The sequence below is a fragment of the Chryseobacterium sp. TQ-BC-N36 genome, assembly GCF_058382295.1.
The window spans coordinates 3,490,001-3,547,671 of the sequence record NZ_CM178175.1 but is presented as its reverse complement, the minus strand read 5'-3'; the positions used below and the strand labels follow the sequence as shown (position 1 = coordinate 3,547,671).

Genomic DNA, 57,671 nt, shown 5'->3' with positions numbered 1-57,671 from the left:
ATACTTTTTTCCCGGAGGCATTGAAATAACGCGCCAGTGCGCTCATTCCGATACCTCCGATTCCGACGAAGTAAAAAGTCTGATATGTTTGTAAAATGTTCATTTATATTTTAATCTTTAATGGCTCTTAACTAGTTCAGAGCTTTATTTTTAATATATTATAAGACTTCAATCACTGATATCCATGACTTGTTAACGGATTAAATTTTTAACAGAGTCAGGCTGAGCTTGTCGAAGCCTCTAATCTTTCATTCTATTTTTTGATAACATTGGTAATAAATCCCAGTTATCATTTATTATTGCTTCCTTCTTTTTTCTACTCCAACCTTTTGTTTTTCAAAGCTTATCGCTTGAGTAGCATCATTAAATTCATGGTAGAAAACAAGTTCTACGGGTTTTCTTGTATACGTGTAACTTTCAGGATTTAATCCGTCATTACGTTCATTAATTCTCCTTTCCAAATCATTGGTAAAGCCTGTATAATAAGAATTATCAGAACATTTTACAATGTATACATAATATATTTTCATTTATTCATTTGTGTTTGCTTACTGGCCCTTCGACAAGCTCAGGGTGACAGCTCTAATACTAACTGTCTTATTTTATGTAGGTCAGGCTGAGCTTGTCGAAGCCTTTCCTAATTATTTTATTACTTTAAAAATCTCGTCTACAATCTCTTTTGCGGCATTTGGCTTGGCAAAATAGGTAAGATTGTCAGACATTTCTTTTCTTATATTTTCATTCTCACAGATTTCTGATAATGTATTCCAGAATTTTTCCTGCATCTCAGAGTCTTTTACCATTCTGGCTGCATTCTTTTCAACCAGATTCATAGCATTTTTAGTTTGATGGTCTTCCGCTGCAAAAGGGAAAGGCACCAAAAGCACCGGTTTCTGTGCTACAGCCAGTTCTGAAATGGCAATAGCTCCTGCTCTGGAAACAATGATATCAGCGGCAGAATAGGCCAGTTCCATGTCTTTAATAAATTCTTTCAGATGAATTGAAGCTGGAAGCTGAAGGCTGGATGACAATTCTTTGTAATCCAGTTTTCCTGTTTGCCAAATTAACTGATACCCTTTTTCTTTCAGATTTTCAAGGTTTTCTTTCCATGCATTATTTAATGTTCTGGATCCTAAAGAACCACCTACTGAAAGAATGGTAAGTTTGTCTTTATCCAGTCCCATTTTCTCTTTTGCCTGAGCAGTATCCCGCATTCCTGAAATAATATTTTCACGAATCGGATTTCCCAGGAATTTTATTTTCTCTGCCGGAAAGCCATCTACTTTCGGATAAGCCGTGAAGACTGCTTTAGCTTTCTTGCTGAGGATTTTATTCGTTACCCCTGCATGGGCATTCTGTTCCTGAATGAAAATCGGAATTCCCATTTTGCTTGCTTCATAAAGTGCGGGTCCGCTGGCAAATCCTCCTGTTCCTACCGCAAAGTCAGGCGCAAAGTTTTTAATAATCCTTTTAGATTTGGACAGGCTTTTCAGAATCTTAAAAGGCAGTCCCAGATTGGAAAGTAAATTTCCTCTGTCAATTCCTGCGATATCAATGCCTTCAATTTTGTATCCTGCCTGTGGAACTTTTTCCATTTCCATTTTCCCGTTGGCACCAATGAACAAAAATTCTGCATCAGGAAATCTTTTTCTGATCTCATCAGCAATAGCGATGGCCGGGAAGATATGTCCTCCTGTTCCCCCGCCTGATAATAGTATTTTTAATTTTTTGTCCATTTTAAGCGATATCGTTTATTTCTGCTATACTTTGTTTTTTGCCCATTCCTTCTTCATCATAAATCTGAATTCTTGAGCTTATATTTAGAATAATACCTAACTGTAAATAAGTCACCAGCATTGAGGTTCCTCCATAACTGATCAAAGGCAGTGGCTGTCCTGTTACCGGGATCAGATTCACTGCTACAGCAATATTTACTGAAAGCTGAATAAAGATCATTACCCCGAGGCTGAGAACGAGCAACGATCCGAAGAATGCCGGCATCTTACTGGCGATCATAACGATCCTGATCATCATAATCAGGTATAAACTGATCAGAAAGGCTGCGCCTATCACCCCATATTCTTCTACAATGACTGCGAAAATAAAGTCGGAGGCAGACTGTGGAAGCATCTGTTTCAATGCACTTTTTCCCGGTCCCATTCCGGTAATTCCGCCATGTACAATAGCTGCTTTAGCCTGCATTACCTGATAGTTTTTTGCTTTTACGCTTTCATCATCTGTGTCTGCTGTTTTGGCTTTACTGGATGTAAATGTTTCGATACGGCTCATCCATGTATGAACACGGTTTCCTCCGATCAGATTGGTGTTCAGAGCAATCAGAAGGAAGAATACAATGGCTACAAATGATGCCGAGATAAAGCCCGCAATGTATTTCCAGTGAAGCTGTCCTATCACAAGAACTATCACAGAAACCATTAAAATCATTAATGCTGTGGAGCCGTTATCTTTGGCTACCAATACAAATACAAGCAGGATAGGTCCGAAGATATACATGATATTCTCTATCGGAAGTCTTTCCCTTGTGATCTTTTTGGTTAAATATCTGCACAGATAGATGATTAGCATTAAAAATGCAAATGATGAAGGCTGAAAAGAGATGGGGGTTCCAGGAATTTTCAGCCATCTTGAGGCACTGGCTCCATCAATGGTCTGGCCTGTAAACATGGTAACCACCAGGAGAATAATCATCAGGCCAAGCAGAATACTGCTGAGCTTTCCGATGTATTCATACTTTACGGTTCCTACCAGTCTCATAATACCCAATCCTAAGACTACAAAGAACATATGCTTGATAACGTGACCTGTTGTGGTCCCGTTATTGACAATGTATTCGAGATTTGAACTTGCAGAGTATACAGGGAAAATAGAGAAGATGGAGATCACAAGGATGACCATCCAAAGCACTTTATCGCCCTTTAGAAATTCAAATCTGCTTTCTGTGTTCTGTTCGTCCATAATTATTGTATTCATGTACTGATGTAAAATGTATTGATGAAACTGATGATCATTAATACGTTACTCCATTAGAACTTTTTACATTTTTATTTTAATACCTGTTGTTTAAACTGGCGTCCTCTGTCCTCGTAGCTTTTAAACAAGTCAAAGCTTGCGCAGCATGGAGACAGTAAGACTGTATCGCCTTTTTTAGCCAGAGATTTTGAAATTCTCACAGCTTCTTCCATGCTTGAAGTGTCATAAATAAATTCTTTTTTATCTTTAAAGAAATCGATGATCTTCTTGTTATCGACTCCAAGACAAACAATTGCCTTTACTTTTCTTTTGACTAAATCTTCAATTTCGGTGTAGTCATTTCCTTTATCTAATCCGCCAACAATCCATACGGTTGGTGTTTTCATGCTTTCCAAGGCATAATAAGTAGCATTTACGTTGGTTGCTTTGCTGTCGTTGATGTATTTTACGCCATCAATTTCTGTCACAAACTCCAGTCTGTGTTCTACGGCCTGGAATGTCATCAATGAATGTCTGATACTTTCGTTGTTGATTTCTAAAATCTTACCGGCAATTGATGCTGCCAGGCTGTTGGCTACATTATGATTTCCCAACAGAGACAATTCATCAACTTTCATTGAGAATTCGTCTTTCATTTTTACCACAATTTCATCTTCATTCACAAAACCTCCTTCCGGTAATTTCTCTTTTGTTGAGAAAGGAATCATTTTGGCTTTTATCTCAAGCTTTTCAAGAAGATTTTTGCTCATTTCATCATCTTTGTTGTAGATGAAGAAATTATCATTTTCCTGATTTTCAGTGATTCTGAATTTTGCCAAGGCATATTCTTCATAGTTGTAGTTGTACTGGTCCAGGTGATCCTGGGACAGATTCAGCAATAAAGAAATATAAGGTCTGAAATTCTGAATATCATCCAGCTGGAAAGAGCTTACTTCCAGTACATAATACTCATGGTTTTCATCTGCAACCTGCTTGGCAAAGCTATAGCCGATATTTCCTCCCAAACCTACATTCAATCCATCATTTTTCAGGATATAATAGATCAGGGAAGTTGTAGTTGTTTTTCCGTTGCTTCCGGTAATGGCGATAATTTTTGCATCTGTAAATTCAGAAGCAAATTCAATTTCAGAGGAAAGTCTGATTCCTTTTTCATGAATTTTATTGATAATTTCCGCCTTTTTTGGAATTCCGGGGCTTTTTACGATCCAGTCAGCATTTAAAATTCTTTCTTCGTCGTGATTTCCTTCTTCAAATTCAATTTCATTATCGGTAAGGAACTGCTTATAGTTATCCTTAATGGCTCCTTTATCTGAAAGAAATACTTCCAGACCTTTCTTTTTAGCCAAATAAGCAGCACCACATCCGCTTTCTCCACCTCCTAAAACAACTATTTTCATATTTATTCTTTTGTAAAATGTAAAATGTAAAACGTACAATGTATCTGGTGTCTTTTTACATCAATACTTTTTACTTTTTACAAAATTTATCTCATTTTTAATGTGATCAGACATACAATTGCCAGTATTACCCCGATGATGATCATTCTGTTCACGATTTTACTTTCGTGGAATCCTTCTTTCTGATAATGATGGTGTAATGGTGACATCTTGAACAGTCTATTGTTTTGGGCATATTCCAGCCCGTATTTTCTTTTTCGGTATTTGAAAACAACCACCTGAAGCATTACGGAAAGGTTTTCAATTAAGAATATTCCGCATAGTACAGGGATCAGCAATTCTTTTCTTAAAATAATGGCTAATACAGCAATCACTCCTCCCAACATCAAACTTCCGGTATCTCCCATGAAAACCTGTGCAGGATAGGTATTGTACCAGAAAAAACCTATTACAGCCCCTACCATTGCTACGGCAAAGATGGTGGTTTCCCCCATGTTTGGAAGGAACATGATATTGAGGTAATCTGCAAAGATGATGTTTCCGGAAAGGTAAGCGAAAAGGGCCAGCGTGAGCAGTATAATAGTACTTGTTCCTGCGGCCAGACCGTCAATCCCGTCTGTGATATTGGCTCCGTTTGAAACGGCTGTTACAATGAAAATTACGATAGGAATAAATACAACCCATGCCCACTCATGGGCATCTTTGTCATTCATCCAAAATAAAATTCCGCTGTAGTCGAATTCATTATTTTTTGCAAAAGGAACGGTGGAAACGGTAATTTTTTCTGTCGGCATAAAATTTTGCTCTACGTTATTTCTGTTGACCACCTTAGCATCTGCATATTTTCTTTTAACGGTGATGTCCGGATGAAAATACATGGTAATTCCGACAATCAGCCCTAGTCCAACCTGGCCTACAATTTTAAATTTACCACTTAAGCCGTCTTTATTTTTTTTGACTTTCTTTAAATAATCATCAAGGAAACCAATTGCTCCCATCCATAACATTGAAACCAGCAGCAGAACAATATACACATTGGTAATCCTGGTAAACAGCAATACCGGAATAATGGTTGCCAGAATAATGATAAGTCCTCCCATGGTAGGGGTTCCTTCTTTCTGTTTCTGGCCATCCAATCCAAGATCACGTACCAATTCACCCATTTGTTTTGTTCTCAGGTAATTAATGACTCTTTTTCCGTAGACAAGAGCAATAATCAATGAGAACAGTACAGCCATTCCGGCACGGAAGGAAATGTATTTCAACATTCCTAATCCCGGAACGTGGATTCCATGGTTGGTTAGATATTCGTATAGATAGTATAGCATGTTTCTGTTTTTTATTATTTAAAAATTTAATTTATTTAAAGATTTAAAGATTGGGCTTCTCCATATTTTCATTTAAATACTTAATGAAGTTTGATATGTTTGAAGAAACCTCTTTTGAAAGAGTAATGATTTCTTCAGCTTTATTTTGATCACCTAATTTTAATCTTTTACTTACAATCAGCATGCTTTTTACCTCAGCACAGCTGCCTTTTGCAATTTTTAAATATCTAATAAATTGTCTGTTATTATTATATTCTGAGCCTTCCGCAATATTATTGCTAATGGAAAAACTCGCTCTTTTTATCTGGTTATTAAATTCAAATTCTTTTTCAAAGCTTGGATTTTGAAGAAACTCATAAACTTTTTGAATAAGATCTAAACTTTTGATATATACTGGGAAATTTTCAAAATTCTTCGTCATCATCAAATTTTTAAATCATTAAATGAGTTTAATCTTTCAATCTATTTGCTCATTAATTTCCAGAGCTCATTAATTACTTCTTTGTCATCAAAATGATGTTTCACACCATTGATCTCCTGATAGGTTTCGTGGCCTTTTCCGGCGACCAAAACGATATCTTTAGGTTCTGCAAACTTGATGGCCATTTTTATGGCTTCTTTTCTGTCTGGAATTGAAGTGTATTTGCTGAAGTTCTGTGGTTCAACACCTGCTTCAATTTCTTTGATGATCTGTGCCGGATCTTCTGTTCTCGGATTGTCTGATGTGATGATTGCCAGAGTGGATTTTTTAGTGGCAATATTTCCCATTTCAGGTCTTTTGGAGTGGTCTCTGTCTCCTCCACAACCAAATACAGTGATTAATCTTTCGTTCTTGGTTCTGATATCGTTGATGCTGTCCAGAATGTTTTCCAAAGCATCCGGAGTGTGTGCATAGTCTACGATAAAGAAAATCCCCCCGTCGGATTTGAATGTTTCAAATCTTCCGGAAACTCTTTTTAATCTGCTGATGGCCTGAAGAATTTCATCCTGTTCAAAACCCAGTTCAGCAGCAATTCCGAAAACCAGAAGTAAATTGTATACATTGAATTTTCCGGTCAGTGTCGTCCAGAATTCTTTTCCGTTGAAGTTCAGCAGCATTCCGTTGAAATCAACTTCCAATAGTTTTCCGTGATAGTCTGCCATGGTTTTCAGGGCGTAAGACTTCTTTTTAGCCTTAGTATTCTGAAGCATGACATTGCCGTTCTTATCATCCACATTGGTGATGGCAATAGCCGTCTCTTCTAATTCGTCAAAGAATCTTTTCTTGGTTTTTAAATATTCTTCGAATGTTTTATGATAGTCTAAATGATCGTGGGTAAGGTTGGTGAAGCCTGCTATTTTGAAGTGCAATCCTTCAATTCTGTTCTGAGCAATCCCGTGTGAGCTTACTTCCATGAAAGCAAATTCACATCCTTTTTCTACGGCTTCAGCTAAAATCCTGTTGATGGTAATCACGTCAGGCGTAGTGTGGGTAGCCGGTATAATTTCTTCACCAATTCTGATTTCAACAGTAGAAAGTAACGCAGCAGGATAACCCAGATTTTTGAAAACATCAAAAAGAAGGGTAGAAACAGAGGTTTTTCCATTGGTTCCTGTAACACCTATCAGTTTCAGTTTCTGAGAAGGGTTTCCGTAAAAGTTCGACGCCAGGTGACCTAAGGCTTTAGACGAATCTTTTACCAAAATATAGGTTACATTTTCTGCCAATGTTTGAGGGAGTTCTTCGCAAACAACTGCTGCAGCCCCTTTTTCAATAGCAGATGCGATGAATGAATGACCATCCACTACAGTTCCTCTCATTGCAACATAAAGAGAACCTTCTGTAACCTTTCTGCTGTCGATCACCAATTCTGTAACCTCACGGCTGTTATCACCGTGAATTTCCAGTACTGGGATTCTGTTTACTAATTCTGTTATAATCATCTTTATCAATAAGGCTTTGCCTTATTTGGGTTTAAAATTGTCCTTACGGGCTTGTTTTTTAATTCTGCAGAGACAAATAAATTCTCTGGTTTTTACTGATCGTTGTGCCTTCCAGCGGGAATTGTTCTTTAATTCTTCCTACTCCTTTATAGTCGACACGATAGCCTAAGTTTTCCAATTGCGGGATCACGTTTTTCCCGATTAATCCCACTACATTAGGCATCTGTTTATCATTTACTGCTATTTTCACATTAGGCTCAACCATTTTACTCAGGTTTACCTTTTTGTCTACCAGCATTTCTTTTTCAATATTCTGTGGGGTCTTCAGGAATGTTTTTCCTGCAATTTCCTTAAACACCGGTGCTGAAACGGATCCTCCATAAAAGCCTTTTGCTGTATTGGGCTCACTGATCATTACATAACAGGTATATTTGGGTGCGTCAGCCGGATAAAATCCTGCGAATGAAGCACGGTATTTCATAGGGCCAGGCAGCCAGTACTCAAATCTTGCGGTTCCTGTTTTCCCTGCCATTTTCAGGTTGGGTGTAAAAATACTTCGTCCTGTTCCTTTTTCTACGGCTTTCGTTAAAGCACTGGTCATCATTTTAATCGCTTTTTCAGAAGCCATTTTGTTGACCATTACCTCAGGTTTTGCCTGATACATTACCTTTCCGTCTTTCATGATTTTATCGATGAATAAAGGCTTAAGCATTTTTCCTCCGTTAGCAACCCCATTGTAAAATGTTGTTAATTGAAGCAGGTTGATATTGGAAGAATATCCGTACGAAATAGAAGCAAGCGTTGCAGCGTTCCATCTTTTGTTTTCCGGTGTGACAATCTTTGGCTTTGTAATTCCCGGAAGTTCGATATCCATTTTGTCGAACAATTTCCAGCGTTTCAGATGATCAAGGAAAATCTGTGGCTTATCTGCATAATACTTTGTGATCAGTTTTGAAGTACCTACGTTACTTGATTTAGCCAAAACATCACTGATATCATAAGTTCCACCGCCATGACCGTCAGAGATTCTCTGTTTTGCATATACCCATACTCCGTTTCCTACGTTTACGGTTGTATTTTCGTCAATGAATCCGTCATCCATTGCTGCCAGAAGTGAAATGGTTTTAAAGGTGGATCCCGGCTCAATATTATCTTTCAGGGCATAGTTGTAGGAGTCTTCGTATTCTCCTGATTCCGTTCTTCTTAAATTAACAAGAGCACGTACTTTTCCGGTTTCAACTTCCATCACGATAACGGTACCATGTTTTGCTTCAAAATTAATTAACTGCTTCTCAAGAGCAGAGTGTGCAATATCCTGAATTCTAAGGTCTAAGGTGGTATAGACATCTTCTCCATCGACAGGTTCCTTAACTTTCCAGAAGTCAATGGGTTTCCATTGTGAAGAGTTAATTCTTTGCTCCAATCTTTTACCGTCTGTTCCAGTTAAATATTTTGAAAAGGCGCCTTCCAGTCCGGATTTAAATTCACCGTTATCCATACCGATGGTACCGGCCCCGATTTCTGAAGTAGCCAGTTCTCTTTTGTAATTTCTGTCAACGATGAATCCTCCTTTATTTTTACCTCTTTTGAAGATCGGGAACTTTCTGATCCTGTCATATTGATCAAAATCAAGACCTTTTACCAGGGTGTAATACTGGTTTTTCTTTTTCTTCTGTTCATCGAACTTCTGTCTGAATTCGCTTCTTGGTTTTCCGAACATTTTGCTCAGAGAATCGGTCAGCGCTCCGATATTGTTAGAGTACACCGTATCTTTCATTGTTTTGAAGTCAAGATAGATGTCATACCGCATTACAGTTGTGGCAAGAATAGAGCCGTCAGAAGCAAAAAGATTACCACGGGCGGCCTTTAAAGTGGCTTCGCGATAGTTTTTATTAATGTAATCATCTTTGATTTCCTGGACATTGGTATTCTGAAGGATGACAATTCTTGCCAAGAACATGACAAACACGCACAAAGCTACCACTGCAAAGAGGTAGCCCCATCGTAACGTTTTCTTACGTTTATTGTCGTATTCATTTTGCTTTTGCATCTGTACTGTCCAGTTTTATTAGCAATTTGTGAGGATGGTTTTCCAGGGTCATCAATGAATCCCGTGCAACCTCTTTCCCCAGCTCTGATTCCATTTTTACTTTGATCAGCTTACTCTGGGCGTAAGCGTTTCTTGATTTATATTCTTCTGTTTCTTCCTTTAAGGCGTTTACAATTTTAATTTTTTTATTGACGAGATGGTTCGTATAAATCATGGCCATCATCAGAACAAACAACAGGAGAAAATACTTGTAATGTATTTTGATCTCATCACGGTTCAGAAAGTTACCTTTTATAATATCTATAAAAGTGAGTCTTTTCTGGGGGCGATTTGTTGTTCTTTTTGCCAATTTATTATGTCAATTTGCTTTGCAGTGAATTTACTTCGTGTCAATAGTCAATTTTATTTTGCTTAATGATTCACTATTGACGATTCACTCATTCACATTTTATACTTTTATTCCTGTTCTCATCTTGGCACTTCTTGCTCTGGAGTTTTCTTCGATCTCCTTGTCATCAGGAATAATCGCTTTACTCTTAATCAATTCGAATGCCTTTTTATAATTTCCGTAGATATCTCTTTCCGGCTCTCCTTCGAACATTCCGTTTTTCAGGAATCTTTTTACCAAGCGGTCTTCTAAAGAGTGGTAAGAAATAACGACTAATCTTCCTTCCGGTTTCAATACATTGTAAGCCTGAACCAGCATTTCTTTTAATACTTCAAGTTCCTGGTTTACTTCAATTCTTATCGCCTGAAAAAGCTGAGCATAGAATTTATTAACCTTGTGAGGCGGAATATAGCTGAACAGTTTTTTCAGATCTTCCGTTGTTTCTATACTTTTTGTTTTTCTGTGATGAACAATTTCTCTAGCCAGTTTTCTTGCTTCTCTCAATTCTCCATAGTGATAGAAAAGATCTGCAAGCTCTTCTTCTTCATATTCATTGATCACTCTTTTGGCATCAAGATTCTGCATGACGTTCATTCTCATATCCAAAGGAGCATTGCTTCTTGTTGAGAAGCCTCTGTCTGCCTCGTCAAACTGATGAGACGACACCCCTAAGTCTGCCAAAACACCGTCTACCTGCGATACTCCATACATCAGCAATGAATTTTCCAGAAATCTGAAATTCTGATTGACCAATGTAAAGCGTGGATCATCAATTGTATTTTTAAGTGCATCCAGATCCTGATCAAAACTGAACAATCTTCCTTTGTCGGAAAGTCTGCTCAGGATTTCTCTTGAATGGCCTCCGCCTCCAAAGGTGCAGTCCACATATATTCCGTCAGGATTCGTCACCAAATCATCAACACTCTGCTTCAACAAAACGGGGTTATGATACATGCTTAATTGTGTTTTTTATTTAATAATAATCAATTAATAACCGCTACAGTTATTCTTCATCGAAAGAGCCCATCACATCTTCGGCAAGGCTTGCAAAATCAGCTTCATTGGTAGCAATTACCTTTTCATAGGCCTCTTTATCCCAAATCTCAAAGAGTTCTCCTGCGCTGGTGATCACAATATCTTTCTGAAGATTTGCGAAAACCGTAAGGTCTTTGGAGATCTGTAATCTTCCTGCATTATCCAACTCTACAGTCTTTACTCCTGCCGTAAACATTCGTATGAAATCAGCATTCTTTTTTATGAACCTGTTCAGTTTATTAATTTTACCCATCAGTTTGTCCCATGCATTCATAGGATAAACCTCCAGACAAGGTTGGAACACAGATCTTTTGACTACAAACGCCTTATCGTCGAAGTTTTCCATCTGTTTGATTAAAGATGAAGGAACTTTTAAGCGGCCTTTGTCGTCAATTTTACACTCATATGTCCCAATGAAATTTTTCATTTGGGACAAATTTATATAATAATTTCCAAAATTTCCCACTTTTTCCCACTTTTTGACTTAATGTTAATAAGTTTTATTAAAGATTGAATTTCAATAATGTAAAATACTGATATGAAGAGAGTTGTTGGAAGTGTTATTTAAGCCATAATAAAGCGGTTTTGAAAAAAAAAGTTAAAAAGGAGAATATTATATTATTTTTATCTTAAATTAGGATAATCAAAATTTTTTTGAGGTTTAATTTGTATTTTTGCAGGGCTTTATTAAGGCGTTTTATGATATTTAGTACAAAAAAAGAAAAGAAATATTCCTATGTAGAAGCGGGAGAAGGGCATCCATTAGTGCTGTTGCACGGGTTAATGGGTGGTTTGAGTAATTTCGATAAAATGGTAGATTTTTTTTCGGAAAGAGGGTTTAAGGTATTTGTACCACAGTTACCCATCTATGATCTGCCGGTACTCAATACGAATCTTACCACGATTGCAAAATATATTATCAAGTTCATAGAAAGTCATATTTCAGGCCCCGTAAGTATTGTAGGAAACTCGATGGGGGGGCACGTAGGGCTTATTCTGACTCTGGCAAGACCTGACCTGGTAAAAAATCTTGTTCTTACAGGAAGCTCCGGGCTATATGAAAGAACTTTCGGGGACAGCTTTCCGAGGAAAAACGACCGTTCCTATATCAGAAAGAAAACGGAAGAAGTTTTCTATGATCCGAAGATCGCAACGGAAGACCTTGTAGACGAAGTTTTCAGTGTGGTAAATGACAGAATGAAAGGAATAAAAACGGTAATGCTGGCCAGAAGTGCCATCAAACACAATATGCTGAATGATCTTCCGAAGATCCTTACTCCCACATGTCTGATCTGGGGGAAACAGGATAATGTAACACCTCCTGAGGTGGCAGAAGATATGCACAAGTTCATTCCCAATTCCGATTTATTCTGGATAGATCACTGCGGTCATGCAGCCATGATGGAAAAGCCGGATGAGTTCAATGAAATCCTGTACAACTGGATAAAAGATAAAGTTTAAATACATTATAAATGACCATTAAGAGCTTTTCTTAATGGTTTGTTTTTCTAAAATACATTCAAAATGATTATCAAGACAGCAGAGTTTGTAAAGAGTAGCGGAAAATGGCAGGAATGTCCTGAACCCAATATTCCTGAATATGCTTTTATCGGGAGATCAAACGTAGGAAAGTCATCACTGATCAATGCAATGATGAACCATAAAGATCTTGCCAAAACATCACAAACCCCCGGAAAGACCCAGCTGATCAATCATTTTTTAGTGAATGAAAGCTGGTATCTAACCGATTTGCCGGGGTATGGGTATGCAAAGGTTTCAAAAGTTCAGCGAAAGGATTTTGAGAAGCTGATCACCAACTATATCCTGAACAGAAGAAATCTGGTAAATCTTTTTGTCCTTGTGGATGTGAGGCATACCCCTCAGAAAATTGATATGGAATTTATCCAATGGTGTGGTGAAAGTGGGATCCCATTTTCTATTGTCTTTACTAAGGCAGATAAGCTAAAACCTAATGCCGTTATTAAAAATGTTGAAGACTATAAAGCTGAGCTGCATAAAACATGGGAAGACCTTCCTGAGTTGTATATTACATCCGCAGAAAAGAAAGAGGGAGGAGATAAAATTCTTGATTTTATTGAAAAGACCAATGACTTTTTAACACTTAATAATATAAGTTTCGATGAGTAATATTGTCTGGAAGATCAAAACATTTGATGAGTTCACGGTTCCGGAATTGTACGCTGTACTGAAAGCCCGTGTAGATGTTTTCATCATTGAACAGAACTGTCCTTATCCTGATCTGGATAATGATGACCAGAAAGCAGTCCACATCTGGGCGGAAGAGGATGGTCAGGTTTTAGCTTACTGCCGTGTATTTGATAAAGGAATAAAGTATGATGAAACTTCTATTGGCAGAGTACTGACCACTGAACAGGCAAGGGGAAAAAATCTGGGAAAACAGCTGATACAATATGCGGTAGAAACCATAGAAAACCGTTTTCATACTTCTGAAATCAGAATATCAGCACAGGATTATCTGTTGAGATTTTACAGCGGATTCGGTTTTGAAGATACAGGGAAGAAGTATCTGGAAGATGATATTCCCCATACGGAAATGATAAGAAAATAGATAAAAGCGAGGAAATATATTCTTCGCTTTTTTGATTGTGAAATATATTGATGTGTTTTTTATTTTCCTGTAATCGCTTTTAGAATGACCGGTTCCAGATTGGAGGGAAGATCTGCGGATTTGATCTGGTAATTTTTAATTTTCATTTCCTTGAACCACTTTTTCCAGTATTCTTTAATAACAGCTTCTTCGAAAGGATTTCCTTTTTCAGGATTAATGCCGAGAACAATTACTTCTAAATTTTTGAGATCCTCATTAGCTTTAACAAATCCATAGCCATTTTTTTCAATGGTTTCTTTAAAACCAGAGGTTGTTAAGTTGTTAGCTTTTATAAGTTTGGTTGTTAAATAGGATGTTTTATATGAATTTTCTTTTTTTTCATCAAACCTTGTGTTTTCATGATACATATAGCCGTCTGTCAGAATGAACAGAATATTTCTGCGATCGTCTTTTATGCAATAATCCTTTACCTTATTTTTGAAAAACTCCCAGATATCGGATCCAATATATTTCCCGTCCTTAATGGCAGACTGATAAATGCTTGATGGTAATTCTGAATATTTTTTATCCACAGAATTAAAATAGCTTTTTGGAGTATCTTTATTGAAGGAAACTTTCAGTTCTTTTGTGAGTTCGTTCATCTTTGGATCTGAAGGTTCCGGATTGAAGAAAACCTGCATCTGATCATCATAGGTGATGATTCTTTTTGATTTAATATGGTTTAAAAATCCTTTTTCAATGGCTTTGATATATTCCATATCCCGTTGGTAATATTCCATTGTGGGATTGGGATGGACTGTCGGATCAATCCTGTCTGAAAGATCAATTAAAATGCTGACATTGATATTGTTTGAGTCGGCTTTAGGCGGGCAATTTGTACAAGGAGGAGGCGGAGTCTTTTTACAACAGGAAGCTAAAGAAATAATCATTAATAAATAGAAGATTTTTTTCATGATAGTAATTATAAAGATGATAAATACACTAAATTTTGATTGTCAGAATTAGCCCCCACAGCTTCCAGGCTGGTATTGTAGGTAGCAATACAGTCATCAATCATTGTTTGTTTTTCTGTCCTTGATACGGCTATTTTTTCACCTATAAAGGTGATCCAGCCCTGAACATATTCCGAAGCATATAATTTGTAATCTTTGGTAGGAATGATGACTCCGTCAATAATATTCTGAAGCTCCTCGATTCTGCCCCGTGTTTTGATAATGGTTTCTTTTATATTTCCGATCCCGGCAAGAATTTCCTCAATTTCCTTTTTCAGAACGTTTATTTTATCCTGAAAGAATTCAATCCTTTTCTGTCTGATTTCCTGTTCATTTCTGATCTTATCTTTTTCTCTGTGCTCTTTCATGACGAAATCGAAAACCACTCCCCAGATAATATACACGATAAACCCTGCGAAAATAATTCCCCAAAACTGAATCTTGGTAAAAGCAATTGTAAGATCAAATGGCGGTGAATCAAAAGTTTTGTTCAGCTCATAGAGTTTTGATTCAATTTCATAAGCTAAAATAGAGTCAAAGACAAAGGTTACTATAAATAATAATCCGAGCTTGATGTAATTCGCTCCTGTTTTATTCTCCCAAAACATATGAATCAGATAGCCTAATCCAAGAAAGACAAACGGAATCAGGGTTACAAATGCCCCTTCAATAACTCCTTCATCCCATGCTTTGCTGAAAGCCTGCGCATCCAGAACACTTTGGATAATAGTACTTTTTGCATCAAAGCTTTTAAAGAAAGCTGAATAAGAAGTGGAAATATAAAAAGTGGTTAAATATAAAGTAATGGGAATAAGAATGATCAGGCCGATCCAGAATTTTGCAGAAGCTCCTTTTGTTGCTTTTACGTTGTATTTTTCGGGATTTCTTGGAAGATCAAGAACCTCTGCCTTTAAAATTTCAATGCTGTGCTGATGGTTTTCAATTTCTGTGTTTTTATTTTTCAGCTGTTCCTCTTTCGTCTCCTGTGATACTGTGAGTGCCTTAATTTCAGTTTCCCTGTTTTTCTGTTCATTGACGTAGGATTCTTTAAGTTTTTGCTGTTTCTCTACCATTTCTTTTTCTTCATTCTGAAATTTCGAATAAACGGCATCCAGGCAAATCGACAGGGTAGAGTGGTTTCCGTTGGTTCGTGAGCTATCCCTGTAGCCTGATTCGTGGTAGGTTCTTTTTCGGGTTTCTTCAGAGGATTCGTTGTCCGGATCTGTTTCGTTTTTGAAGACCGGTTCCTGTTTGGGTTCTATCGGAACGGATTTTAGTTTAAATAAATTTTTTATGCTGGTGGTATCCATGATCGTTAATTTTTTAATTCATATAAAATTTCGTTTTTGTTTTTTCCGATTTTTACGGCTTCTATCAGATAATCTACAATTGCTGTTGCGTTTTCTTCCAGGAAGCCAAACATCAGAACATATTTTTGCATGGCAGAATATTCGTCCGGAGAAACGATACCGTCAGCCCAGATCATGACAGTGAGATCATAGAGATAATCCACTTTTTCTTCAATCGTTTGCGGAACCAATGATTTTAGATTGATCGGGTTTAAAAGGATCTCGTCCAAGTTTTTTGATGAGATACCTCTTTCTTCTGCACATTTGTAAAGCATTTTCAGCTCTAATGCACTGAAATCATCATCACAGATTGCCATTTGATACAGCCTTAAAAAATGGGCTTTGAGGTTTTCTGTTATTTGATTGTTTTCCATGATGGTTATTCTTGTTTTGTTGTTTTAGGATTAATAATTCTGTCTCTGGAAACAGTTCTTTGGTGTATAGGAGGTGAAGGCTCTGATGTTTCTTCGGCAGTTTCTTCTTCTTTTTTTGTATGCTCTTTTCTTTCTATGAAGTTAATGAGTAAGAATAAAGCACCCGTTATCGTATCTATCGGGATCCAAATGCTTTTCCGGTACAGATAAATAGGGAAAACGGGATTGAAAAGAATGAGGATAATCAGAAAAATTATACTGGAATAGTGCTGCCCGGAACTCAGCGTATGGTATAAAACCAGTAAAGCTCCAAGGGAAACAAGAATTCTGAGGAAAGTATAATATTCTATAGGAAGTTTGAAAATACCCGCGAAACAGCATAGCGCACAGAAAGTGAGAAATGGTTTCATGATTTTGATTATTTTACGTCTTTAATGGAAACATATCCTTTTTTACCGTTTGATTTAATCTGTACCTTATACCATGATCCTTCCTTTGAAAGCTTTATCAGCTGGGTGCCCTTAGGTAGTGTTGTTATTACTTTTGATGTAGGGGTAGGTCTCTCATACATATTTATCGCTGCAATGCCTGCAATGTATCTGTTGTTGGTGTTAACATTAACCGTTACCTCATCGATAAAAACTTTGGGAGGTTTTCCGGAGTGGGTTTTCGAAGACCGGTAAGAATCTGGTGATTTGTGTTTTTTAGACCTGCTTTTAGCATGGTCGTCTGAAGATGATTTTCTTCCGGAAGATCCACCGCGGCAGACCCCACAGGTTCCTCCACTGCTGCAGTGTCCACAGCCTGAGCAATTTGAACAGGCCGTACAGTAGGCGGAGCCTGTACACCTTCCGCCATGTCCTATATTATCATTGGCTTTAAAGCAGGAATTGAAGAGAAATATGCTGAAGGTAAGTATGATGAATGGAATCAGTTTTTTCATGTTTTGAATATTAATAGTGAATTGATTTTGGACTTCAGATGAAGTTTTCATTCATAGAGATTTCTCTCATAGCCTGTATTTTTATTTGATCATTGGCATTTCTGTACTGTCGGAGAGCACTTGATAAGGCAAGCATAAATGTTTCAGCTTCTTTATAGCTGATACGCAGTGAATAGCTTTTGTTTTGGACTATCAGTTCAAGACTTCCTCCTCTTGTGTTGTGTGAAATCAATTTGCAGAAAGGGATTTGGAAACTCTTACCTCCGGCATTGAAAACAATTCTTGAGCTGGTAAGATACAGTGTTCCAGGATGGGTTTCCCTTACATTTTCTTTTACGGGGCGGTACCTTCCGCCGCCAATTCTTGCATTGACTCCTTTCATAACCCTGAAAGAAACACCGGTACTTGTGCGTGAATATCCTGCATGAACCAGTTTGTTTTCAATGAGGGTTGCATGAACATTCAAATAACATTGTTCATCTCTGCTTAAGGCTATGGAAGGATTGTAAACAACCGGAAAAATACCGTGATCAAGATTCCATAGTAACTTGGCATGCCGCAAGCTTTTAATTTTTCGGTGAGAAAGAAAGGCTGTAATACTCTGATGGTCAATTTTCAGATTTCTTGTCGCCTGTTTCAGCTCTGTTTCTTTTATTGGAGAAAGGCGGTTATCTGATATCTTTTCTTCAAGTATTCTGTTGAATAATGAAAAAGCGATTTTATTTTTGATCTCTCCTGCTTTATTTAACGGGAATTGAAGAAAGTTAGCCATGTTTGTAATTTGCTGTTCTTCTAAATCAGTCAGTACATGGTCTGCATAACATTTCTGCACCAGGTTTTTAACCGTTTTTTCCGAAATCCTGTTTTTTTCAAAGAATATTTGCTGATCAGATAAGTTGAAATATACCTTAATCTCATTTAGTTTAGCTATTTTGCTCTGGGTGAGAGTGAAATCTGAAATTGCAGTGCATAAAGTATTGTAGTAAATTTTTCTTCCGAATTTTATTTTTTGCTTATCACTTATTATTTTTTTGTGGTTCAATACATTTTGCTGATAGGTGGGTAAAATAGTATGAAGTTCAGAGTAATTGATAGACCGCAAGACTTTATGGGTTCCCGAAAGATTGATCTTCATTGTTTTTCTTACGATATAATCCCCAGTGATCGGAACCAGAAAAGCCGTTAAAATTAACAGTATAATTGAAGCGCCAAAACTTTGTTCTATTAATAAACCCAACGAAGTAAAAAGGAATACAGCACCCAGCATCCATCGCACAACTTTCAGAATGATAAAAAAAGTTTTCATGGTGAGTAATTTTTAGGCATAGTTTTCCAGTGTCTGATGAAGCTGGTTCCTGTAGTTATAGATTTCGTCAAGAGTATTTAATAAAACCTTTTCACCAGCTTCCTTTCCGTTGTGGAAAGTTTCCAGATATTTATTCGTTGTATTAAAATGCAGTCGGCAAAGCGGTTTTCTGTTGTTGTCATCCAACAGGATTCCGAAGTAGGATAAAGTATCCCGGTAGGCAATTCTTGAAGAAGGAATTTTCTCTCTCAAAATCGCTTTGACAATCTGAAAACCTTCCAGCTCTTCTTCTGTGGTAACGATTTTAGAATCATTATTTTGATCAATAGGCTGTGATGTTTTCACATCGTCTTCCTTTTTTTCTATCTGTTCATTGATGCTCAGTGCAGACTTTAACCGGAAACTGATCGATTCATTAATAGAAGTCGTCAATGCCTTTTTAGCATATTCTTTGAAAGAAATCATTCTGTTGGCTGTTAAAGGCTTTTCAAAGAAACGGTTCACCAGAAGTTTTACCAATTCATCAGATGGGTTTTCAATTTCTTTTTCGAATTCTTTTCTGATGGCTTTGATATACTTTAATGCTTCTGCAGAATCAAGAATGCTTTCAAGGTTATAGTCTTTCTTGGTGAAACTTTCCAGGATTTTGATAGAACTGTCTTTCAGGTCTTCAATATTGATGGTGAAAAACGGTTTTTCATCCATAATATTGGGTTTTTCCAGATCTGTATAAAAGTTATAAACGATACCATTGGTCAACACACCGAACCTCGTTTTCGAAACATGATAATACCTGTGAAGCTGTGAATTATGGGCATCTGCACTTTCCTTCCAGTGCTTGCATTCGATAATGAAGATAGGTTCATCATTATTTTTGATCACATAATCTACTTTTTCTCCTTTTTTAGTTCCGATATCACAGACATGCTCGGGAACCACTTCCGTAGGATTGAAAATATCATAGCCCAGGATTTGTATGAAAGGCATCACAAAGGCATTTTTTGTGGCTTCTTCCGTACCGATCTGTTCCTTAAGGCCCGTTACTTTCTGATGCAGCTGCTCCAATTTAATTTTAAGATCCATAGTTTTATTTTTTTAAAGTTTCATCAATGATTTCTGCTGTCAGAGCATTTGATTTTACAGAGGCAATACCATTCTCCATTCCGGACTTTGAACTGTACATCTGGCTGTTTCCGATAATTTCACCGTTTCTTGCTTTTAACACGAAATAGTCTTTTCCATTTTTTGCAAGTCTTCTGTCGTACCTTGAAAGATCCTGAGAATTGACTTTTACAGATTCGATGCCTTTCTGACAGGATGCTTTCTGGATATATCCTTCACTGGTCAGAATGATTTCACCGTTTCCGGCTTTAAGATTGAACTGATACTCTTTGTTGATTCTCTGTGTGATTACGAATTTTCCCATGATTAATTTTATTTATTTTTAATAAATCTCTCTGAAATCTCTGTTTCATTAAGAATTTGTTGATTCGGTAAAATGATTTGAATTTCTCCGCAAGGATTCTCTATGATATAAGCTCCGGATCTGCAGTTTTGAAAACGATATTTAAAAGCTTTTAATCCTGAAATAAATCCTTCGTGTATTGTTTTTTCATAGACGTGTCTGGAGCAGCTGGTTTTGAAAATACATTTTCTTCTTTTTGATGGGGGAACCAGCCAATAAATTTTAATAAGAAGAACTAATAGGTTTTTCATTTTCTTTTTTACTGAAAACTATCATCTGATAAGAAGTCATATAACCAGGTTTGACTGTATTTCCAAAACATCCTTCGACTGGCTGGATATAAGTAGAGACACTTTCCAGTCTTATATATTCCCAGCCATCATTGGTATGAACTTTTATTAAATTATCTAGTTGTTCTGCAATATTTTTTGAACTCATATTTTGTTGATTGGCAGTTGCAACAAACGGTATTACTTTGTATTCCATAGTTGATTATTATTTTATACTCCAAAAATATGAGCATTAAATTTTGGTCTGTTACGGAAAACCGTAAAACGGGCAAAAAATAAAAAAACCTTTCAAAAATTTGAAAGGCTGTATGTAAAATGAATTGTTTTTTATATTATTCCAATGTCCTTGCAGAGGGCTACCAGCTGCTCATTGCTGTTGATTTCAAGGTCTTCCTTCAGACTGTTTAATCTTTTCTCAACACTGCTCAGGCTGGAGGGTTTAATATTTCTTTCTTCGAGGTGGGCAGGAATGTTTTTCTGTAAGATTCCCTTAGAAAGAAGAGAGACCAGGGTAATGTCGAATGTAGAAAACTCGTAGCTGTTGAATTTTTTCATATCCTGCTTCAGATCAAAAGATAAATAATTTTCGCCGATGTATGCGGATGCAATCGCCTTTTTCAAATCTTTTGAATCGTTTCTGGCTTTACGGACATATCCGTTGATTTGATAATCAGAAAAAAGATTTTCTATTACGCCCGTTTTATGTTCTGCTGAAAATACAATGACTTTCAAATTGGGCTGTATCTCTTTTGCTTTTCTGATGAGTTCTTTTCCGTCTTTAAGGTTTTGCTCATGATGATCATCTTCATAATAAAGATCTGTAATCAACAGATCATAAGGATATTCTTCCCGTAACGCTTTCTGAATTTTTCCTATAGCATCATCACAGTAATACACATAATCTACTGTGGGAATATTCAGCTCCTCAAGGGTTTTCTGAACAGAAATATTGATGCTTTCATGATCTTCGGCAATTAAAATTTTTTTGAACATGGTTATACGGTTTAATTAAAAAATTGGTTAAGACCTCAAAAGTATATTCATTTAATTTTTCGTCATTACGGGTTCACGTAAAAGGGATGAAAAAAATGATATTTCAGCAGAGCTGATCAGATGAGACCAATATCTTTGCAGATGACGATCATCTCAATATTATTTTTTGCACCAAGACTGTCCCTGAGTTCATTCAGCCTCTTTTCAACAGACCGGATGCCATACGGGATCATTCTGTGCTGTTTCAGATAAGTGCTTATTTCACTTTGTTTGTAGCCCTTGGCTAGCAGCTCAAGCAATTTGATATCATATGCATCAAACTCAGAAGAAATATGACGCATGGTATTCAGAATTTCCTGGGGAATTACGGTTTCTCCGTTAAAGATTTTCCGTATTGTGCTTTTCAGACCTTGTCCGTCACGTCTTGCTTTGCTTACAAATCCGTCAATCTGATAGATTTTGTAAAGATCGTCAATTGTTTTTGCTTTCTTTTCAACAGAAAACACCACTACTTTTAAAGCTGGCTGAACTTTTTTTGCCTCACGAATAAGTTCCTGTCCGGAATGAAGCTTCTGAGGAATATGGTCCTGGACAAACGACAGATCAGCGATAAGCAGATCATACGGATTTTTTCTTTCTAAAGCTGTTCTGATTCTGCTTAACGCCTCATCACAATAGGTTACATAATCAAAATCAGGGATGTTTAACTCTTTTATCGTGTTCAGGATTCCCTGGTTCATGATTTCCTGATCTTCAACGATTAAAACTTTATTGAACATGACTAGATGTTTAGGAAACAGGGAATGAAAGATTTACCTTCAGCCCCTTTTCAATTTTCGTTTCAAAAGTAAGGGTTCCGTTGATTGCTTCAATACGGGATGCCGCATTACGCAAGCCGTTTTTATAAACAAGATCCCCCGGAATTCCTATTCCATTGTCTTTGTACTGAATTTCAACGACATTGTTTATTTTTTCAAATTTAACCGCAACATGACTGGCCTGGCTGTGCTTTTTCATATTTACCATCAGCTCACGGACCATTTGGTAAACTTCCTCTTTTACTGTAGGAGAAACGGACTCCCAGATCGCAGGACTGTTTCCAGCGGTAAAGGTTTTTACCGTATCATTATTAAAAGAAGCAATAAGCTCTGAGACGACTTTGCTGAACTCTTTTTCTTCTCCAATTTTATCATAGGAAATATCCCTTGATTTTTCATATACAAACTCCAATTCGTCAAGTGCTTTATCCCGGTCAAAATCTTCCTGATTTTCAATCTTTGTCATCACCTGGTAAATCCCATTGGCAACCACATCATGAACTTTCTTTGACATTTTGAGCTGTGTGTTTTTTACCTCGATTTCTTTTTCTTGTTTTAATTTTAATTGTCTTCTTCTGTAACCAATTATAATAAATATGAGCGCAACAATTAATGTAACTACCCCAATTAAAAGTTTTAAAATATTATTATCCTTTTCTACATTTTCTCGTTTAATTTTCTCTACATCAAATCTGATGAAGGCAAATTTGCTGTCACTTTTATCTTTTTCTCTTTGAATACTATCGTTCAAGGACAAATATGTTTGAAAATTTTCTGTATTTTTTTCAGAATCTAACAAAACAAGTTTTTGTAAAGCCTCTAAGCGGTCAGCTGGACTTTTAATTTCCTTTGCTATTTGGTACATATTTTCAGCATATATTAAAGCCTTTTTTCTGTCATTAGTCATATAGTAATCCGCGAGATGAGCGTATCCAGCATTTTGAGCCCATTTATCATCAATTTCTTTTTCAATTTCAATAGCTTGCAATAATTTCTGTTCTGGGTTATAATGCGGATTGTTTAGAGATTTTACATTTTCAAGGTTTGAAAGTAGTCTTGCATATAATTTTTTATTAGTGTTTTTTATATGAGGAAGAATGCTTTCATAAATTTTAATGGCCTCAGGGTATTTCTTTTCATATTTATAAGTATTGGCCTTATTCTTTTGATAAGTAAGTTTATTTTCTTCAGAATCAGCATATTTTATAGCTAAATCATAATATTTTATAGCGTTAGGAAAGTCTTTTGCATTATTGCTTGCTATCGCTAGATTATTGTAGTTTGAGCAGATATAAGCATATTGACCTTTATCATTTTTGTTAAAATATTGCTGTGCTTTAAGTGATAGTTCCTGGCCTGCATAATAATCTCCTTTTTCAGTTAAAATAATTGCTTTATTGACAATGCATTTTCCCATTCCTATGCTGTCTTTATGAAGTCTAAAGACATCCTCGGCTTTATCATAGTATACATATGCACTATCTGTTTTTCCATTATTGTTCATTTCATATGCTTTGTCATAGAAATGATTGGGTTTTATTATCGTTTTATCTTTCTGGCAGGAGAATAACAATAACAATAAAAGAATAGTTAAAATTTTTTTCATGGAAAAAGTTTAGCATAAATTTAAAAAAAAGAACAGACATCATGCCTGTTCTTATTGAGTTAATTAATTAATGGATTTAATCTTTTTCCAAAATAACTATTTTTTTGGTGGAGTTTGAGTAGTCTCTCCTCCTGTATCACTACCTCCCGTGTCTCCTGTACCTCCTCCCAATCCTGTTGAATCTCCCTGAGATTGAGTTGTTACAGTAGTTGGGTTATTATCATTTGCAGTTGTAGTATTGGCATTATTGTTTGAGAATGCTAAACCGATTAGCATCAATATAATCTCGATCATTTCCGTAAAATTTTAGAAGTTTTTTGACTGTTTTTCTTCCTCCTGAGATGTATTTATCTCAGGCTGTACACAATTAAAATTTCGAAGCGCTTCTTAATTTTTTAGGGAAGTGAACCTTCAAAAACGGAGGAGAAACATCTGCTTCCCAATCCGGAGTTTTCCTCCGTTTTATCTGGTGATTTTTGAAATCAGTTTTTAGATTTTTTAATGTTATTTTTTTGTTATCCCACTGATCTCTGATGCAAAGATGCAACGGAGAGGAGGGAGGATGAGAGAAAGTTTTTGGAAAGTTTTTGGAAAGTTTACTTAATTGACTATTACGGTTTTCCGCAATTTTTTTTGTTTTTTTTTCTCTAATTTTCTACTCTAATTTCTATCATTATGTCTAAATTTTTACCACAGAAAAAAAAGCTATTGGAAGAAGTCTATGAAAAAGGAAAAGAAGAAGCTGTTGAAAACACATTTACAGGGATTGCAAAACACATTGAAAGGTCCCTTAAGGATGATTTTGGTATTGCATTAACCTATAAATCTTTTGAGACATATTATAAGTCAATAGTCGAAAGAGAAGAGGATTATAACATAAAAAGAGCAATATTGGATGATCTTTGTAGGTATGTTGAATACGATAATTTTATGAGCTTTTGTCTTGAGTGGAAGACAATAGAATATACAATCAATCATACTGTATCGAAAATAGTTATTAATATTACTAATAAGCCGATTCTAACTTGGCCTTCTGTAGTTAAAAATGGTTTTGGAATGGCAGAGTTCGCTTTTATATTTCTTCTACTAACAGGTAGTGTTGCTTTCTCTAATAGCAAAAAAAATAACTCTAGTTTTGAAAATGTGGTGCAGGGAATATTTGGAGGGAAGTTGGATTCAGATAAAAAATATATGTATTGGAACGGAGAGAGGTATATTGCAACTGATGAAAATTATATTGGGCCGGCCTATAAAAGTATTGCAATGGATAAAAACTTATTTATTCATTTTAAAAAGGTCAAAAGGCCAGATACATTGACCCTTGCGAATTCTTTAGGAAAGGTATGGTGCTCAAAATATAATAATGAGGTTAATTTTTTTACAATGGATGGAGTTAATCCAGACAATAACAAAGAATTAAAACTAGCAACTGATCATATGATCCTAACTTATGGTAAGGGAGAATAATCTTCCTTCACAATTATTTAAAATTCAATTAAAACATTTCCTTACCAATTTCCTGTAATTTCGTCTTATTTTTTAAAGATGAACAAAGGAATATTCACTATTGTATTATTGATATTTACCCTTTTTCAGGCACAGAAACCCGTGCAGATTGCTTTTCTTTCGGATGTCCATTTCCAGGATCTGTACGGGAGTTTTTCGGACCATGATTTTAAGGGAACTATCAATCCGAAAACGGGAAAATCTACCATTCTGAGAACCATGGATTCTCAGTTGCATTCCACAAGAATCTTCAATGAGAATTACTTTGCCTTTCTTAAAGCGCTGGATGATATTGCTGTAAAAGGAATTAAAATTGTAGCGATGCCCGGTGATTTCTCAGATGACGGGCAGGCTTATAATCTGCGTGGACTTCATAAAATTTTAGAAGAATATCACGGGAGATACGGAATCCGTTTTTATTTAACCACAGGAAACCATGATCCCGTTGGACCGTTTCGAAATGACGGAGGGAAAGACGATTTTCTGGGAACTGATGGAAACCCACTGGGAATTTACAGCCGGAAAGATGTAGGGAAATCAACGGAGAAAGTAATTACAAAAGATATTGCTGAATCAGGATATCTTGAAATTTTAAATGAATTGAAAGACTTTGGTTTTTATCCTCAGAAAGAAGACCTGTTCTGGAGTACTCCCTTTGATGGCAGTTCATCTGAGAATTACTCTTACGAAAAAGGGATGCAGGCTGCAGACTATTCGAAAAGAATGTATGAAGTTGCCAGGGGATTTTCTGTTCCGGATCTGAGTTATGTTGTTGAGCCTGTGAAAGATGTATGGATGATTGCTATTGACGGCAATACCTATATACCGAAAAATCTCAGCGAAAACCCTGCAAATCCATCAAATTATAAAGGAGCGGCCATCGGGTATAACAATGTACTGACCAGTAAGCAGCATTTAATACAGTGGGTAAAGAAACTTGCCGATGAAGCAAAGAAAAATAATAAAACCCTGATTGCATTCACCCATTATCCGATGATTGATTTTAATGATGGGGCAACCCATGAAATTAAAAGTTTATTGGGCGAAAAAAAGTGGCAGCTGGAACGTGTTCCGGAGGAGGAAGTGTCAAAAGTATTTGCTGAGGCAGGATTGCAGATTCATTTTGCGGGTCATATGCATATTAATGATACAGGAATCAGAAAAACGGAAGATACTTTTCTGGTAAATATTCAGGTACCGTCACTGGCGGCTTACGTGCCGGCATATAAGGTTCTGACCATACAGTCTCCCGATAAGATGGAAATTCAGACCGAGATTTTAGACGAAGTTCCCCGTTTCGATGAATTGTTTCCATTATATGAAAAAGAATATGATGCTTTACAAAGAAATACGGGTAAAATACTTTGGAATAAAGATATATTAAAGACAAAATCGTATCATGACTTCATGCTTTTTCATTTAAAAGAGCTGGTTCGCTTACGAATGATTCCCGATGACTGGCCGGAAGATTTTATTAAAAAAGCAAAGGAGTTGAATGGGGAAGATCTGCTTCTGCTTATTCAGAATAAAGAAGGGCTAAAAGCTAAAGGAATCAAATCTGAGAATTTTAAAAATTGGTCTTTTGATGATCTGTTGTTGGATGTATATCAATTTCAGTCTGCAGATGAGCTGGCAAAAAAGGATATTCCTGAAGAAAGGCTGAAGCAGTATCATGTATTGGAAACCCTGTACAGAGATAACAACTCGAAAGATCCATTTATTCAGCAGTTAAAATCTGTTTTCAAAATCCTTTCATTACTTTCCCACGGAGATCCGGCAGACCATTTTGAAATAGATTTAAAAAGAAAAGAAATAAGGAAGCTGTAATTTACAATGCTTTAAGAGCATTCAATTCATACTTACAGATTGGTGAATATTTGTGAAAAGCATTAGCGCTATTTGTGTTTAAAATAGAAAGGCTGCCCATTCAGACAGCCTCCTCAATTATAAATCTGACAGAAACAGGATTATTTTCCTGTTATGGGGTTTATTCTTTCATACGTATTATGATCAAAGCTTACTCTATAACCGGATTTAAATAGCTTGCTCGGGTAATAGTAGTCTGTTGTAATAATTTGTGCTCCGCTTGCTTTTGCTTTTTCAAACCTTGAGTAGTCTTCACTTCTTGCTTCCATGGTATCAGCATCAGCTCTGGTACGGATGATATAACCTTTTTTGACCAGATCTTTGATCATCGCATCATCTTTTTTCGGTTCATTCATAAAAAGAACAGCAGATTCGGGAGTTCCCGGAGCAGAATTGGTAAAAATCATTCTTCCTTTCAAAGAGGGGTGACCTTTAATATATAAATCCCTGTTTTTCCCGTTATTATCCAGTACAAAAAGGAATTTTCCCTTTGCGTCTTTTACTTTCGGCCAGTTTGTGTTGATAACTGCTTCGTTCAGTGTTTGATAAGGGCCACGGATATCATCCGGGGTGATGATTTTTTCTTTTCCGAGGTATTTTTTCAGTTCAAGATCCAGGTCGTCAAAAAGTTGAGAAGTATAATGTTCCGGTTCTGTTCCGAATTGATTGGCGTTTCCGTCTTTGGGCTCTAGGGTTATAAAAACAGGATCGTGATCCGGATGGCTGTCTGACCATTTTTTCAGGTCCTTCAGACAGTCTTCTAATGTAAAGTACCAGGTCTGGTAATCAATATCTGTAATATGGATCATCTTATAACCGGGCTTTTTCATTTTATTTTCAGGATCGAAAGGCTCTTTTGTTTGGACCAGATCCAGAATTTTAGGGTGGGCATATTTTCCTCCTTTACGGTCTGCGTATACATCAATTTCCAGGTTCCTGAGCCCGAGATCCAGCTGCTTGAGGATAGGAATGTGTTCATACTGAATTTTCGGAAGTACATTAAGAGTATCTTTTTGAGATAAATAATGATACACTTCCGGCAGAATCGCTTTTTTATAAGAATTATGTGAACCAATGACCTGAATTTCATTGATTTTTAATTCATCAGGAAGCTGAGACTGTGACCACAACAGATTGATTGAAGATAAACAGATGCCAAGAAGGACAGCCTTTTTCATTGGATACATTTTGAATACGAAATTAATCACTCTTTACAGGTAATGATCTATATATTATGTTAAGTAATTTTTAAAATTCCGTAAAGTCGTGAAAAATATAACCGTATAAATGTTTGATAGCTAATTGTTTTCTATTTTCCCACTCCGGGATATTTATATTTTGTTGACTTTAAGATAATATTATGTTAAAATGAAATTGTGGTAGATCCTTTTACTTTGTATGCCGAAATAAAAACTAACCGTTGCCTGAAAATAAAACCACTGTTGCGGGAACAACAGCGGCTTTTTGATAAGCAATGTAACGTCTTGCAATTACTTTACTTATTGATATGTACCACAAAATTAATTTTTTTAAATTTAAAAGACTAATTCCGGTTGCATTAATTTTCCTGGTGTCTCATCAGGCCGATGCAAAAGGATTTACTTCAAAGTATCCTGTGTTTTCACAGATAAAAGAAACGATTTCCGGAAATGTAAAAGACCAGAATGGCGCTGCAGTAGAAGGGGCGAAAGTTACTGTTGTAGAAACCGGGGATACCGCTGTTACCGATGCATCAGGAAACTTTACCATCTCAGCCGGTATCGGGCAGACTTTATCCATTTCTTACGACGGATATGGAGAACAAATGATCAAAATATCCGGCACTTCGGTATCTGTACAGTTAGAGCCTAAAAAACAATCTACTTCTATTGAAGAGGTGACTCTGGTAGGATATGGTTCTCAGAAAAAGTCTGATTTGACAGGAGCAGTAAGCCAGCTGAAGGCAGAGAACTTTAAAGAGGGAATGAATATTTCTGTTGATAACCTGATGCAGGGAAAAATCGCAGGGGTCCGTATTGTTCAGTCCAGTGGGGAACCGGGAGCGGGAGTGAATGTTTCTATCAGGGGAATTGGTTCCATCCGAAGCGGGAGTACTCCCTTATTTGTTGTAGACGGAGTTCCTTTGAGTAACGATGCCGTAAGTGCTACCGCACCGAATATCGGTTTGGGAAATGCCCAGGCTAAAAACCCGTTAAACTTTTTAAATACCAGTGATATTGAATCGATTACTGTATTGAAAGATGCTTCTGCGGCAGCTATTTATGGAGCCAGAGGATCCAACGGCGTTGTTTTGGTAACAACCAAAAGAGGAAGAAAAGGAGAACCTTTGTTTACCTATGATACCTATTTGGGCTTTTCTTCAGTCATTAAAAAACTGGATCTGATGACTGCTGATGAATACAGATCAGCAGGGATCAACAAATTATATGATCACGGAGGAAACACAGACTGGCAGGATGAGATTTTCAGAAATGCCGTTTCATCCAATCACTCGGTATCGTTTTCAAAATCTACGGAAACAGGAAACTATTTTGCTTCCATATCCCATATGGATCAGGACGGTATTGTGCTGAACAGCGGTTTCAAAAGAACAACAGCCCGCCTGAATGCTGAAGAGTCATTTTTTGATAATAAGAGATTAAAAATCAAGCTCAACCTTACGGCAAGTGACATCAAAGAAACAGGAATTCCGAATGGAGGCAATGCAGGTTCTGACGGCCAGGTGATCATCCATGCTCTGATGGCAAATCCTACACGTTCCGTATATGATCAAAACGGGAACTATACGAACTTTAATATGAACGCTCATTACAATCCACTGTACCTGTTGAGTGTTTATAATGATAAAACCAATACTTTCAGAGTCCTTGGAAATACTGAGGCGACATTAAGAATCTTACCGGGACTGAATTATAAATTCAACTTAGGAATTGATAAAACAATGTCCGAGAGGAATACAACCATGTATCCGAATATCACAGACAGAACCCCGAAAGGAATGTATGTTCAGGCCAACCTTGATTCTTATAATGTATTGCTGGAGCATTATTTAACCTATGACCTGAGTTTAAATAAACACAATTTCAGCTTGTTAGGCGGTTTCTCTTATCAGAAATTCAAAACGACAGGAACCTATTTCGGGTTGAAAAATATTGCCAACCAGGGAGCCGGTATTTCACCGGAAATCAATCCGGGATATTCTGGAGAAGCCTTTGTTCCGGCCGCGGGATATGCTCAGGAGAATGAGCTGCAGTCTTATTTTGGAAGAGTAAATTACAACTATGATAAAAAATATTTATTAACAGCTTCATTAAGGGCTGACGGTTCTACCCGTTTCGGGCAGAACAACAAATACGGATATTTCCCATCTGTTGCAGTAGGCTGGACCATTTCCAATGAAAATTTTCTGAAAGATTCTCAAATTATTAATGAATTGAAATTAAGAGGAAGCTGGGGACAAACCGGTAACCAGGAAGTTCCGAACAAGATCACCCAGGCGAGTTCTTCCCTGTCACCAGCAGGAGGCTATTATCTGTATGATAACCTCAACCTCATCAATGGAGTCGTGATCAACAGGACCCCTAATCCGGATTTGAAGTGGGAAGTGGTGGAACAAACCAATGTTGGTGCGGATTTCAGCTTGTGGAGAAACAAATTGTACGGATCATTGGAATATTATAATAAAACAACGAAGGATCCGATCCTGAATATTCCTTCCAGGCCTTTGAGTCCTACAAGTACAGTCTGGAAAAACGTTGATGCAAAAATTGTCAATAAAGGATTTGAATTCTCTTTAGGTTCAGAAATTATCAAGACTGGAAATTTCACATGGAATGTTGATGTCAATGGAGCTACAGTCAATAATGTGGTGAAAGACCTTCCGGTTTCTGCCATCTACTCAGGAGAAGTTTCGGGACCCGGGCTTTCCGGAGTTACGGCCAATATCTATAAGAACGGCTACGAAGCAGGATCTTTTTATATGCTGAATTATCTGGGAGTGGATGCCAACGGAAAATACATCTATGAAGACATAAATGGTGACGGAAGAATTGATCAGAATGACAGGAAAATCTTTGAGGGGGCCATCCCGAATTTTACATTCGGAATCAATTCTTATATGAGATACAAAAAATTTGATTTTGCATTTTCTTTCATCGGACAAACCGGAGGTTACCTTGTGAATAATACTGCACTGGATTTAAATATCAACAATTTAGCCTCAGACAGAAACGTGCTGAAAAACTTCTATGATTCCGGAGCAAGCTTTACCAACCAGCCTCAGCTGTCATCACTTTATCTTGAAAAGTCAGATTTTATCAGGTTGAATAATGTAAGATTAGGATATACTTTCGATACCAGCCAGCTGAAATTTCTGAGAAGCATCAATCTGTATGTCAGCGCACAAAACCTGTTGACCATTACAAGCTATTCAGGATATGACCCGCTGGTGGATACCAACAAGCAGGTAAGCGGAAACCAGTCGCTGGGAATTGATTATACCACTTATCCTTCTGCCAAGACTTTCATTCTGGGAGCTACTGTTAAATTTTAATTGAAAAAATCATGAAATCTAAATTTTTATATATTAATAAAATTGTGTTATCCTTTGCTGTACTGTCTTTAATGGGATGTACCAATCTGGATGAAAAAGTAATCGATGAGGTTTTAGGTTCTGAAACAGCAGATCCTGAAGCGGCGCTTGCTGCAGCATATGGGCAGCTTGGAGACGGTACTTTTGTTGACCATGGAAATGTCTTCGCTTTACAGGAATATTCTACTGATGAAGCATTATTACCTACAAGAGGAAGTGACTGGGGAGATGGCGGAAAATGGAGAGCCATGCACGAATTCACATGGGATGCAGGCAATGATGTTGTGAAAACAACCTGGAACTCGCTGAATTTCGGAATTACAAAGTCTCTGACGGCCATTTCGAGTATCGAAAAAAGCAACAGTACCAACAGAGCCTTATTTTTAGCAGAAGCAAAAGGTTTATTGGCCTATTACACTTATACAACAATAGATCTTTTCGGGCAGGCTCCGTACAGAGATCCGGGTAATATCAATGCTCCTATTCAGATCAGAAAAGCAGAAACCACTATTGATGCTTTGATTACTGAAGTAGAAGGACTTATTCCCAATCTGGCAGATATTAAGACCCAGAATACCCATGCCGGAAGATTTACCAAACAGGCTGCGTATGCATTCCTTGCGGATATGTATCTGAACAGGGCTGTTTTGAAGAATAAAACAGCAGGAACCTTCAACTTTTTGGAGCAGGCAGTCAATGGTTCGGGAACAGATATGGATAAGGTAATTGAATATTCCAATTTGCTGATCAATAATCCTAATTTCAGTCTGGAATCCAATTATTTCCACAATTTTGATATCAATAATGATACGAGTAAAGAAATGATCTTTTCAGTTGTTCAGAAAAAAAATACTGACAAAACTTCAGATAATGATCTGGCATACATGTCCATGGAAAGAATCCAGAAACCGTCACCGGATAACAGAGGAACGAATGCTTCCTGTATCACCCCGGAATTCTATTATTCATGGAACGGTAATCACGATGATCCGCGTTTTCAGAGATCTTACCAGTATGCAGACGGGACCTGGTTCAGAAACGATGGAACAGATATAAGTGTACCTTCGTCCAGCAAAGTGGAGGGAACGGGAAAACCATGGTTTCATTTCAACAGAGGGTTACAGGTAGGACAGCAATACGGGCCTAAAATCCTTGCAGACGGAAACTTCGATATGACAGCAGACGGAAGAATTAAAGTGTATAAATTATTTACTGAAAAAAATACAACCCTTGCCGCAGACTTTACTCCTGACCTGAATTTTGATAACCCTTCTGAATCTGTATTTACACAGGCTCAGATCAACAGAGGAGTGAGGAACTTTAAGTTTGAATTCGATCCTGGTTATGGAAACAACGGAACCAGCGGAATGGATGTACCATTATATAGATTAGGAACTATTTATATGATGAGGGCAGAAGCTTATTTAAGAAGTGGAAATCTATCCGCTGCTTTGGCGGATGTCAATAAACTGAGAACCAGCAGAACGAATGATGCTTTAAAGAACAATGCGCCGGGAGTTGCTATTACTTCTTTGGATCTGAATACGCTGTTTAAAGAATCAGGATATGAGCTGTATTGGGAAATGTACAGAAGAAAGGCCATGATCAGATTTGGTAAATTTGATTTGCCTGGAACAGCTAAGCCGGCTTCTCAGCCTTTCAGGAGGATTTTTCCGATTCCTCAGGCAACCATTGATGCTTCAAAAGATTTTACCCAGAATCCCGGATATTAGTTTTTTCATATAACAATTATTTTTGCGCCAAACAAGAAGCGAAGAGTTCTCTCTTCGCTTCTGTTATTTTTATATGGATTTGGTCTTAATCCCGCCTCTGTTTCAATATTAAATTTCAATAGGAACGGACTTTAGTCCGTTTAATCGAAACCTCTGCCATCCTTCGGCTTTAGCCAAAAGATAAAGCTGTAAGGTTTACTCTGCATTCAGCATTCCCAATTCTCCGAAATGTTTTTTAAACTTCTGAATTTTAGGCCCTACTACAGCACTGCAATAAGGTTGTGTCGGATTTTCATTATAATATCCCTGATGATATTGTTCTGCCGGCCAGAATTTATCGAATTTCGTTAGCTCTGTGACATAAGTACCTGCCCATCTTCCGGATTCCTGAGACACTTTAATGGCTTCTTCGGCTTTTGCCTTCTCAGCATCATCTTTATAGTAAATAACAGATCGGTATTGGGTTCCGATATCATTTCCCTGTCTGTTCAGCTGGGTGGGGTCATGAAGGAAGAAAAATACATCCATTAACTGTTCGTAAGAAATAACAGCCGGATCATAAGTAATCTGTACCACTTCTGCATGTCCGGTTTCACCTGTGCATACCTCCTGATAAGTCGGATGATCTTTATGTCCGCCTGAATATCCTGAAATAGCAGATTGTACCCCTTTCAGCATATTGAAACAGCTTTCTACACACCAGAAACATCCGCCCCCGAAAGTAATCTGTTCTAAATTATTGTTGTCCATTGTAGGTAATTATATTGTTTTATTTTCTCTTCCTTTATCCGGAAAAGCTGATCAAAAATAGGAAAAACTTTTTCATTTGAACACGATTTTACGTCTTAAACTCAAATTGTAATGATAGATATGACAAATGATTTCTAAACACAGATAACACGAATATTTTCGCAAATAAACACCAGAAAAATACAGCATAATCATCTGTGATAACCTGTGTAATCTTTGGTTAAAAAATAAAAAGCACCCTAAAAAAGGATGCTCTGTATGATGTAAAAAGCTTTCTGTTATTTTTCCCAAACCAAAGCACTTGCTCCAAGAATAGCAGCATCTGCTTCGTCAAGCTCACTGAATACCAGCTTTACTTTATTTCTGAAAATCGGAAGGAGGTTCCTTTCCATATGAAGCTTAGCAGGCTTTAAAATAAAATCCCCTGCTTTGATCACTCCTCCAAAAAGAAGGATAGCTTCAGGTGAAGAGAACATAACAAAATTGGCTAAAGCTTCTCCCAGCTTCTGACCTGTATATCGGAAAACCTCAATTGCAATCGGGTCTTCTTTGATGGCACATTCATATACCGTTTTAGAATTGATGGCATCCTCAGGGTATTGGTTCAGCATAGATTCCGGGAATTCTGCTCTCATTTTCTTTGCGGTGATGGTGATCCCTGTTGCAGAGGCATAGGCTTCCAGGCTTCCTTCAGATCCTGTGCTCCAATGTTTTCTGCCACCAGGTTTTACAATCGTATGTCCTAACTCTCCGGCAAATCCGTCATGTCCATAGATTAAGCTTCCGTTGGCGATGATTCCGCTGCCTACTCCTGTACCCAGTGTAATCATGATAAAATCCTTCATTCCTCTGGCTGCTCCGAAAAGCATTTCTCCAAGGGCGGCTGCATTGGCATCATTGGTTACTGTACAAGGCAGATTGAACTTGGCCTTCATCAGATCAGCGAAAGGAATTACTCCTTTCCAGGGAAGATTGGGAGCCAGTTCTATGGTTCCTTTGTAATAGTTGGCGTTTGGGGCACCTACTCCGATTCCGTCAAAGTGTGCTTCGGTACCATACTTTTCCATCATGGGATGAACATGTTCATATAAAGCGTCGATGAAATCTTCAACTTTTTCGTAGGCATCAGTTCTCAGATTTCCTTTATCCAGAACCTCTCCGCGGTGGTTTACGATTCCGAACTTAGTATTGGTCCCGCCGATGTCAACTCCAAGGGCAACTTGTTTTGATAAATCTATTAATGACATTTCTATGATTAAATTCTAGGGGCTAAAATTATAAAAAAGATTGTATTAATGGATGACTAAGTGTATTTTATTTAAAATTTTAAACCGTTTTTACTGTTTTTTTCTTTTTTCTTCCCCACCAGATCATAAATCCGGTAACCGGAAGAGAAGCACAGATGAGGCTTACAATAAAAGCAATGATCTTGGTAGGAAGCCCTAAAATAGCTCCTACATGAATATCATAATTGGCATTCACAACCTTTTCTCCGAAGTTTTTATCCTTCGGGTCATGAGTGTGAAGTAGTTCCCCGGAATTTTCATCAAAGATCAGGCTGCTGCTTTTATGATATGAGTAAGAAAGATGCTTTACATATACCTCAAAGTTTGGATGTTCGTGATCATCCATATGTGGGTGGCCTAAATCTATAGCAAAACCATAGGAATCAGGATATTTTGACTCTACTGTATGGATGATTTTATCCAGTGTTCCTTCCGTTCTCAGCTCAATCGGAGCTTTTGTCTTGATGTGGGAGAAGTCAGGATATTTTGTTTCTCCACCGGAAAAGATCACATAAATCATCGCCTGTACTACAAAGAAAGCATAAAAAAGTCCTGTAATGGAAAAGATCAGAGCAAAGATGGAGGCGTAAAAGCCTAATACATTATGAAGGTCATAGTTCTTTCGTTTCCAGCTTTTAATGTTTTTCCATCTGAAGGCAAAACGCTGTTTTCTGGCAGCTTTGTTCTTGGGCCACCACAAAATAATCCCGGAGATCAGCATAATGATAAAAATGATAACCGGAATTCCCACGACATAAGTTCCCCAGTCCTGTTTCAAAAGATAGCTCCAATGGATCATCTTTACGATATTGAAAAATCCGTTTTTCTCATCATAGACTCTCAGCACCTTTCCGGTGTATGGGTTTACATAAGCCTGTTTGTAGATAGGAAATTCATCAAAATAATTCCAGGCATCCGTATTATGTTCATACCAGAAGAACATGTATGACATCTTTTTGTCAATAGGAACATTTACCCAGTGGATCGGATATTTTTCCTTGACCTGCTCTGCGACAGCCTTTTCCATCACTCTGATAGGAAGAACCTGCTTCTGCTCAATGTTTTGCTCATGATGGTAGATAACATCTTTTCGGGTGATATTTTCCACTTCATCCTTAAAGACGTATAAAGCCCCGGTAATAGAGATAATAAAGATCAGAAAGCCTATTCCCAGCCCGAACCAAAGATGCAGTCTGGCACACCATTTCCTGATAAGCCCCGGTTTCTTTTTATGATGATGATTTTTCTTCATATTGCTCTGAATGTAAAGCAAAGATATGTTTTACTTTTTATTTAGTTTAATTAAAATTTATATTCAATCATACATGTTCCTCTCAAGCCCAGTGCATTGGTAAAGTCACTGTCCCTTGCTGTCCACCAGGAAATTGCAGGCTGATATACTTTGTTGAAAAGGTTTTCAATACCTAATGATACTCTCCAGTTGTTGTTAACTTCATAGCTTGACCTGAAATTGAAAATCGTATACTCAGGTACATATCCTTCACCATAAGCATACTGCCCCGTTTTAGCATTAAGTTCAAATCTGTTTTGCTGGAACGAGTGAAGCATATCAAACCCAATGGACAGTGCAGGAATAGGTCTGGCCTGAACATATGCCAAAACCTTAGGCGCAGAAATTCTGCTGTTGTTGATCTTGGTGGAATAGTCTCCGTCATCCTTTACTGAAGTGATTCCCTCCATCCAGCTGTAGCTTCCACCAAACTGCACCCATTTTACAGGAATAAAGTGTAAAAATCCTTCAACACCGTATACGATTTCAGGAGATCTCTGGATCATTAATGCTCTGTCCGGGCTTTGTACGAATGATGCTCCTAGCTTCGATGTACTTACATAAGAGGTTAATTCATAATTCAACCAAGTGGAAAGCTGTCCTGTTGCCCCCAATTCGTAATTATTAACGATGATCGGTTTGGTTTCCAGATTTTTGATCGTTTCAGAAGTTGAAGTCCTTAAAATTCTTCCTAACTCATTGATAGAGTAGGCCTGGGAGAAGCTTCCAAAAAGGTTGATATAAGGTTCAATATTGTAGCGAACACCAATGTTTCCGACCAAAGCATTATAGTTCAGCTTTCCGCCGGCTACAGGAATACTTTTGGTGAAAGTACCGTCACTTTTAAGTGTAGAAAGGGTGTTGAAATCATCAACATTTACTCTGATGTTTTCGTAGCGAAGCCCTCCTTTAATCGTAAACTTTTTAAACAGATCAATTTTTGCCAGCACAAAAGGAGCAATATTGGTCATGTTCATGTTAGGAGTCCAGAAACGTCCGTCTTCCAGCTTTTGTACAGTTTCATCATTCAGAATATCAGCTCCATATATAATTTCTCCCTGAGAGTTGGCCGAATTCCAAAGCTGAGTATCGAAATTAAATCTGGCTCCTGCTTTTTTTGAGATTACATTAGATTGTCCGCCATTGAAGAACGTATCGCTGTAGCCGTAGACGGTTTTAAAATCCTGATAATAAAGATTGATATTTAACGAAGTTCCGGCAAAAAGATTCTTATTGTCATAGCTCACTCTGATGTTATGGTTCTTCGGAGTTCCCTGAGGGGTTGTTTCCAGGCCTTTTCCGATCCCTTCACCAATGGTAGGTTTGATACCGTATTTTCCGGTTTTTAATCCCACATTCAGATCTGATCTTGAAGAATATCCGATGTAAGAAGCTTCAATTCTTTGATTTTGGCTGATATCATACCCTATCTTCAGCAAACCATTGTAGTTGTCCATTTTGGCAATGCTATAGGTAGGACTTATCAAAACACCGTCTCCGTCTTTTGTATATCCTGTTCTCTCGTAGGCTAAGGAAAGGGTATAATCAAATTTGTTGATTTTCCCGGATAACAGCTGGCTGGCCCTTACTCCCAAAGTTCCTCCGTAAGGCTGGCCGGTAAGACCCATCTGTGAGATTCCGGAGATCTTTTTATCTGTTTTGTTTCTTTTGGTAATATAATTAATGATCCCTCCGTCTGCGCCGTTACCATAAATGGAAGAAGCTCCTTTGATCACCTCAATTCTTTCGATCGCCGAAGGATCAATAGTCCTTAAATCTCTTGCTCCGTTTCGGAGAGGTGTAGACTGTGGAATTCCATCAATCAAGACCAAAACCTGGCGTCCTCTTAATGTCTGTCCTGTATTGGAAGTCTGTCCTGAATTGGTTCCTAAACTCGGAACGGTATACTGTAGTATGCTTGTAATATCTGAGTTAACAGTCAGCTGAGACTGAATCTGCTTTTCTCCGACAATTGTGATAGAGCTTGGAACCTCTTTGATGTTTTCCTTCTTTCTGGAGGCAGTCATCACAACCTCGTCTACATTTTTAGTTTGTAAACTATCTTTTACCTGGGCAAAAACGGTAGTAGTTCCTAAGCAGGCAGCTGATAAAAGCACTTTTTTCATTATATTTTCTTTCCTTTTTTCTTTCTTTTTCCCCACCAAACCAGGAATCCGGTTACAGGGAGTGATGTACAGATGAGGCCTGCGATAAACCAGATGATTTTTCCGATGATTCCGAAGTAGGATCCGGTATGAATATCATAATTAGCGTTAGCGTATTTCTCCGCGGTACTGAGTTTGTGATGAGGTTTGTCGGCCAGAAGTTTTCCCGAATATTTGTCGAATGTCAGGATATTTCTTTCACTGTATCTGCCATCCAGACCATAAACTGTTACCGGAAGGTTTTTCAGCTCTTTTCCTTTTTTATTCTTTCCGTTTAAAGTGATTCGGAAGCTGGATGATTTTGAATACAGGTTTTCAGCCTGTGCTGCAGCCAGATCAAAAACAGCTTCATTCTTTGCCATCAGAGAGTCCGGAGATTTTCTTTCTTTTTCTTTTGGAAGTTCCCAGGAGCCGGATAATGCAAAAGTAAAAGTGTTTTTTACATAGGGATAAGCAAAATAAAGCCCTGTAATACTCAACAGTAATGCAATAAATGATGCATAAAACCCTAAGATATTATGAAGATCGTAGTTTTTACGCTTCCAGTTTTTTACGTTTTCCCAATTGAACCAAAAACGTCCTTTTCTTGCATTTTTGTTTTTAGGCCACCATAAAATAATTCCTGTAATCAGCATAATCACAAAAATAACGGTTGGAATTCCCACCGTGTACGGTCCCCATTCTGAGTTGAGCAAAAGGCCCCAGTGGATATACTTCAGAATATTGAATACATCATATTTTTCATTATAAACTGCAAGAATTTCGCCGGTATATGGGTTTACATAAGCTTGTTTGTTGATGCGTACCTGCTGAAAATAGTTCCATCCCTTTTTGCTTTTTTCATAATATTCAAACTGATAGGATTTGCCTTTGTCCAAAGGAATTTCTACAGCGCTTACAGGATATTTCTCATTCAATTCCAGAGTTACCTTTTCACGAAGCAGATTAATAGATAAAGGCTTTGTGCCGATATCCTCTTTTTTCAGATAAATGGCTTCTTTACGCAGGCTATTCTGTATTTCGTCCTTAAAAACATATAAAGTCCCTGAAAGAGAGACTATCAATACAATGAAGCCAACAGACAAACCCAACCACAAGTGCAGCCTGGCGGACCATTTTTTTGCTGAAGAAACTTTCTTTTTATGGTGATGCTTTTTTCTCATAGCAAAAAGTTAACCCCATAAGGGGCTAACCTTTGAATTTTAAAATTTATATCCTATTGATAATCTCCAGTTACGCGGGGCATTGTAGATCCAGGCATATTCACCTGCATCTCCTCTGTAACCACTATACAATTTTTTATTAAGAACATTATTCAACATTAAATTGATATCGAATTTTTTAGCAACATAAGAAACTCCGAAGTTGGTATCAAAATAGTCAGGAAGACTCTGATCTTTTGTTGCATTTACTCCATACCAGGATTGTCTTCCTCCCTGATACTGATAACCGGCTGAAATCCCGAAACCTTTCATAAGGCCATTTTCAAATCTGTAGTTGATCCAGGTATTCTGAACATTTTTCGCATTTCCCGGAGACTGAATTCCAACTTTTTTAGGATCTGTGTCTTTGATGGTCTTTGCATCAGTATAAGCGTAGTTGATAATAATGTTTAGCCCTTTGATGATCTCCCCTTTGATATCGGTTTCAAAACCTCTTGCTCTTTGTTCTCCTGTAGCAACCTGGAAAGGAGCTCCATTGTTTTCGTTTGAATTTCCTGCTACAAGAATATTTTGTCTTCTGATTTCGTATATAGAAAAAGTAGAGTTCCATTTTCCTCCGAACCAGTCTTTTTTCAATCCGAATTCGATATTCTGGCCTCTGAAGGGATCTGTAATTTTGGTTTTGTTAATTCCTGTTCCGGATTGGGGTACAAAGGTCTTATCATAAATTCCGTACGCTGATAAGTTTTCATTAATAGAATAGCTTATCCCTACTCTTGGTGTAAACTCACCAGCTGTATCAGGTACAATAGGAGTACCAGGACTTAAGTTAGGGTATGCAGAATACGTTTTACCGCTTGTATATCTTCCTGCTAAGGTTAATCTTAATTTATTATCAAACATTTCAATCTGATCCTGAGCATAATAAGAAGTATATTTTACGCCCTGATCATTATAAAAAGGAGCAGAAGAATTTAAAGTATAAAAATCAGAAGACGGAAGTTTTGAAGGATCTACACCATAATTGACATTATAAATATCAATCGGGAATGGTCCTCCTGCAAAGGATGAAAAGTCTGCTTTGTATTTTCTGTCTCCATAGTCAAACCCTGCAATTATTTTATGAACAATATTTCCTGTATTAAGCTTTCCTCTTACATAGGTCTGGAAAATGTGATTTTTTCCTTTTGCCCGCCAGTTGCTTAATGTTCTGTTTAAAACATCCTTGTTGTTTGGATCAAAAGTTCCCCACCATGATCCTCCGTCATAATTCAGGTCCATATAAGCGTACTGTGTGCTCCAAATCCAGTCTTTAAAAAGCTTTTGGTCTAAGCTTAAGAATAAACTCTGATCTTTTACCTCCGTTTTTTTGAAGTTCGGGTCATTAAAATTGGTATGTACATTCAGTGAAGCATATCCGTCATTAGACATGAGATAAGCTCCAGGCTGATTGAATTTTAAATGCTGATAGTTGTATTGTACTGTAAATGTAGTCGTCTTTGTAGGTCTGAAAGTAATGGATGGAGCAACAATGATTTTGCTTGTTTTATCATTTTCCACCCATGAATTATTGGAACTTCCCATTAAGTTGAGACGGTAGTCTAAAACCCCGTCTTTTACAAGAACTCCGTCAAGATCAGCTTCTCCTCTGAACAGGTTATAGCTACCCGTTGTGAAACGTATACTGTTGGCAAACTTTCCGGTGGGCTTTTTAGTGACCACATTATAAAACCCGGCAGGATCTCCCATAGAACCCATAAATCCGGCAGGACCTTTTACAAACTCAATTCTGTCTATAACAGATGTGTCTGGATTGATTGGACCCCATGTAGAGGAAACATTCATCCCGTTCATAAAAGTGGCTATACTGGCACCTCTCATGAAAACATTTGAATATACATTATCCCAGTGTTCTACCTTTCTTGCTCCACTGACGTTACGTACAATTCCTTCTGACATGTTCAGGGTAAGCTGGTCTGCAAGTACCTGAGAACTTACAGACTGCACATTCTGAGGAAGTTCAAGAATCGGAGTCTGAATTCTTAATGATCCCGAAACCTCATTCAGTTTATACTTCTGATAATATCTTCCGTTAACAACTACTTCTTCAATATCGTTGGATTTGATGGTGTCTTTTTTTTCCTGTGCAAAACTGAACATGGAAGTTAGCAGTGCTGCTCCTATTGTTATTCTCTTCATTGTTTAGGGGGAGTAATTATTCTAACAGTTTAAAATTTATAAGTAAAGCTTCCCAGTACATTAGCTAATGCCTGTGCATTGGCAGTAGTATATCCGCTCCAGTAATGTTCATTGGTAAAGTTGTCTACCTTCACTCCGATTCTGAATTTTTTTGTATCATAGAAAGCATTAGCATTCAGTACCAGATATTTTGGAAGAATAAAAGTACCCATAGTGGTAGAATTGACAATCTTGTTATCACTCGCATAGTTTCCTCCCACTCCGAATCCAAGACCTTTTAATTTTCCGTCAAGAAACTGGTAGCTAGCATTGAAATTGACCAACCACGGAGAAGAAGCTGTAGCAGGTCTTCTTCCAATTACTGTTTCGTCAGCTTCCGTATATTTCATATCATTATAGCTTACTCCGGCAATTACGGAGAATCCTTTGATCAGATAAGCATTTGCTTCCAATTCTACTCCCTGGCTTCTTAATAAACCAGCCTGGTTTTGCACGGCTTGTCCTGTACCTGTCATTTCACCCGTATTAAGAATGGTATTTTTTACCTGAATATTGTAGTAGCTTAAAGTTGTGGTAACTCTTCCTTTGATAAGGTTTGTTTTGATACCACCTTCAAACTGGTTGGCTCTTTCAGGAGTTGAAAGCGTTACATTTCCTGCCTTGTCTGAAGTGTAATATCCGTTTACAGTAAAGCTGTTCTGATAATTTCCAAATACAGATAACTTCTCAGGAAGAATTTGGTATACAACTCCAAATTTTGGAGACCATGCTCCCTGTTTGTATTCTGCTGTTTTATTTTGTCCTACCTGGCCACCTCTGTAGTTATTCGTTTCATATCGTACCGAAGTAAGAATGTTAAGCCGTGTTACAGGTGTAATAACGTTAGAAATATAACCGCTGTAAGTGTCTTTTTTACCAGCGCTTATATAGGTGTTGTTTTTCTCAAAATCAGGTTGGTTTCTCAGATTATCATATAGTGCTCCCAAAGTCTGTCCGTTCATATTAGAATAGTCTGTACCTGTGAAAGATACCCAGTCAAAATTGGTGAACATAAAGTATTGATTATCATTCAGTCTCATGTAATCGAACCCGGCAACCGTTCTGTTTCTTACACTTCCGATATTGAAATCAAAATTGAAGTTTTGTTGAACCTGAAAATACGTTCTTTTGCTGTCTTTAGTCGATTGATCCGCTCTTACAACTCCTAATTCTGTATCTGTAGGAATTCCTGTTACCATGCCTTTTGGCGCAAAATAGAAATAAGGATTAAATCCGTCTGAGTAAGAATAAGAAGTACTTACATTCGTAGAGGATTTGATATGTTCATTAATCTTATAATTAACCTGTCCGAAGAAGTTTCTGGCTCTACCAATAGTCTTAAGACCTTCTCCTGTATAAGACTGCTTATAATTATAACCCAATTTCTCAAGCTTATCCATGCTGTCTGCGCCAAGCTGCACACTCGGAACATAGAAGAAGAAAGCTGTTTCAGGATATGAATTGGTTTCAAACATTTCCAGCTCTGCATTAATCTCTAAATTATCCGTTGGGCGGTAAGTGATGGATGGAGTAAATGCATAGAAAGAGTTCTTTGCATTGGTTCTTTGGAAAGTTCCCTGGTTTGTATAGGCTGTATTTAATCTGAATAATAATTTTTTGTCTTTGGTAAGAGGTGCATTTACATCTGCCTGAACTCTGTAGTAATTATAACTTCCACCTGCCAATGAAACAGCACCTGCAAAGGTGTCAAAAGGTTTTTTAGTGACTCTGTTCACAACACCTCCGTAAGAAGTCACATTACTTCCGAATAATGTTGCAGATGGTCCTTTTAAAACTTCAATTCTTTCTACGTTAATAGCATCCATAGAAGTAGTAATAGGGGCAACCATACCATTTCTGATAGAGTTTCCGGCTACAAAACCTCTTAAATTAAGATAGATACCTCCGTCTCCTGCTCTGTTTGTCGCACTCCACATCTTCTGTGCACCTGCCACATTCCTGAAGGCATCATCTACGGTAAATAATAATTGATTTTCCAGAACTCCCTTGTCAATAGAAGAATATACCTGTGGATCTTCTATAGCTTTAAGAGGCATTTTATTGGAATAATCACTGTCTTTCTTGACATATGTATTGATGACTACTTCGTCAATGCTTTTGGTGGTTAATGAATCTTTTTTTTGGGCAGAAACCAGCATTGTTCCCAGTGCAGAAGCACAGATCAGTACATTTTTCATGAAAGTAAAATTTTCTGCAAATATATTATTTTTAACTGTTCTAAATAAATAATAAGATTGATATTTATCATAAATTTGTTATCTACTGAATAACAAAAAACCGCTATGATCAATGCCATAGCGGTTTTTAGATGATATTATTAAATTTTCCTTAAGAAGGAATTTCTCCTTTGTATAAGAATGAAATAATTTCTTTGTTCAATTTATCAATCATTTCACTGAATAAGTGGAAAGATTCCTGCTTATAGATAACAAGCGGATCTTTCTGCTCATAAACTGCTCCCTGAGATGATCTTCTTAAGTCGTCCATCTCACGAAGGTGAAGCTTCCAGTTTTCATCAATAATTGATAACGTGATATTCTTTTCAAAGTCATTCACCAGACTTTCACACTGAGTTTCGTAAGCTTCTTTAAGATCAGCTACAATAGTCATTGTTTTGTGTCCGTCTGTGAAAGGAACCTGGATCATTTTGAACATTGAACCCTGATTCTGGTATACATTCTCAATAATAGGGAATGATTTTTCTTTCAACAGGTTCAGTTTCATTTTATAATCTTCCTGAGCTGCTTTGAATAGGATATTTGTAAGATCCTGAACGTTCTTGTTATTAAAATCACTTTGAGAAACCGGAGATTCCATCGTAAATGTTTTAATGATTTCGTATTCAAAATCTTTATAATTTCCTGATGCTTTTCCTTTCGCAACGATAGAATTGGCAACATCGAAAATCATGTTGGTAATGTCATATTTCAGGTGGTCTCCGAACAAAGCATTCTTTCTTCTCTTGTAGATCACATCACGCTGCTTGTTCATTACGTCATCGTACTCAAGAAGCCTCTTTCTGGTTCCGAAGTTATTTTCTTCCACCTTCTTCTGAGCTCTTTCAATAGACTTGCTGATCATAGAGTGCTGAATAACTTCTCCCTCTTTATGACCCATTCTGTCCATCATTTTAGCAATTCTCTCAGAACCGAACAAACGCATCAAGTTATCTTCAAGAGATACATAGAACTGAGAACTTCCCGGATCTCCCTGACGTCCCGCTCTACCTCTTAACTGTCTGTCAACACGTCTTGAATCGTGCCTTTCTGTACCGATGATGGCTAAACCTCCTGCATCTTTCACTTCTTTGGTAAGCTTAATATCCGTACCACGTCCCGCCATGTTCGTTGCAATGGTTACAACTCCCGGACGTCCGGCTTCCGCAACGATCTCTGCTTCTTTTTTGTGAAGTTTCGCGTTCAATACCTGGTGCGGAATCTTTCTTAACTGAAGTGCTTTTGAAAGCAACTGGGAAATTTCAACCGAAGTAGTTCCTACCAATACAGGTCTTCCTGCTGCTGTTAATTTTTCTACCTCTTCAATTACGGCGTTATATTTTTCTCTGTTGGTCTTATAAACCAAATCCTGCTTGTCATGTCTCAGAATAGGACGGTTGGTAGGAATGACCACAACATCTAATTTATAGATCTCCCAAAGCTCTCCGGCTTCTGTTTCAGCAGTACCGGTCATCCCCGCAAGTTTGTTGTACATACGGAAATAGTTCTGAAGCGTGATGGTTGCAAAAGTCTGAGTAGCTGCCTCAATTTTTACATTCTCTTTTGCTTCGATCGCCTGGTGAAGACCGTCTGAATAACGGCGTCCCTCCATGATACGTCCTGTCTGCTCATCAACGATTTTTACTTCTCCATCAATTACCACATACTCATCATCTTTTTCAAATAATGTGTAAGCTTTCAACAGCTGGCTCATCGTGTGAACACGCTCAGATTTTTCAGCAAAGTCAGCAAAAAGTCTTTCTTTAGCTTCAAACTCTTCTTCTTTAGATAAGTTCTTAGCTTCTACTTCAGCAATCTCAGTTCCGATATCCGGAAGTACGAAGAAGTTCGGATCAGAGTTTCCTTGAGACATGTATTCAACACCTTTATCTGTAAGGTCTACCTGATTGTTTTTCTCTTCGATAACAAAGTAAAGATCTTTATCTACGATCGGCATATCACGGTTGTTGTCCTGCATGTATTGCGCTTCAACTTTCTGAAGCAATGCTCTGTTTCCGCTTTCCGATAAGAATTTGATGAGTTGTCTGTTTTTTGGAAGACCTCTGTATGCCTGAAGTAATTTAAATCCTCCTTCTTTTGTATTTCCGGCAGCGATCAATTTTTTCGCCTCATTGAAAATAGCAGAAACCGTTTTCTTTTGTACTTCAACGATTCTGTCGATAGACGGCTTAAGAACGTCAAACTCCTGTCTGTCTCCCTGAGGAACCGGACCGGAAATGATCAGTGGCGTTCTGGCATCATCTACCAATACAGAGTCCACCTCATCCACGATAGCAAAGTTAAGCTCTCTTTGTACCAGTTCTGAAGGTGATGTCACCATGTTATCTCTCAGATAATCGAACCCGAATTCATTATTCGTTCCGTAAGTAATATCTGAGTTGTATGCTTTTCTTCTTCCGTCTGAGTTTGGCTGGTGGTTATCGATACAATCGATAGACATCCCGTGGAACTGATAAAGAGGGCCCATCCATGCGGAGTCTCTTTTCGCAAGGTAGTCGTTCACGGTTACCACGTGTACTCCTCTTTCCGGAAGTGAATTTAAGTAAATAGGTAATGTTCCTACCAAAGTTTTACCTTCACCCGTCGCCATCTCGGCAATTTTACCGCTGTGAAGAATAACCCCTCCGATAAACTGAACATCATAGTGGACCATATCCCAAACTACAGGAGTTCCGGCAGCGTCCCATGAGTTTTTCCAAACAGCTGTGTCTCCCTGAATGCTGACAAAATCTTTTCCTGCAGCTGCCAACTCTCTGTCCCAGTCAGTTGCCGTTACACGGATTTCGCCGTTCTGGGCCCATCTTCTTGCTGTTTCTTTTACCAATGCAAAAGCTTCAGGAAGAATCTGAGTCAGAACCTTTTCTTCAATGTCATATGATTCTTTCTTTAGAGACTCAATTTTTGAGAAAAGAGCTTCTTTCTCATCAACGTTTGTTGAATTTTTTATCTGCTCTTTTATCTGTTCTATTTGAGCTGTGATCTTGCTGGTTGCAGATTTTATATTCTCTTTAAACTCAGCAGTTTTTTGTCTCAACCCATCATCCGTCAATTCTTGGATGCCAGGTTCTACAGCTTTGATTTTTGTTACAACTTTTTTTACTTCTTTTAGGTCCTGCGCTTTTTTGTCTCCCAAAAACCCTTTAAGAACTTTGTTTAAAAAACTCATAAATTTTTTGCTTTATGCTTAATGCAAATGCTTTAAGCGTTTTAAATAACACTTATCGTGTAAATTATATATAAAAAGGGCAAAAAAGCTCTAAGCACGCAGCCTAAAGCTTATCGCTTTATTAATATTCATCCTCGTTCCAAAGGAAATCCTCGTCAGTAGGATAGTCGCTCCATACTTCTTCGATAGATTCATAAATTTCCCCTTCATCCTCGATGGCCTGAAGGTTTTCTACTACTTCCATAGGTGCACCAGTTCTGATTGCGTAGTCGATAAGCTCTGCTTTTGTCATTGGCCAAGGTGCGTCACTTAAATATGAAGCTAATTCTAATGTCCAGTACATAATTTTCTAATTTTTTGCAAAAGTATAAAAATAGCTTGTATAATAAACTTTTTTATACTTGATTTTCAATTCTTTTTATAATATTTTCTTATAAATGGCTGTCACAAACTGACTGCAGCTATGTCAGCAATTTACTTAATGTCGTTTTCTCAAAAACCATTCCACAAATTTTTTTATGCCATTTTGGAAGTCTGTGACCGGTTTATACCCTATTAGATCCTTTGCTTTTGTGATATCTGCATTGGTTTTTGTGACATCTCCCGGCTGCATTGGCAGAATTTTTTTGATGGCAGAATTTCCCAATGCCATTTCTATAGTGGCCACCATTTCCGATAAGGTCACCACCTGATTTTCTCCCAGATTAAGAATCTCATATACCCCGGAATTGCTTTCAAGATAAAGGATTGATTTTGTAATTCCATCAACGATGTCGTCTATATAGGTATAGTCTCTGGCAGTGCTTCCATCTCCATAGAAGGGGATTTCCTGATTCTCCGAAATAAGCTTTGTAAACTTGTGTATCGCAAGATCAGGTCTTTGTCTTGGCCCATATACTGTGAAAAACCTAAGCTGTATCATATCTATATGGTATAGATTATGGTAAACATGACCTATAATCTCGCCGCTTTTTTTGGTGGCTGCATAAGGTGATATAGGGTGGTCTACATTATCTGTTTCTGCAAAAGGAATTTTTTCATTATTTCCATAAACACTTGAAGAGGATGCACAAATGAATTTTTTGACACTATGATTCTTACACAGTTCCCAAAGATTCATAGTGCCTCTTACATTGACTTCTTCATATTCCAAAGGGCGTTCAATAGAAGGACGCACTCCGGCAAGTGCCGCCAGATGAATCACCATATCAATATGATAGGTTTTAAAGATGTTTTCTAGCCCTTTGTAGTCACGAATATCCTGCCAATAGAGGGAATATCGGTCAGAATGAGAAAGTGAAACCAAACGCCGGATATCAGCCTCTTTTTCCGAGAACTCAAAATCCGGAATTTTGCCAATTGACTCTAAAGTATTTTTAATTTTTACCTGATAGCCGTAAAAATCATCAAAATTGTCAATGTTTATGACAGAATGTCCATTTCTTAATAATTGCTCAATTAAATGAGAGCCGATGAACCCACTGCCGCCTGTTACAAGATAAACCATTTGTATTTTTTATGCGTACAAAAATATAAATTTTACTTTTTGAAAAATATAATCATTAAATTTACTTAAAAAAGTAATATAAATATAATATGCAGTTTCAAGGGCAAATTTTAAAGATGACAAGCTATGATGCAAAACCCATCCAGTACTACCTTAATCTTTCAGGAGATCTTATCCATATGAATGAGCTGTTCGGGAAGGAATTAAGCATCAGACATACCGGATTTCAATGTGTAAATTGTGGAGAGAATAAGCCGATTTACAGAATGGGATTCTGCAAAAACTGCTTTTTTGAAAGTCCTTATGCAAGCGATACTATTATCCGTCCGGAACTTTCCACTGCACATTTAGATATTGCAGAACGTGATCTGGAAATTGAAAAACAAATCCAGCTGCAGCCTCATACCGTTTATCTGGCTTATACAGGAGACGTAAAAGTAGGCGTGACCAGAAATACACAGATTCCTACAAGATGGATTGATCAGGGTGCGACTTTTGCTTTACCTATTGCAAGGACAGAGAACCGCTATGAGGCAGGAATGATAGAAGTGGCTTTAAAGGATCATTTGCCGGATAAAACCAATTGGAGGAAAATGCTGCAGGATGATTTTGAAGGAGAAGTGGACCTTGCAGATTTCAGGCAGAAGATCAAGGAATACTTTCCTGAAGATTTTCAGAAATTCTACAGTGAAGGGGAAGAATTATGGATGCTGGATTACCCTTTTGAAAAACCGGAAAAAGTTACTTCATTTACATTAGATAAAAAACCTGAATTCACAGGAAGGCTTACCGGGATCAAAGGGCAGTATCTCGGATTCGAAGGAGGAAATTTCATCAATGTAAGAGGGCATGAAGGATACGTGATCGAACTGGAAATCAGAAACTGACCGATATAATAAACATCAAATCACAAAATATGAGAAAATGGGTTAAAAGGCTGTTGATAAGTTTCGGAATACTGGCAGGGATACTTCTTGCTGCAAATTTCGGAGTCAATATATGGCTTAAAACCCAGCTTCCGGATTATATAAAAAAAAATACAGATTATAAAGTTTCCTACAAAACCCTGGATGTTGATTTAGGCACAGGAAATATATTGGCAACAGGAATTTCCGTCAATAGTAAAGACCCGCAAAATACTGATGTGATTGGACTGCAGGGGACTATTGATACCTTGAAAATAAGCCGGTTTGGAATTTATGATGCTGTCTTTAATAAAAAAATCAGTTCTTCAGATCTGCTGCTTGCTAAGCCCAGTTTAAATGTTATTCTTGCCAAACCGGTTGATCGTAAAACCGGCAAAAAAAGAAATCCTGTACTTTTTGAAAATATCAGGATCAGCAACGGAAAAATTGCTGTATTCAGACATACCAAACAAAAATTTTTATCGGTGGAACAGCTGGATCTGTTTGTAGAACACTTACAGATGACAGAAGAATCTGTTGAAGATAAATTACCGGTTGTTTTTGATAAATACAGCATTAAAGGGGAAAGGTTCTTTTTCCGTCCGGATAATATTTATGCCATTACCATCAGTAAAATTAATACAGAGAATGGGCAAATGTCGGTGGATAACTTCAGGCTGACCCCGCTGTTTTCTTTTGCCCAGTTTAAAAAGTTTTACCCTAAGAAGGTTCAGCTTTTCGAATTCTCCATTCCAAAAATGGAATTTAAAGATGTTATTTTAAATAAAAACAAAATTTCACTGGCCAATGCAGATTTTAGAAATCCTGTTTTGAGTGTATACAATACAGGAGTAAAAGGAGTGAAAAAGGAAAAGAAATCAAATTTTGAAGTTGATTTAAAAAATATCAGACTGAATAATGCTGTTGTGCGGATCAATAAACCGGATGGCAATAAGCTATTATCTGTCGGAAATCTTAATTTGAATATCAGTCAGCTGATGTTTAATAAAGAAACTTCAGAACAGATTATTCCTGTAGGATACAAAGATTTTACCATTGCCGGAACAGATATTGAATACTCAAATCATAAAAATATTACAGTAAGAAGCCTTGCACTCAAGCCCGGCAGTGGTGAAATCCGGGATGTGGTCCTGTCATCCGGGGCTTTAAAAACAGGGAAATTAGAAGACTTAAGAACTGATCATATTGCTTTTAATATCAATAAGCTGGAATTTACAGATAAAAAGCTGAATCTTGATCTTAAAGATCTTCTTATAGAAAATGCAAACGGAATTTTTACAGCAGGTGAAAAAAAACAAAGTAAACCTGTAGGGGCTGATATCGTAAAATCTGTCATTATAAGAAAAGCTTCCTTAAAAAATTCAAATATTATTTATGATCAAGGAAAAGAACCTTTAGCTTTCCATGATCTGAATGCTACTTTTAATAACATTGAAGTGTCTCCTAAACCCAACCAGCCGGGGCTTTCTTTTAAAGTAAAAGACTATTATCTTACCACCAGGAATTTTGCTTACAAAACACCGTTTTATAATATGAGCCTGGGACTTCTTAAGCTGAATAAGAACAGGGTCCAGATCAATAATTTTGCTATGAAGCCTCTCGTTTCGAGGGCACAGTTTATCAAAATGATACCCGTTGAGAGAGATCTGTATGACCTGAAAGCAGGACAGATAAAAGCAGAAGGAACCTGGGAGCTTTTTTCTCAAAATAAAGCGGTGACTGCTTCCCATGTGGTTATTCAGTCTGCAGATGCCAATATTTTCAGAAGCAAAATCCCGAAAGATGACCCTAAAATAAAGGCTTTGTATTCCAAAATGCTGCGATCAATTAAAATTCCAATGATCATCAGTAATCTTGATGTCAAAAACTCAATATTGGTGTACGAAGAAGATACTCCTGAAAGTATGGGGCCCGGAAAGCTGACATTCAGTAATTTTAATATGAATGTAAAGAATCTGAATTCTGCTAAAATAAAAGGGAAGCCTACAAGAGTGGATATTAAAATCAATTGTTATTTCATGAATCTTTCGCCACTTTCTGTAAACTGGAATTTCGATGTAGCAGATCAGAAAGATGCTTTTGCGATTTCAGGAAAAACGTCAAATCTTCCAGCCAGTGGAATCAATCCGTTTATAAGACCCTATCTTCATGTGACGGCTACTGCAGGAACTATTCAGGAAATGCTTTTTAATTTCAAAGGAAACCCTGCCGGATTGCACGGAACTTTTAATCTTAAACATAAAGATTTAAAGATAGCCGTATTAAACAAAAATAATCATGAAAAAAAGGGGTTTCTTACTGCTGTTGCCAATATTTTTATAAAATCTGATTCAGGAAGTTTTCCGGAGTCTGTTTCAGTGGAAAATGTAGAACGTGATCCGACAAAATCTTTCTTTAATCTCTTCTGGAGAGGAATTGAGCAGGGGCTGAAGAAAACCCTTATTGGTAAAAATATCGAAAAGACAGAAAAGAAAGTGAAAAACGCAGTTTCCTCTGTTAAGGAAATGAAACAGTCTGTAAAGGAAATAAAGCAGGAAATCAAAGATAAAAAAGAAACCACACAACCGGAAGTGGAGCAAAAAGAAAAAAAGGGCTTTATTAAAAATATTTTCAGGAAAAAGGAAAAGAATGAAGAATAAATTTTTAAACCATTAAGATAAATCCGTTATTTGTTGATGATAACCGTTTTTAATTGAAATAGCCTTAATGGTTTAAAAAAATAATATAAGATAGAATTTCAGTTAAAAGCTGAATTCATCACTTTCCAGTATAGGAATTTCCCTTAGAAACTTATCAAACTCTTCACCCGGGTAATTGCTGTCTGCACCGTAAGAATCTATAATCATTCCACGGTTGCCGCTGCTGTCTTTTACTACATACAGTACAGCATTATCATCAGGATTGCTGTCACCTTCAAAGCGATAGGTTTTTAAAATTGTTAAATCTGAAGGCTGGTAAACCTTTTCAGAATTCTCAAATTTCATCTCACATTTTTCATTCATTCTGAACTCTCTGTGTATCCCTCTTTCAGAAAGCGTTTTCATGACTTGGCTTAAGGTTGTCATTCTGTCGATATTTTCCGGATTTTCCATAATAATATTTTTCTTTTTAAGTGCAATAATTAAACCATTGCAATTTCTAAATATAAGAAAAATAGCAGATTGTAATTTTCCTAAAAATAAAGTTTAATGTTAACAAAATTTATAATTAAAAAAAATAAAATAGGTATGCTTTTTGCAATGGTATCAGTAATAAATCAGAGAAAATATGAAAAAAGAAGTTGGAGTTTTACTGGCAGGAGGAGTAGGTCTTTTGGCAGTACTGAGTTTAATTAGCATAAAAAAGATATTGACTAAAAAAGATAAAAAATATAGTGAGTCCTATTCGGATTATCACAGACACTTTGATGAAAAGAACCATGAGGATGAATATCATGGAGTGGAATTTTACGCAGTGAAGTAGTAAAAAAATATATTTAATTATGTTTAAATCCAGCGCTTTTGAAAGTGTTGGATTTTTTTGTGGAAAACTTTAATGTTAAAACTCATTATTTTATAAAAATTCCATTCTAATTTTACACCAGAATGCAAAACGAAAATTTCATAAAAGGACAGGGAGCTCAGCGAAACGTTATCAACCGTTTCGACAGATATACCTATGAGCCTGAAGATGAAGATTTCGAAACAGTAAAGACCTCTTTTACCGAAGTTTTTCCTAAAACAATCGTCAATCATGTAAAAAGCGAAGACCTTCCAATGGAATATTCGATGAACCCTTATCAGGGGTGTGAACATGGCTGTTCATACTGTTTTGCAAGGCCTACCCACGAATATTGGGGGTATAGTGCCGGGATTGATTTTGAAAGAAAAATCATGGTCAAGAAAAATGCTCCTGAATTATTAGAGAAATTTTTTCAAAAAAAAGGCTATAAAGCTGCACCCATTCTCCTTTCTGGAAATACGGACTGCTATCAGCCTGCCGAAAGACAATTTGAAATCACCAGAAAATTACTGCAGGTTTGTCTTGATTACAGACATCCTGTCAATATTCTGACAAAAAATGCTTTGGTTTTGAGAGATCTTGATATTTTAAAACCAATGGCAGAACAGAATCTTGTTTCCGTTTCTTTAAGTATTCCCACAATCAATGAAGAACTGAGACGAAAGATGGAACCCAGAACCAGTTCTGCAAAAAATAAATTAAAGGCAGTAGAAATTCTTTCAGAAAACAATATTCCTGTACATGTTATGGTTGCTCCCATCATTCCGGGACTCAATAGTGATGAACCACTGAATATACTGAAAGCTATTTCAGATGCTGGTGCTTCCGGCTTCGGATATACCCTGGTAAGACTCAATGACACTGTTGAACCTGTTTTTGTAAACTGGATTGAATCTCATTTTCCTGACAGAGCCCAGAAAGTTTTAAACCTCATTCGTTCTATGCGGGGAGGAAAGCTTGGAGACAAAAGATATTTTGAAAGACAAAGAGGTGAGGGGAACATTGCAGAAATGATCCATACTACTTTTAAGATTGGAAGAAAAAAATTTTTTGAAGGCAAGGAATTTCCAAAACTTTCAACCGCCAACTTTACCGGAACACGTGATCAGCAATTAAGATTGTTTGATTAATCCTTATTTCTCAATAGTTATCTTATATATATTATATGGGATTGGATAAATTTCCAGTGAATTTTTCCGTTCTTCTTATTATGATATAGACATTCATTTTTTTCGGGAGCTTTCTCCTGCTATCCATTCCTACTCCTCGCGCCAGCGCTCTCCCACGCTGTCACCCTGAGCGAAGCCGAAGGGGCTCCCACGCCCAAACCCACCCACGCTCCAACCCAAGCTGCGGGGTAACCATTACTATCAGGGCTAGGGTAGGAGTTATGAATTATAAATTATAAATGATGAATGATGAATGATGAGGTTAGGGTTATTGAGTTGCGGGTTGCCGGTTTCCAGGTATAAAAGGAACATTGGTGTTGAATTTTCATATTGCTGGTTTCTATAGAGGAATCCCAATACCCTTAAAGGCTGTAAGTTGACAGAATAATATCTAAGATTTTTTTTAACAGTTAGTATTAGCAGTGTCATGCTGAGCCGAGTCGAAGCATTTTAATTAATTACGGTATACGAGATAAATTCTATTACTCTTCTATATATAATATAAATATACTCTTTAGCATTTCCAATCCTTTCCATCCTATATATAATATAAATGTATATAATAAAATAGGAACTCCTTCTCTGTGTAAATCTGTGAGATCTGTGGGCAATCATCATCCCCATACATGAAAATCAACAATCTCCCTTCATTATATAATATATATGATCTTCCATCAATAGGAACGGGCTAAAATCCAGAGCTTCGTCGAAGTAAGCCCGTTTAGCAAAAAAGAACCCCTTAACTCGGCTTTAGCCAAAACCTATATATAGGTTATTAATTTAAAAAAGCCATTCTATATAATTCTATATACCTCATTTTGATCCTTTCACACCCCAAAACCCCGCATCCCGTAGCCCGAATCTCGCTTCTCATCCGCTCCACCGCTCCAACTCTCCAACCCTCGAACGCTCTCACCCGATCCTCCAAACAAATGTTTAAAATTTTTCTCCCTGCCTACCAGTGCTTTAAGAGTAAATATTACGAAACGGTAAAATTTATGTTAAATAAACTTGTTTTGCGTTATGAGAAGTTGCTATCTTTGCCCCACTGAAAACGAGAGTAGATCAGTAAGCGCAGAAGAGCTTTTAGTTAAGCAGGAACATTATTTACTTCACAAGAAACAGGCGAAAAAAAACTTTAAACTTTTTTTAAAAAAGAGTTGCGAGATAAAAAAGAGTTTGTATCTTTGCAGTCCCAATTAAGGGAGCGCAGGAGTAGGATGATTAAGGGTTAGTAAAGGAATTAAGGTTACTTAAAAAACTTTAAAATTTTCTTTAGAAACATTTGGTCATTAAGAAATAAAGTTTTACTTTTGCACTCGCAAATACGGAGCGACACTGACAGATAGATTGCCTCGTAAAAAGCGAAAGATATAAAGATCATTGACATACAATATAACAACCAAGTAAGGAAAAACTAAAGCGTTAAAAACTTTGAGTGAGTCAGACAAACATACAATGGAGAGTTTGATCCTGGCTCAGGATGAACGCTAGCGGGAGGCCTAACACATGCAAGCCGAGCGGTAGAGATCTTTCGGGATCTTGAGAGCGGCGTACGGGTGCGGAACACGTGTGCAACCTGCCTTTATCAGGGGGATAGCCTTTCGAAAGGAAGATTAATACCCCATAATATATTTGTCGGCATCGATGGATATTGAAAACTCCGGTGGATAGAGATGGGCACGCGCAAGATTAGATAGTTGGTGAGGTAACGGCTCACCAAGTCTGCGATCTTTAGGGGGCCTGAGAGGGTGATCCCCCACACTGGTACTGAGACACGGACCAGACTCCTACGGGAGGCAGCAGTGAGGAATATTGGACAATGGGTGCGAGCCTGATCCAGCCATCCCGCGTGAAGGACGACGGCCCTATGGGTTGTAAACTTCTTTTGTATAGGGATAAACCTAGATACGTGTATCTAGCTGAAGGTACTATACGAATAAGCACCGGCTAACTCCGTGCCAGCAGCCGCGGTAATACGGAGGGTGCAAGCGTTATCCGGATTTATTGGGTTTAAAGGGTCCGTAGGCGGATCTGTAAGTCAGTGGTGAAATCTCACAGCTTAACTGTGAAACTGCCATTGATACTGCAGGTCTTGAGTGTTGTTGAAGTAGCTGGAATAAGTAGTGTAGCGGTGAAATGCATAGATATTACTTAGAACACCAATTGCGAAGGCAGGTTACTAAGCAACAACTGACGCTGATGGACGAAAGCGTGGGGAGCGAACAGGATTAGATACCCTGGTAGTCCACGCCGTAAACGATGCTAACTCGTTTTTGGAGCGCAAGCTTCAGAGACTAAGCGAAAGTGATAAGTTAGCCACCTGGGGAGTACGAACGCAAGTTTGAAACTCAAAGGAATTGACGGGGGCCCGCACAAGCGGTGGATTATGTGGTTTAATTCGATGATACGCGAGGAACCTTACCAAGGCTTAAATGGGAAATGACAGGCTTAGAAATAGGCTTTTCTTCGGACATTTTTCAAGGTGCTGCATGGTTGTCGTCAGCTCGTGCCGTGAGGTGTTAGGTTAAGTCCTGCAACGAGCGCAACCCCTGTCACTAGTTGCCATCATTAAGTTGGGGACTCTAGTGAGACTGCCTACGCAAGTAGAGAGGAAGGTGGGGATGACGTCAAATCATCACGGCCCTTACGCCTTGGGCCACACACGTAATACAATGGCCGGTACAGAGGGCAGCTACACTGCGAAGTGATGCAAA

Annotated in this window: 48 protein-coding genes, 1 rRNA gene and 1 pseudogene (2 of these 50 running past the window's edge); 12 read left to right on the top strand and 38 right to left on the bottom strand. The window is 37.5% G+C overall.

What is annotated here, in order from left to right:
* From murC to mraZ, 12 genes and pseudogenes are all read right to left on the bottom strand, one after another.
* Positions 1-103: the 5' portion of a UDP-N-acetylmuramate--L-alanine ligase gene (gene murC, locus AC3FI7_RS15810; RefSeq protein ID WP_491460477.1), read on the bottom strand. The gene continues 1,268 nt to the left of window position 1, outside the view; 103 of the gene's 1,371 nt are visible here — the first part of the coding sequence; its start codon is at positions 101-103; the stop codon falls past the left edge of the window.
* A 137-nt stretch (positions 104-240) separates the two neighbouring features.
* Positions 241-530: pseudogene (locus tag AC3FI7_RS15805) on the bottom strand (GIY-YIG nuclease family protein).
* A gap of 111 nt (positions 531-641) precedes the next feature.
* Positions 642-1,736 carry an undecaprenyldiphospho-muramoylpentapeptide beta-N-acetylglucosaminyltransferase gene (gene murG, locus AC3FI7_RS15800; RefSeq protein WP_491460476.1) on the bottom strand — a complete coding sequence of 365 codons (1,095 nt, stop codon included), beginning with the start codon at positions 1,734-1,736 and terminating at the stop codon, positions 642-644.
* A 1-nt stretch (position 1,737) separates the two neighbouring features.
* Positions 1,738-2,991, bottom strand: a complete 1,254-nt coding sequence (locus tag AC3FI7_RS15795) for an FtsW/RodA/SpoVE family cell cycle protein (RefSeq protein ID WP_228451215.1) — start codon at positions 2,989-2,991, stop codon at positions 1,738-1,740.
* Positions 2,992-3,062: 71 nt separating this feature from the next.
* A complete protein-coding gene (murD, locus tag AC3FI7_RS15790) occupies positions 3,063-4,388 on the bottom strand; it encodes a UDP-N-acetylmuramoyl-L-alanine--D-glutamate ligase (protein ID WP_491460475.1) in 1,326 nt (441 codons plus the stop codon).
* 86 nt (positions 4,389-4,474) lie between these two features.
* On the bottom strand, positions 4,475-5,716 hold the full coding sequence (gene mraY / locus AC3FI7_RS15785) for a phospho-N-acetylmuramoyl-pentapeptide-transferase (RefSeq protein ID WP_491460474.1): 1,242 nt from the start codon (positions 5,714-5,716) through the stop codon (positions 4,475-4,477).
* A 43-nt stretch (positions 5,717-5,759) separates the two neighbouring features.
* On the bottom strand, positions 5,760-6,137 hold the full coding sequence (locus AC3FI7_RS15780; protein WP_142723711.1) for a four helix bundle protein: 378 nt from the start codon (positions 6,135-6,137) through the stop codon (positions 5,760-5,762).
* A 41-nt stretch (positions 6,138-6,178) separates the two neighbouring features.
* Positions 6,179-7,639, bottom strand: a complete 1,461-nt coding sequence (locus AC3FI7_RS15775) for a UDP-N-acetylmuramoyl-L-alanyl-D-glutamate--2,6-diaminopimelate ligase (protein WP_491460473.1) — start codon at positions 7,637-7,639, stop codon at positions 6,179-6,181.
* Between the two features lie 58 nt (positions 7,640-7,697).
* Positions 7,698-9,689: a penicillin-binding transpeptidase domain-containing protein gene (locus AC3FI7_RS15770; protein WP_142723660.1), complete on the bottom strand. Its 1,992-nt coding sequence runs from the start codon at positions 9,687-9,689 to the stop codon at positions 7,698-7,700.
* Positions 9,673-10,038 carry an FtsL-like putative cell division protein gene (locus tag AC3FI7_RS15765; protein WP_002981890.1) on the bottom strand — a complete coding sequence of 122 codons (366 nt, stop codon included), beginning with the start codon at positions 10,036-10,038 and terminating at the stop codon, positions 9,673-9,675. Before AC3FI7_RS15765 ends, AC3FI7_RS15770 begins: the two co-directional genes overlap by 17 nt.
* Before the next feature lie 99 nt (positions 10,039-10,137).
* A complete protein-coding gene (gene rsmH, locus AC3FI7_RS15760) occupies positions 10,138-11,031 on the bottom strand; it encodes a 16S rRNA (cytosine(1402)-N(4))-methyltransferase RsmH (RefSeq protein WP_142723661.1) in 894 nt (297 codons plus the stop codon).
* Positions 11,032-11,080: 49 nt separating this feature from the next.
* A complete protein-coding gene (mraZ, locus tag AC3FI7_RS15755; protein ID WP_110011282.1) occupies positions 11,081-11,539 on the bottom strand; it encodes a division/cell wall cluster transcriptional repressor MraZ in 459 nt (152 codons plus the stop codon).
* Between the two features lie 272 nt (positions 11,540-11,811).
* Here mraZ and AC3FI7_RS15750 point away from each other — a divergent pair, with 272 nt between their 5' ends.
* The 3 genes from AC3FI7_RS15750 to AC3FI7_RS15740 all read left to right on the top strand — a co-directional run bounded on the left by AC3FI7_RS15750 (position 11,812) and on the right by AC3FI7_RS15740 (position 13,702).
* Positions 11,812-12,573 carry an alpha/beta fold hydrolase gene (locus AC3FI7_RS15750; RefSeq protein WP_142723662.1) on the top strand — a complete coding sequence of 254 codons (762 nt, stop codon included), beginning with the start codon at positions 11,812-11,814 and terminating at the stop codon, positions 12,571-12,573.
* Between the two features lie 63 nt (positions 12,574-12,636).
* Positions 12,637-13,260, top strand: coding sequence for a ribosome biogenesis GTP-binding protein YihA/YsxC (gene yihA, locus AC3FI7_RS15745; RefSeq protein ID WP_142723663.1), 624 nt, complete (start codon positions 12,637-12,639; stop codon positions 13,258-13,260).
* Positions 13,253-13,702 carry a GNAT family N-acetyltransferase gene (locus AC3FI7_RS15740; protein ID WP_491460472.1) on the top strand — a complete coding sequence of 150 codons (450 nt, stop codon included), beginning with the start codon at positions 13,253-13,255 and terminating at the stop codon, positions 13,700-13,702. The genes yihA and AC3FI7_RS15740 overlap by 8 nt, the downstream gene beginning before the upstream one ends.
* Before the next feature lie 59 nt (positions 13,703-13,761).
* On the opposite strand, the gene AC3FI7_RS15735 is transcribed toward AC3FI7_RS15740, so the two are convergent.
* From AC3FI7_RS15735 to AC3FI7_RS15670, 14 genes are all read right to left on the bottom strand, one after another.
* The gene (locus tag AC3FI7_RS15735; RefSeq protein ID WP_491460471.1) at positions 13,762-14,655 is read right to left on the bottom strand and encodes a hypothetical protein; all 894 of its coding nucleotides are present in this window, start codon (positions 14,653-14,655) and stop codon (positions 13,762-13,764) included.
* Between the two features lie 8 nt (positions 14,656-14,663).
* Positions 14,664-16,004 carry a beta-carotene 15,15'-monooxygenase gene (locus AC3FI7_RS15730; RefSeq protein WP_491460470.1) on the bottom strand — a complete coding sequence of 447 codons (1,341 nt, stop codon included), beginning with the start codon at positions 16,002-16,004 and terminating at the stop codon, positions 14,664-14,666.
* Between the two features lie 5 nt (positions 16,005-16,009).
* Complete coding sequence (locus AC3FI7_RS15725) at positions 16,010-16,417, bottom strand: hypothetical protein (protein WP_142723667.1); 408 nt, start codon at positions 16,415-16,417, stop codon at positions 16,010-16,012.
* A 5-nt stretch (positions 16,418-16,422) separates the two neighbouring features.
* The gene (locus AC3FI7_RS15720) at positions 16,423-16,827 is read right to left on the bottom strand and encodes a DUF6804 family protein (protein WP_491460469.1); all 405 of its coding nucleotides are present in this window, start codon (positions 16,825-16,827) and stop codon (positions 16,423-16,425) included.
* A gap of 8 nt (positions 16,828-16,835) precedes the next feature.
* Entirely contained in the window at positions 16,836-17,360 is a 525-nt protein-coding gene (locus tag AC3FI7_RS15715) for an SH3 domain-containing protein (protein WP_172617025.1), read from the bottom strand.
* Positions 17,361-17,394: 34 nt separating this feature from the next.
* Entirely contained in the window at positions 17,395-18,666 is a 1,272-nt protein-coding gene (locus tag AC3FI7_RS15710) for a hypothetical protein (RefSeq protein WP_491460468.1), read from the bottom strand.
* A 12-nt stretch (positions 18,667-18,678) separates the two neighbouring features.
* The gene (locus tag AC3FI7_RS15705) at positions 18,679-19,749 is read right to left on the bottom strand and encodes a type I restriction endonuclease (RefSeq protein WP_142723671.1); all 1,071 of its coding nucleotides are present in this window, start codon (positions 19,747-19,749) and stop codon (positions 18,679-18,681) included.
* A gap of 4 nt (positions 19,750-19,753) precedes the next feature.
* Positions 19,754-20,092, bottom strand: a complete 339-nt coding sequence (locus AC3FI7_RS15700) for a YegP family protein (RefSeq protein ID WP_142723672.1) — start codon at positions 20,090-20,092, stop codon at positions 19,754-19,756.
* 8 nt (positions 20,093-20,100) lie between these two features.
* Positions 20,101-20,382: a membrane protein insertion efficiency factor YidD gene (yidD, locus tag AC3FI7_RS15695; protein ID WP_142723673.1), complete on the bottom strand. Its 282-nt coding sequence runs from the start codon at positions 20,380-20,382 to the stop codon at positions 20,101-20,103.
* On the bottom strand, positions 20,354-20,617 hold the full coding sequence (locus AC3FI7_RS15690; RefSeq protein WP_142723674.1) for a hypothetical protein: 264 nt from the start codon (positions 20,615-20,617) through the stop codon (positions 20,354-20,356). The genes yidD and AC3FI7_RS15690 overlap by 29 nt, the downstream gene beginning before the upstream one ends.
* A gap of 131 nt (positions 20,618-20,748) precedes the next feature.
* On the bottom strand, positions 20,749-21,414 hold the full coding sequence (locus AC3FI7_RS15685; RefSeq protein ID WP_491460467.1) for a response regulator: 666 nt from the start codon (positions 21,412-21,414) through the stop codon (positions 20,749-20,751).
* A gap of 116 nt (positions 21,415-21,530) precedes the next feature.
* Positions 21,531-22,193 (bottom strand): DUF5932 domain-containing protein, encoded by a 663-nt coding sequence (locus AC3FI7_RS15680; protein ID WP_491460466.1) that lies wholly within the window; start codon positions 22,191-22,193, stop codon positions 21,531-21,533.
* Positions 22,194-22,203: 10 nt separating this feature from the next.
* The gene (locus AC3FI7_RS15675; RefSeq protein ID WP_491460465.1) at positions 22,204-23,838 is read right to left on the bottom strand and encodes an ATP-binding protein; all 1,635 of its coding nucleotides are present in this window, start codon (positions 23,836-23,838) and stop codon (positions 22,204-22,206) included.
* A gap of 96 nt (positions 23,839-23,934) precedes the next feature.
* Positions 23,935-24,132, bottom strand: coding sequence for a hypothetical protein (locus tag AC3FI7_RS15670; RefSeq protein ID WP_491460464.1), 198 nt, complete (start codon positions 24,130-24,132; stop codon positions 23,935-23,937).
* Positions 24,133-24,513: 381 nt separating this feature from the next.
* On the opposite strand from AC3FI7_RS15670, the gene AC3FI7_RS15665 reads away from it, so the two are divergent.
* Positions 24,514-25,305, top strand: coding sequence for a BRCT domain-containing protein (locus AC3FI7_RS15665; RefSeq protein ID WP_491460463.1), 792 nt, complete (start codon positions 24,514-24,516; stop codon positions 25,303-25,305).
* 78 nt (positions 25,306-25,383) lie between these two features.
* A complete protein-coding gene (locus AC3FI7_RS15660) occupies positions 25,384-27,171 on the top strand; it encodes a metallophosphoesterase family protein (protein WP_491460462.1) in 1,788 nt (595 codons plus the stop codon).
* 140 nt (positions 27,172-27,311) lie between these two features.
* On the opposite strand, the gene AC3FI7_RS15655 is transcribed toward AC3FI7_RS15660, so the two are convergent.
* The gene (locus AC3FI7_RS15655; RefSeq protein WP_491460461.1) at positions 27,312-28,388 is read right to left on the bottom strand and encodes a phosphatidylinositol-specific phospholipase C1-like protein; all 1,077 of its coding nucleotides are present in this window, start codon (positions 28,386-28,388) and stop codon (positions 27,312-27,314) included.
* Between the two features lie 329 nt (positions 28,389-28,717).
* Between AC3FI7_RS15655 and AC3FI7_RS15650 the strand changes: the two genes are divergently transcribed.
* Both AC3FI7_RS15650 and AC3FI7_RS15645 read left to right on the top strand, forming a co-directional pair.
* The gene (locus AC3FI7_RS15650) at positions 28,718-31,762 is read left to right on the top strand and encodes a SusC/RagA family TonB-linked outer membrane protein (protein WP_491460460.1); all 3,045 of its coding nucleotides are present in this window, start codon (positions 28,718-28,720) and stop codon (positions 31,760-31,762) included.
* A gap of 11 nt (positions 31,763-31,773) precedes the next feature.
* A complete protein-coding gene (locus AC3FI7_RS15645; protein WP_343660700.1) occupies positions 31,774-33,534 on the top strand; it encodes a RagB/SusD family nutrient uptake outer membrane protein in 1,761 nt (586 codons plus the stop codon).
* Positions 33,535-33,729: 195 nt separating this feature from the next.
* Here the strand turns inward: AC3FI7_RS15645 and msrA are convergent, their stop codons facing one another.
* From msrA to AC3FI7_RS15595, 10 genes are all read right to left on the bottom strand, one after another.
* Positions 33,730-34,284: a peptide-methionine (S)-S-oxide reductase MsrA gene (gene msrA / locus AC3FI7_RS15640; RefSeq protein WP_343660702.1), complete on the bottom strand. Its 555-nt coding sequence runs from the start codon at positions 34,282-34,284 to the stop codon at positions 33,730-33,732.
* A 278-nt stretch (positions 34,285-34,562) separates the two neighbouring features.
* A complete protein-coding gene (locus AC3FI7_RS15635) occupies positions 34,563-35,531 on the bottom strand; it encodes an ROK family protein (protein ID WP_142723685.1) in 969 nt (322 codons plus the stop codon).
* Positions 35,532-35,610: 79 nt separating this feature from the next.
* Positions 35,611-36,822 (bottom strand): PepSY-associated TM helix domain-containing protein, encoded by a 1,212-nt coding sequence (locus AC3FI7_RS15630; protein WP_491460459.1) that lies wholly within the window; start codon positions 36,820-36,822, stop codon positions 35,611-35,613.
* A gap of 50 nt (positions 36,823-36,872) precedes the next feature.
* Positions 36,873-38,987 carry a TonB-dependent receptor gene (locus AC3FI7_RS15625; RefSeq protein ID WP_142723687.1) on the bottom strand — a complete coding sequence of 705 codons (2,115 nt, stop codon included), beginning with the start codon at positions 38,985-38,987 and terminating at the stop codon, positions 36,873-36,875.
* Positions 38,987-40,189 carry a PepSY-associated TM helix domain-containing protein gene (locus AC3FI7_RS15620; RefSeq protein WP_491460458.1) on the bottom strand — a complete coding sequence of 401 codons (1,203 nt, stop codon included), beginning with the start codon at positions 40,187-40,189 and terminating at the stop codon, positions 38,987-38,989. The genes AC3FI7_RS15625 and AC3FI7_RS15620 overlap by 1 nt, the downstream gene beginning before the upstream one ends.
* Positions 40,190-40,228: 39 nt before the next feature.
* Positions 40,229-42,388 (bottom strand): TonB-dependent siderophore receptor, encoded by a 2,160-nt coding sequence (locus tag AC3FI7_RS15615; RefSeq protein WP_491460457.1) that lies wholly within the window; start codon positions 42,386-42,388, stop codon positions 40,229-40,231.
* 29 nt (positions 42,389-42,417) lie between these two features.
* Positions 42,418-44,625 (bottom strand): TonB-dependent siderophore receptor, encoded by a 2,208-nt coding sequence (locus AC3FI7_RS15610; protein ID WP_491460456.1) that lies wholly within the window; start codon positions 44,623-44,625, stop codon positions 42,418-42,420.
* A gap of 151 nt (positions 44,626-44,776) precedes the next feature.
* Positions 44,777-47,851 carry a preprotein translocase subunit SecA gene (gene secA / locus AC3FI7_RS15605; protein ID WP_142723691.1) on the bottom strand — a complete coding sequence of 1,025 codons (3,075 nt, stop codon included), beginning with the start codon at positions 47,849-47,851 and terminating at the stop codon, positions 44,777-44,779.
* Between the two features lie 121 nt (positions 47,852-47,972).
* Entirely contained in the window at positions 47,973-48,194 is a 222-nt protein-coding gene (locus AC3FI7_RS15600; protein WP_002662059.1) for a DUF2795 domain-containing protein, read from the bottom strand.
* Positions 48,195-48,329: 135 nt separating this feature from the next.
* Positions 48,330-49,358 carry a GDP-mannose 4,6-dehydratase gene (locus tag AC3FI7_RS15595; protein ID WP_491460455.1) on the bottom strand — a complete coding sequence of 343 codons (1,029 nt, stop codon included), beginning with the start codon at positions 49,356-49,358 and terminating at the stop codon, positions 48,330-48,332.
* Positions 49,359-49,447: 89 nt separating this feature from the next.
* On the opposite strand from AC3FI7_RS15595, the gene AC3FI7_RS15590 reads away from it, so the two are divergent.
* A complete protein-coding gene (locus tag AC3FI7_RS15590; protein WP_142723693.1) occupies positions 49,448-50,245 on the top strand; it encodes a DUF2797 domain-containing protein in 798 nt (265 codons plus the stop codon).
* A gap of 29 nt (positions 50,246-50,274) precedes the next feature.
* Positions 50,275-52,923 (top strand): hypothetical protein, encoded by a 2,649-nt coding sequence (locus AC3FI7_RS15585; protein WP_491460454.1) that lies wholly within the window; start codon positions 50,275-50,277, stop codon positions 52,921-52,923.
* A gap of 102 nt (positions 52,924-53,025) precedes the next feature.
* Here AC3FI7_RS15585 and AC3FI7_RS15580 read toward each other — a convergent pair whose 3' ends face one another.
* The gene (locus AC3FI7_RS15580; protein ID WP_142723695.1) at positions 53,026-53,376 is read right to left on the bottom strand and encodes a hypothetical protein; all 351 of its coding nucleotides are present in this window, start codon (positions 53,374-53,376) and stop codon (positions 53,026-53,028) included.
* Positions 53,377-53,551: 175 nt separating this feature from the next.
* On the opposite strand from AC3FI7_RS15580, the gene AC3FI7_RS15575 reads away from it, so the two are divergent.
* The 3 genes from AC3FI7_RS15575 to AC3FI7_RS15565 all read left to right on the top strand — a co-directional run.
* Entirely contained in the window at positions 53,552-53,746 is a 195-nt protein-coding gene (locus tag AC3FI7_RS15575) for a hypothetical protein (RefSeq protein ID WP_142723696.1), read from the top strand.
* Between the two features lie 122 nt (positions 53,747-53,868).
* Positions 53,869-54,915 (top strand): PA0069 family radical SAM protein, encoded by a 1,047-nt coding sequence (locus AC3FI7_RS15570; protein ID WP_491460453.1) that lies wholly within the window; start codon positions 53,869-53,871, stop codon positions 54,913-54,915.
* Between the two features lie 1,494 nt (positions 54,916-56,409).
* A 16S ribosomal RNA gene (locus AC3FI7_RS15565) occupies positions 56,410-57,671 on the top strand; it runs 255 nt beyond the window's last position.

Excerpts from the sequence above, each read along its gene's own strand:
- murG (WP_491460476.1), bottom strand. The coding sequence starts at position 1,736 with ATGGACAAAAAATTAAAAATACTATTATCAGGCGGGGGAACAGGAGGA.
- AC3FI7_RS15795 (WP_228451215.1), bottom strand. The coding sequence starts at position 2,991 with ATGAATACAATAATTATGGACGAACAGAACACAGAAAGCAGATTTGAA.
- murD (WP_491460475.1), bottom strand. The coding sequence starts at position 4,388 with ATGAAAATAGTTGTTTTAGGAGGTGGAGAAAGCGGATGTGGTGCTGCT.
- mraY (WP_491460474.1), bottom strand. The coding sequence starts at position 5,716 with ATGCTATACTATCTATACGAATATCTAACCAACCATGGAATCCACGTT.
- AC3FI7_RS15780 (WP_142723711.1), bottom strand. The coding sequence starts at position 6,137 with ATGACGAAGAATTTTGAAAATTTCCCAGTATATATCAAAAGTTTAGAT.
- AC3FI7_RS15775 (WP_491460473.1), bottom strand. The coding sequence starts at position 7,639 with ATGATTATAACAGAATTAGTAAACAGAATCCCAGTACTGGAAATTCAC.
- AC3FI7_RS15770 (WP_142723660.1), bottom strand. The coding sequence starts at position 9,689 with ATGCAAAAGCAAAATGAATACGACAATAAACGTAAGAAAACGTTACGA.
- rsmH (WP_142723661.1), bottom strand. The coding sequence starts at position 11,031 with ATGTATCATAACCCCGTTTTGTTGAAGCAGAGTGTTGATGATTTGGTG.
- mraZ (WP_110011282.1), bottom strand. The coding sequence starts at position 11,539 with ATGAAAAATTTCATTGGGACATATGAGTGTAAAATTGACGACAAAGGC.
- AC3FI7_RS15750 (WP_142723662.1), top strand. The coding sequence starts at position 11,812 with ATGATATTTAGTACAAAAAAAGAAAAGAAATATTCCTATGTAGAAGCG.
- yihA (WP_142723663.1), top strand. The coding sequence starts at position 12,637 with ATGATTATCAAGACAGCAGAGTTTGTAAAGAGTAGCGGAAAATGGCAG.
- AC3FI7_RS15740 (WP_491460472.1), top strand. The coding sequence starts at position 13,253 with ATGAGTAATATTGTCTGGAAGATCAAAACATTTGATGAGTTCACGGTT.
- AC3FI7_RS15735 (WP_491460471.1), bottom strand. The coding sequence starts at position 14,655 with ATGAAAAAAATCTTCTATTTATTAATGATTATTTCTTTAGCTTCCTGT.
- AC3FI7_RS15730 (WP_491460470.1), bottom strand. The coding sequence starts at position 16,004 with ATGGATACCACCAGCATAAAAAATTTATTTAAACTAAAATCCGTTCCG.
- AC3FI7_RS15725 (WP_142723667.1), bottom strand. The coding sequence starts at position 16,417 with ATGGAAAACAATCAAATAACAGAAAACCTCAAAGCCCATTTTTTAAGG.
- AC3FI7_RS15720 (WP_491460469.1), bottom strand. The coding sequence starts at position 16,827 with ATGAAACCATTTCTCACTTTCTGTGCGCTATGCTGTTTCGCGGGTATT.
- AC3FI7_RS15715 (WP_172617025.1), bottom strand. The coding sequence starts at position 17,360 with ATGAAAAAACTGATTCCATTCATCATACTTACCTTCAGCATATTTCTC.
- AC3FI7_RS15710 (WP_491460468.1), bottom strand. The coding sequence starts at position 18,666 with ATGAAAACTTTTTTTATCATTCTGAAAGTTGTGCGATGGATGCTGGGT.
- AC3FI7_RS15705 (WP_142723671.1), bottom strand. The coding sequence starts at position 19,749 with ATGGATCTTAAAATTAAATTGGAGCAGCTGCATCAGAAAGTAACGGGC.
- AC3FI7_RS15700 (WP_142723672.1), bottom strand. The coding sequence starts at position 20,092 with ATGGGAAAATTCGTAATCACACAGAGAATCAACAAAGAGTATCAGTTC.
- yidD (WP_142723673.1), bottom strand. The coding sequence starts at position 20,382 with ATGAAAAACCTATTAGTTCTTCTTATTAAAATTTATTGGCTGGTTCCC.
- AC3FI7_RS15690 (WP_142723674.1), bottom strand. The coding sequence starts at position 20,617 with ATGGAATACAAAGTAATACCGTTTGTTGCAACTGCCAATCAACAAAAT.
- AC3FI7_RS15685 (WP_491460467.1), bottom strand. The coding sequence starts at position 21,414 with ATGTTCAAAAAAATTTTAATTGCCGAAGATCATGAAAGCATCAATATT.
- AC3FI7_RS15680 (WP_491460466.1), bottom strand. The coding sequence starts at position 22,193 with ATGTTCAATAAAGTTTTAATCGTTGAAGATCAGGAAATCATGAACCAG.
- AC3FI7_RS15675 (WP_491460465.1), bottom strand. The coding sequence starts at position 23,838 with ATGAAAAAAATTTTAACTATTCTTTTATTGTTATTGTTATTCTCCTGC.
- AC3FI7_RS15670 (WP_491460464.1), bottom strand. The coding sequence starts at position 24,132 with ATGATCGAGATTATATTGATGCTAATCGGTTTAGCATTCTCAAACAAT.
- AC3FI7_RS15665 (WP_491460463.1), top strand. The coding sequence starts at position 24,514 with ATGTCTAAATTTTTACCACAGAAAAAAAAGCTATTGGAAGAAGTCTAT.
- AC3FI7_RS15660 (WP_491460462.1), top strand. The coding sequence starts at position 25,384 with ATGAACAAAGGAATATTCACTATTGTATTATTGATATTTACCCTTTTT.
- AC3FI7_RS15655 (WP_491460461.1), bottom strand. The coding sequence starts at position 28,388 with ATGAAAAAGGCTGTCCTTCTTGGCATCTGTTTATCTTCAATCAATCTG.
- AC3FI7_RS15650 (WP_491460460.1), top strand. The coding sequence starts at position 28,718 with ATGTACCACAAAATTAATTTTTTTAAATTTAAAAGACTAATTCCGGTT.
- AC3FI7_RS15645 (WP_343660700.1), top strand. The coding sequence starts at position 31,774 with ATGAAATCTAAATTTTTATATATTAATAAAATTGTGTTATCCTTTGCT.
- msrA (WP_343660702.1), bottom strand. The coding sequence starts at position 34,284 with ATGGACAACAATAATTTAGAACAGATTACTTTCGGGGGCGGATGTTTC.
- AC3FI7_RS15635 (WP_142723685.1), bottom strand. The coding sequence starts at position 35,531 with ATGTCATTAATAGATTTATCAAAACAAGTTGCCCTTGGAGTTGACATC.
- AC3FI7_RS15630 (WP_491460459.1), bottom strand. The coding sequence starts at position 36,822 with ATGAAGAAAAATCATCATCATAAAAAGAAACCGGGGCTTATCAGGAAA.
- AC3FI7_RS15625 (WP_142723687.1), bottom strand. The coding sequence starts at position 38,987 with ATGAAAAAAGTGCTTTTATCAGCTGCCTGCTTAGGAACTACTACCGTT.
- AC3FI7_RS15620 (WP_491460458.1), bottom strand. The coding sequence starts at position 40,189 with ATGAGAAAAAAGCATCACCATAAAAAGAAAGTTTCTTCAGCAAAAAAA.
- AC3FI7_RS15615 (WP_491460457.1), bottom strand. The coding sequence starts at position 42,388 with ATGAAGAGAATAACAATAGGAGCAGCACTGCTAACTTCCATGTTCAGT.
- AC3FI7_RS15610 (WP_491460456.1), bottom strand. The coding sequence starts at position 44,625 with ATGAAAAATGTACTGATCTGTGCTTCTGCACTGGGAACAATGCTGGTT.
- secA (WP_142723691.1), bottom strand. The coding sequence starts at position 47,851 with ATGAGTTTTTTAAACAAAGTTCTTAAAGGGTTTTTGGGAGACAAAAAA.
- AC3FI7_RS15600 (WP_002662059.1), bottom strand. The coding sequence starts at position 48,194 with ATGTACTGGACATTAGAATTAGCTTCATATTTAAGTGACGCACCTTGG.
- AC3FI7_RS15595 (WP_491460455.1), bottom strand. The coding sequence starts at position 49,358 with ATGGTTTATCTTGTAACAGGCGGCAGTGGGTTCATCGGCTCTCATTTA.
- AC3FI7_RS15590 (WP_142723693.1), top strand. The coding sequence starts at position 49,448 with ATGCAGTTTCAAGGGCAAATTTTAAAGATGACAAGCTATGATGCAAAA.
- AC3FI7_RS15585 (WP_491460454.1), top strand. The coding sequence starts at position 50,275 with ATGAGAAAATGGGTTAAAAGGCTGTTGATAAGTTTCGGAATACTGGCA.
- AC3FI7_RS15580 (WP_142723695.1), bottom strand. The coding sequence starts at position 53,376 with ATGGAAAATCCGGAAAATATCGACAGAATGACAACCTTAAGCCAAGTC.
- AC3FI7_RS15575 (WP_142723696.1), top strand. The coding sequence starts at position 53,552 with ATGAAAAAAGAAGTTGGAGTTTTACTGGCAGGAGGAGTAGGTCTTTTG.
- AC3FI7_RS15570 (WP_491460453.1), top strand. The coding sequence starts at position 53,869 with ATGCAAAACGAAAATTTCATAAAAGGACAGGGAGCTCAGCGAAACGTT.